This window comes from Streptomyces sp. NPDC051183, assembly GCF_040682455.1.
Lineage (GTDB): Bacteria > Actinomycetota > Actinomycetes > Streptomycetales > Streptomycetaceae > Streptomyces.
The window spans coordinates 1-55,907 of record NZ_JBFBBA010000031.1 but is presented as its reverse complement, the minus strand read 5'-3'; the positions used below and the strand labels follow the sequence as shown (position 1 = coordinate 55,907).

General features: G+C 73.0%; 51 protein-coding genes and 2 pseudogenes (1 of these 53 running past the window's edge). 21 read left to right on the top strand and 32 right to left on the bottom strand.

The window, feature by feature from the left end:
- Positions 1–296 carry the 3' portion of an exonuclease SbcCD subunit D gene (locus tag AB0M99_RS25565; protein ID WP_365924240.1) on the top strand. 874 nt of this gene lie to the left of the window's left edge, so the window shows 296 of its 1,170 coding nt (coding positions 875–1,170); its start codon lies beyond the left edge, outside the window; the stop codon is at positions 294–296.
- Entirely contained in the window at positions 293–3,304 is a 3,012-nt protein-coding gene (locus AB0M99_RS25560; protein WP_365924238.1) for an SMC family ATPase, read from the top strand. The genes AB0M99_RS25565 and AB0M99_RS25560 overlap by 4 nt, the downstream gene beginning before the upstream one ends.
- On the opposite strand, the gene AB0M99_RS25555 is transcribed toward AB0M99_RS25560, so the two are convergent.
- Positions 3,294–3,740 (bottom strand): Lrp/AsnC family transcriptional regulator, encoded by a 447-nt coding sequence (locus AB0M99_RS25555; RefSeq protein WP_365924236.1) that lies wholly within the window; start codon positions 3,738–3,740, stop codon positions 3,294–3,296. The genes AB0M99_RS25560 and AB0M99_RS25555 overlap by 11 nt on opposite strands.
- A gap of 94 nt (positions 3,741–3,834) precedes the next feature.
- Between AB0M99_RS25555 and AB0M99_RS25550 the strand changes: the two genes are divergently transcribed.
- Positions 3,835–4,353: a rhodanese-like domain-containing protein gene (locus AB0M99_RS25550; RefSeq protein WP_365924234.1), complete on the top strand. Its 519-nt coding sequence runs from the start codon at positions 3,835–3,837 to the stop codon at positions 4,351–4,353.
- Positions 4,354–4,467: 114 nt separating this feature from the next.
- Here AB0M99_RS25550 and AB0M99_RS25545 read toward each other — a convergent pair whose 3' ends face one another.
- Together AB0M99_RS25545 and AB0M99_RS25540 are read right to left on the bottom strand one after the other, a co-directional pair.
- Positions 4,468–6,174 carry a DUF885 domain-containing protein gene (locus AB0M99_RS25545; RefSeq protein WP_365924232.1) on the bottom strand — a complete coding sequence of 569 codons (1,707 nt, stop codon included), beginning with the start codon at positions 6,172–6,174 and terminating at the stop codon, positions 4,468–4,470.
- 57 nt (positions 6,175–6,231) lie between these two features.
- A pseudogene (locus AB0M99_RS25540) lies at positions 6,232–6,704 on the bottom strand (Lrp/AsnC family transcriptional regulator).
- A gap of 93 nt (positions 6,705–6,797) precedes the next feature.
- On the opposite strand from AB0M99_RS25540, the pseudogene AB0M99_RS25535 reads away from it, so the two are divergent.
- A pseudogene (locus AB0M99_RS25535) lies at positions 6,798–7,810 on the top strand (PLP-dependent transferase); the annotation flags it as partial.
- On the opposite strand, the gene AB0M99_RS25530 reads toward AB0M99_RS25535, so the two are convergent.
- The 3 genes from AB0M99_RS25530 to AB0M99_RS25520 all read right to left on the bottom strand — a co-directional run bounded on the left by AB0M99_RS25530 (position 7,752) and on the right by AB0M99_RS25520 (position 11,986).
- Entirely contained in the window at positions 7,752–9,179 is a 1,428-nt protein-coding gene (locus AB0M99_RS25530; RefSeq protein WP_365924230.1) for a GNAT family N-acetyltransferase, read from the bottom strand. The pseudogene AB0M99_RS25535 and the gene AB0M99_RS25530 sit on opposite strands and share 59 nt — an antisense overlap.
- Before the next feature lie 178 nt (positions 9,180–9,357).
- Positions 9,358–10,953, bottom strand: coding sequence for an alkaline phosphatase D family protein (locus tag AB0M99_RS25525; RefSeq protein WP_365924228.1), 1,596 nt, complete (start codon positions 10,951–10,953; stop codon positions 9,358–9,360).
- 172 nt (positions 10,954–11,125) lie between these two features.
- On the bottom strand, positions 11,126–11,986 hold the full coding sequence (locus AB0M99_RS25520; RefSeq protein ID WP_365924226.1) for an alpha/beta fold hydrolase: 861 nt from the start codon (positions 11,984–11,986) through the stop codon (positions 11,126–11,128).
- 298 nt (positions 11,987–12,284) lie between these two features.
- Between AB0M99_RS25520 and AB0M99_RS25515 the strand changes: the two genes are divergently transcribed.
- Positions 12,285–13,043 carry a GntR family transcriptional regulator gene (locus tag AB0M99_RS25515; RefSeq protein ID WP_365924224.1) on the top strand — a complete coding sequence of 253 codons (759 nt, stop codon included), beginning with the start codon at positions 12,285–12,287 and terminating at the stop codon, positions 13,041–13,043.
- Positions 13,044–14,816: 1,773 nt separating this feature from the next.
- On the opposite strand, the gene AB0M99_RS25510 is transcribed toward AB0M99_RS25515, so the two are convergent.
- The 3 genes from AB0M99_RS25510 to AB0M99_RS25500 form a co-directional block, all read right to left on the bottom strand.
- The gene (locus tag AB0M99_RS25510) at positions 14,817–15,974 is read right to left on the bottom strand and encodes an ROK family transcriptional regulator (RefSeq protein WP_365924222.1); all 1,158 of its coding nucleotides are present in this window, start codon (positions 15,972–15,974) and stop codon (positions 14,817–14,819) included.
- Positions 15,975–16,145: 171 nt separating this feature from the next.
- Entirely contained in the window at positions 16,146–16,796 is a 651-nt protein-coding gene (locus AB0M99_RS25505; protein WP_365924219.1) for a response regulator transcription factor, read from the bottom strand.
- 4 nt (positions 16,797–16,800) lie between these two features.
- Complete coding sequence (locus AB0M99_RS25500) at positions 16,801–17,976, bottom strand: histidine kinase (RefSeq protein ID WP_365924217.1); 1,176 nt, start codon at positions 17,974–17,976, stop codon at positions 16,801–16,803.
- A gap of 108 nt (positions 17,977–18,084) precedes the next feature.
- On the opposite strand from AB0M99_RS25500, the gene AB0M99_RS25495 reads away from it, so the two are divergent.
- Genes AB0M99_RS25495 through AB0M99_RS25485 form a run of 3 tightly spaced genes read left to right on the top strand, consistent with a single transcriptional unit; the run spans position 18,085 to position 20,251 of the window.
- Positions 18,085–18,996, top strand: a complete 912-nt coding sequence (locus AB0M99_RS25495) for an ABC transporter ATP-binding protein (protein WP_365924215.1) — start codon at positions 18,085–18,087, stop codon at positions 18,994–18,996.
- Between the two features lie 30 nt (positions 18,997–19,026).
- A complete protein-coding gene (locus AB0M99_RS25490; RefSeq protein WP_365924213.1) occupies positions 19,027–19,776 on the top strand; it encodes an ABC transporter permease in 750 nt (249 codons plus the stop codon).
- Between the two features lie 40 nt (positions 19,777–19,816).
- Positions 19,817–20,251 carry a hypothetical protein gene (locus AB0M99_RS25485; protein WP_365924211.1) on the top strand — a complete coding sequence of 145 codons (435 nt, stop codon included), beginning with the start codon at positions 19,817–19,819 and terminating at the stop codon, positions 20,249–20,251.
- A 65-nt stretch (positions 20,252–20,316) separates the two neighbouring features.
- Here the strand turns inward: AB0M99_RS25485 and mug are convergent, their stop codons facing one another.
- The 5 genes from mug to AB0M99_RS25460 form a co-directional block, all read right to left on the bottom strand.
- Complete coding sequence (gene mug / locus AB0M99_RS25480; protein WP_365924341.1) at positions 20,317–20,883, bottom strand: G/U mismatch-specific DNA glycosylase; 567 nt, start codon at positions 20,881–20,883, stop codon at positions 20,317–20,319.
- On the bottom strand, positions 20,880–22,313 hold the full coding sequence (gene purB / locus AB0M99_RS25475; RefSeq protein WP_365924209.1) for an adenylosuccinate lyase: 1,434 nt from the start codon (positions 22,311–22,313) through the stop codon (positions 20,880–20,882). The genes mug and purB overlap by 4 nt, the downstream gene beginning before the upstream one ends.
- A gap of 71 nt (positions 22,314–22,384) precedes the next feature.
- On the bottom strand, positions 22,385–23,176 hold the full coding sequence (locus tag AB0M99_RS25470) for an SGNH/GDSL hydrolase family protein (RefSeq protein ID WP_365924207.1): 792 nt from the start codon (positions 23,174–23,176) through the stop codon (positions 22,385–22,387).
- A gap of 65 nt (positions 23,177–23,241) precedes the next feature.
- Positions 23,242–24,264, bottom strand: a complete 1,023-nt coding sequence (locus AB0M99_RS25465) for a hemolysin family protein (RefSeq protein ID WP_365924205.1) — start codon at positions 24,262–24,264, stop codon at positions 23,242–23,244.
- Complete coding sequence (locus tag AB0M99_RS25460) at positions 24,261–25,592, bottom strand: hemolysin family protein (RefSeq protein ID WP_365924203.1); 1,332 nt, start codon at positions 25,590–25,592, stop codon at positions 24,261–24,263. The genes AB0M99_RS25465 and AB0M99_RS25460 overlap by 4 nt, the downstream gene beginning before the upstream one ends.
- A 204-nt stretch (positions 25,593–25,796) precedes the next feature.
- Between AB0M99_RS25460 and AB0M99_RS25455 the strand changes: the two genes are divergently transcribed.
- Positions 25,797–26,222 (top strand): GNAT family N-acetyltransferase, encoded by a 426-nt coding sequence (locus AB0M99_RS25455; RefSeq protein WP_365924201.1) that lies wholly within the window; start codon positions 25,797–25,799, stop codon positions 26,220–26,222.
- A gap of 186 nt (positions 26,223–26,408) precedes the next feature.
- Here AB0M99_RS25455 and AB0M99_RS25450 read toward each other — a convergent pair whose 3' ends face one another.
- The 6 genes from AB0M99_RS25450 to bioB all read right to left on the bottom strand — a co-directional run bounded on the left by AB0M99_RS25450 (position 26,409) and on the right by bioB (position 34,002).
- Positions 26,409–28,973, bottom strand: coding sequence for an ABC transporter permease (locus tag AB0M99_RS25450; protein WP_365924199.1), 2,565 nt, complete (start codon positions 28,971–28,973; stop codon positions 26,409–26,411).
- A 4-nt stretch (positions 28,974–28,977) separates the two neighbouring features.
- Positions 28,978–29,868: an ABC transporter ATP-binding protein gene (locus tag AB0M99_RS25445; protein ID WP_365924197.1), complete on the bottom strand. Its 891-nt coding sequence runs from the start codon at positions 29,866–29,868 to the stop codon at positions 28,978–28,980.
- A 73-nt stretch (positions 29,869–29,941) separates the two neighbouring features.
- Positions 29,942–30,625, bottom strand: coding sequence for a class I SAM-dependent methyltransferase (locus tag AB0M99_RS25440; RefSeq protein WP_365924195.1), 684 nt, complete (start codon positions 30,623–30,625; stop codon positions 29,942–29,944).
- A 69-nt stretch (positions 30,626–30,694) separates the two neighbouring features.
- Positions 30,695–31,414 carry a dethiobiotin synthase gene (gene bioD / locus AB0M99_RS25435; RefSeq protein WP_365924193.1) on the bottom strand — a complete coding sequence of 240 codons (720 nt, stop codon included), beginning with the start codon at positions 31,412–31,414 and terminating at the stop codon, positions 30,695–30,697.
- 1 nt (position 31,415) lies between these two features.
- Positions 31,416–32,750, bottom strand: a complete 1,335-nt coding sequence (locus AB0M99_RS25430) for an adenosylmethionine--8-amino-7-oxononanoate transaminase (RefSeq protein WP_365924191.1) — start codon at positions 32,748–32,750, stop codon at positions 31,416–31,418.
- Positions 32,743–34,002 carry a biotin synthase BioB gene (bioB, locus tag AB0M99_RS25425; RefSeq protein WP_365924189.1) on the bottom strand — a complete coding sequence of 420 codons (1,260 nt, stop codon included), beginning with the start codon at positions 34,000–34,002 and terminating at the stop codon, positions 32,743–32,745. The genes AB0M99_RS25430 and bioB overlap by 8 nt, the downstream gene beginning before the upstream one ends.
- Positions 34,003–34,157: 155 nt before the next feature.
- Between bioB and AB0M99_RS25420 the strand changes: the two genes are divergently transcribed.
- A complete protein-coding gene (locus AB0M99_RS25420) occupies positions 34,158–35,330 on the top strand; it encodes an 8-amino-7-oxononanoate synthase (protein ID WP_365924187.1) in 1,173 nt (390 codons plus the stop codon).
- Between the two features lie 6 nt (positions 35,331–35,336).
- Here AB0M99_RS25420 and AB0M99_RS25415 read toward each other — a convergent pair whose 3' ends face one another.
- Positions 35,337–35,561 carry a DUF397 domain-containing protein gene (locus AB0M99_RS25415; protein ID WP_365924186.1) on the bottom strand — a complete coding sequence of 75 codons (225 nt, stop codon included), beginning with the start codon at positions 35,559–35,561 and terminating at the stop codon, positions 35,337–35,339.
- 14 nt (positions 35,562–35,575) lie between these two features.
- Positions 35,576–36,460, bottom strand: coding sequence for a helix-turn-helix transcriptional regulator (locus AB0M99_RS25410; RefSeq protein WP_365924184.1), 885 nt, complete (start codon positions 36,458–36,460; stop codon positions 35,576–35,578).
- A gap of 197 nt (positions 36,461–36,657) precedes the next feature.
- Between AB0M99_RS25410 and AB0M99_RS25405 the strand changes: the two genes are divergently transcribed.
- Entirely contained in the window at positions 36,658–37,116 is a 459-nt protein-coding gene (locus tag AB0M99_RS25405; protein ID WP_365924182.1) for an ATP-binding protein, read from the top strand.
- A 13-nt stretch (positions 37,117–37,129) separates the two neighbouring features.
- On the opposite strand, the gene AB0M99_RS25400 is transcribed toward AB0M99_RS25405, so the two are convergent.
- Positions 37,130–37,519 (bottom strand): VOC family protein, encoded by a 390-nt coding sequence (locus tag AB0M99_RS25400; protein WP_365924180.1) that lies wholly within the window; start codon positions 37,517–37,519, stop codon positions 37,130–37,132.
- 315 nt (positions 37,520–37,834) lie between these two features.
- On the opposite strand from AB0M99_RS25400, the gene AB0M99_RS25395 reads away from it, so the two are divergent.
- The 7 genes from AB0M99_RS25395 to AB0M99_RS25365 all read left to right on the top strand — a co-directional run bounded on the left by AB0M99_RS25395 (position 37,835) and on the right by AB0M99_RS25365 (position 44,230).
- On the top strand, positions 37,835–38,140 hold the full coding sequence (locus AB0M99_RS25395; RefSeq protein WP_365924178.1) for an urease subunit gamma: 306 nt from the start codon (positions 37,835–37,837) through the stop codon (positions 38,138–38,140).
- Between the two features lie 11 nt (positions 38,141–38,151).
- Positions 38,152–38,463 carry an urease subunit beta gene (locus AB0M99_RS25390; protein ID WP_365924176.1) on the top strand — a complete coding sequence of 104 codons (312 nt, stop codon included), beginning with the start codon at positions 38,152–38,154 and terminating at the stop codon, positions 38,461–38,463.
- On the top strand, positions 38,456–40,177 hold the full coding sequence (locus AB0M99_RS25385) for an urease subunit alpha (RefSeq protein WP_365924174.1): 1,722 nt from the start codon (positions 38,456–38,458) through the stop codon (positions 40,175–40,177). Before AB0M99_RS25390 ends, AB0M99_RS25385 begins: the two co-directional genes overlap by 8 nt.
- Positions 40,177–40,851 (top strand): urease accessory UreF family protein, encoded by a 675-nt coding sequence (locus AB0M99_RS25380; protein WP_365924172.1) that lies wholly within the window; start codon positions 40,177–40,179, stop codon positions 40,849–40,851. Before AB0M99_RS25385 ends, AB0M99_RS25380 begins: the two co-directional genes overlap by 1 nt.
- Positions 40,852–40,872: 21 nt before the next feature.
- Complete coding sequence (ureG, locus tag AB0M99_RS25375) at positions 40,873–41,568, top strand: urease accessory protein UreG (RefSeq protein ID WP_365924170.1); 696 nt, start codon at positions 40,873–40,875, stop codon at positions 41,566–41,568.
- On the top strand, positions 41,565–42,365 hold the full coding sequence (locus AB0M99_RS25370; RefSeq protein WP_365924168.1) for an urease accessory protein UreD: 801 nt from the start codon (positions 41,565–41,567) through the stop codon (positions 42,363–42,365). The genes ureG and AB0M99_RS25370 overlap by 4 nt, the downstream gene beginning before the upstream one ends.
- A 194-nt stretch (positions 42,366–42,559) precedes the next feature.
- Positions 42,560–44,230 (top strand): alpha/beta hydrolase, encoded by a 1,671-nt coding sequence (locus tag AB0M99_RS25365; protein WP_365924166.1) that lies wholly within the window; start codon positions 42,560–42,562, stop codon positions 44,228–44,230.
- A gap of 65 nt (positions 44,231–44,295) precedes the next feature.
- Here the strand turns inward: AB0M99_RS25365 and AB0M99_RS25360 are convergent, their stop codons facing one another.
- The 6 genes from AB0M99_RS25360 to AB0M99_RS25335 all read right to left on the bottom strand — a co-directional run bounded on the left by AB0M99_RS25360 (position 44,296) and on the right by AB0M99_RS25335 (position 49,571).
- On the bottom strand, positions 44,296–45,006 hold the full coding sequence (locus AB0M99_RS25360; protein ID WP_365924164.1) for a lysophospholipid acyltransferase family protein: 711 nt from the start codon (positions 45,004–45,006) through the stop codon (positions 44,296–44,298).
- A 91-nt stretch (positions 45,007–45,097) separates the two neighbouring features.
- Positions 45,098–45,256 (bottom strand): hypothetical protein, encoded by a 159-nt coding sequence (locus AB0M99_RS25355; RefSeq protein WP_365924162.1) that lies wholly within the window; start codon positions 45,254–45,256, stop codon positions 45,098–45,100.
- Between the two features lie 32 nt (positions 45,257–45,288).
- Positions 45,289–46,248, bottom strand: coding sequence for a cytochrome c oxidase assembly protein (locus AB0M99_RS25350; RefSeq protein ID WP_365924160.1), 960 nt, complete (start codon positions 46,246–46,248; stop codon positions 45,289–45,291).
- A 109-nt stretch (positions 46,249–46,357) separates the two neighbouring features.
- Complete coding sequence (locus AB0M99_RS25345; RefSeq protein ID WP_365924158.1) at positions 46,358–47,383, bottom strand: 6-phosphofructokinase; 1,026 nt, start codon at positions 47,381–47,383, stop codon at positions 46,358–46,360.
- A 190-nt stretch (positions 47,384–47,573) separates the two neighbouring features.
- The gene (locus AB0M99_RS25340) at positions 47,574–48,302 is read right to left on the bottom strand and encodes a glutamine amidotransferase (RefSeq protein WP_365924156.1); all 729 of its coding nucleotides are present in this window, start codon (positions 48,300–48,302) and stop codon (positions 47,574–47,576) included.
- Between the two features lie 30 nt (positions 48,303–48,332).
- The gene (locus AB0M99_RS25335; RefSeq protein WP_365924154.1) at positions 48,333–49,571 is read right to left on the bottom strand and encodes a MurT ligase domain-containing protein; all 1,239 of its coding nucleotides are present in this window, start codon (positions 49,569–49,571) and stop codon (positions 48,333–48,335) included.
- A gap of 123 nt (positions 49,572–49,694) precedes the next feature.
- Between AB0M99_RS25335 and def the strand changes: the two genes are divergently transcribed.
- Positions 49,695–50,249 carry a peptide deformylase gene (def, locus tag AB0M99_RS25330; protein ID WP_365924152.1) on the top strand — a complete coding sequence of 185 codons (555 nt, stop codon included), beginning with the start codon at positions 49,695–49,697 and terminating at the stop codon, positions 50,247–50,249.
- Positions 50,250–50,465: 216 nt separating this feature from the next.
- Here def and AB0M99_RS25325 read toward each other — a convergent pair whose 3' ends face one another.
- Positions 50,466–51,110, bottom strand: coding sequence for a TetR family transcriptional regulator (locus AB0M99_RS25325; protein ID WP_365924150.1), 645 nt, complete (start codon positions 51,108–51,110; stop codon positions 50,466–50,468).
- A gap of 207 nt (positions 51,111–51,317) precedes the next feature.
- Here AB0M99_RS25325 and AB0M99_RS25320 point away from each other — a divergent pair, with 207 nt between their 5' ends.
- A complete protein-coding gene (locus AB0M99_RS25320; protein ID WP_365924148.1) occupies positions 51,318–52,547 on the top strand; it encodes an acyl-CoA dehydrogenase family protein in 1,230 nt (409 codons plus the stop codon).
- Between the two features lie 62 nt (positions 52,548–52,609).
- On the opposite strand, the gene AB0M99_RS25315 is transcribed toward AB0M99_RS25320, so the two are convergent.
- Positions 52,610–53,050: an SRPBCC family protein gene (locus tag AB0M99_RS25315; protein WP_365924146.1), complete on the bottom strand. Its 441-nt coding sequence runs from the start codon at positions 53,048–53,050 to the stop codon at positions 52,610–52,612.
- Between the two features lie 155 nt (positions 53,051–53,205).
- Between AB0M99_RS25315 and AB0M99_RS25310 the strand changes: the two genes are divergently transcribed.
- The gene (locus AB0M99_RS25310) at positions 53,206–53,391 is read left to right on the top strand and encodes a DUF5999 family protein (protein ID WP_365924144.1); all 186 of its coding nucleotides are present in this window, start codon (positions 53,206–53,208) and stop codon (positions 53,389–53,391) included.
- Between the two features lie 160 nt (positions 53,392–53,551).
- On the opposite strand, the gene AB0M99_RS25305 is transcribed toward AB0M99_RS25310, so the two are convergent.
- A complete protein-coding gene (locus tag AB0M99_RS25305) occupies positions 53,552–55,573 on the bottom strand; it encodes an NB-ARC domain-containing protein (protein WP_365924142.1) in 2,022 nt (673 codons plus the stop codon).
- Between the last annotated feature and the right edge of the window lie 334 nt (positions 55,574–55,907).

The window sequence follows — 55,907 nt, the reverse complement described above, 5'->3', positions numbered from 1 at the left end:
AGTGCTGGGTCGAGGCCACCCTCACCGACCCCGTCCGGCCCGAGGACCCGATGGCGCGGCTCGCCGTCCGGTTCCCGCACACCCTGGCGCTCTCCTTCGACCCGGAGGGCCGCGAGGAGGACGGCGGGGTCAGCTACGCCCAGCGCCTCAAGGGGCGCAGCGACCAGGAGATCGCCGAGGACTTCGTCACCCACGTCCGCGGCGGGGGCTTCGCCGACGAGGCCGAACGGGCCGTACTGCAGGGCGCCTTCGACGACGTACGGGCCGATGACAGCCGGCAGGAGACCCACCGATGAGGCTGCACCGGCTGGCCGTCACCGCCTTCGGGCCCTTCGCCGAGCCCCAGGAGGTCGACTTCGACGCGCTGTCCGGCGCCGGGATCTTCCTGCTGCACGGGCCCACCGGGGCGGGCAAGACCTCGATCCTCGACGCGGTCTGCTACGCCCTCTACGGATCGGTGCCCGGCTCCCGCCAGGCCCCCGGCACCAGCCTGCGCAGCGACCACGCCGCCGCCGACACCCCGACCGAGGTCACCCTCGAACTCACCGCGGGCGGGCGGCGCCTGGAGATCACCCGGCGGCCCGAGCAGGACCGGCCCAAGAAGCGCGGCACCGGGACGACCAAGGACAAGGCGCAGAGCTGGCTGCGGGAGTACGACGGGGAACGCTGGCTCGCGCTCAGCCGTTCCCACCAGGAGATCGGCGAGGAGATCGAGCAACTGCTCGGCATGAGCCGCGAGCAGTTCTGCCAGGTCGTGCTGTTGCCCCAGGGGGAGTTCGCGCGTTTCCTGCGGGCCGATGAGGTGGCGCGCGGCCGGCTGCTGGGCCGGCTGTTCGACACCCGGCGCTTCGCCGCCGTCGAGACCCTGCTCGGCGAGCGCCGCCGCGCCGCCGAGGCCAAGGTGCGCGCCGGCGACGAGAAGGTCCTCTCCACCGCCCAGCGGCTCGCCCAGGCCGCCGGGGACAGCACCGACCTGCGGGCCTGGCCGCTGCCCGGCCACCAGCCGGGCGACCCCGGGCTCGCCGACGCGGTCCGGGCCTGGGCGGCCGTCGCCCGGTGCGCCGCCCGGGAGCGGCTGGCCGTCGCGGAGTACGCGCTGGCTGCCGTCGAGGGACGGTACGCCGCCGCCCGGCGCGCCGCCGAGGAGGCGCGGGAGCTGGACCGGTTGCAGCACCGGCACGCGGAGACGGCCCGCCGCTCGGCCCTGCTCGCCGAAGCGGGGCCCGAGCGGGAACGGGTGCGCGGCCTGCTCGACCGGGCCCGGCGCGGCGCCCTGGTGGCCCCCGCCCTGGAGCTGCGCGGAGCCGCGGCCGCCGGGCACATGGCCGCCGCGCACGCGGAGTCGCTCGCCCGGGCGGAACTCCCGCCGCCGCTCGCCGAGGCGGGCACCGAGCACCTGGCCGCCGTGGAACAGCGGCTGCGCGAGGACCTCGGAGCCCTCGGCGCCGCCCACCGGGCCGAGCAGCGCAGTGCCGAGATCGGCCGCGAGCGGGCCACGCTGGAGCGGGAGGGCCGCGCCGCCGAGGAGCAGCACCAGGAGTCCGCCGAGTGGCTCGGGAGCTGGGAGTCCACCCGGGCCGGGCTCGCGGAGCGCGCGGACGCCGCCCAGCAGGCCGCGACCCTGGCCGAGCAGCTCGCCGGCAAGCTGGAGCCGGCCCGGCTGCGCCTGAACGCCGCCCGGCGGCGCGACGAGCTGGACGCCGCCGCGGAGCGCGCTTCGGGCGAACTGCTCTCCGTACGCGAGGAGTCGACCGCCGCCCGGGAGCGCTGGCTGGAGCTGAAGGAGGCCCGGCTGCGCGGGATCGCCGCCGAACTGGCCGAAGCGCTGGTGGCGGGGGAGCCCTGCACGGTCTGCGGAGCCGCGGAACATCCGGCTCCGGCCCGGCCGGCCCCCGGCCACGTGGACCGGGCCGCCGAGGACACGGCGCACGCCCGCTACGAGCAGGCCGAGGAGCGCCGGGCCGCGGTCGAGCGCCAGCTGGCCGCTGTGCGCCAGGCCCGCACCGAGGCCGAGGCCGCCGCGGGGGACGCCACCACCGGGGAACTGCTCGCCCTGACCTCGGACCTGAGCTCCCGTCACGCCGCCGCCCACGCCGCGGCCGCCGGACTGCACGCCGCCCGCGAGCAGCTGGCCCGCGCCGAGCGGGAGCACGCGGCGCGCAGCTCCGACTGGCAGGGCGCCGAGCGCCGGGCCGCCGCCAGGGTCTCGCGGCGCGAGGCCCTGGACCGGGAACAGGCCTCGCTGGAGGCGGAGCTGGTCCTCGTGCGCGGGGACGAGCCCAGCGTCGCGGCGCGCGCCCGGACCCTGGAGGACCGGGTCCGGATCGTCACCTCGGCAGCCGCCGCGCTGCGCCGGGCCGAGACGACCGCCGCGCGGCTCAAGGAGGCCGACGACCAGTTGGCCGACGCCGCGTTCCGGGCCGGGTTCGACACCACCGACGCCGCGGCCGACGCGGTGCTCCCGGAGTACGAACGCACCGCGCTCCAGCACCGGCTGGACGCCTGGCAGGCCGAGGAGGCCATGCTGGCCGACCGGCTCGCCGAGAGCGACACCGCTGCCGCGGCGGCCCTGGCACCGGCCCGGCCGGACGCCGCCGAGGCGTACGCGCAGCGGGCCGCGGCGAAGCTCCGTACCGCGGGATCCGCCGTCGACGCCGCCCGGGTGCGCTGTACGGAGCTGGACCGGCTCTCCCGCCAGGCCGAACAGGAGCTGCGCGCCCTGGGTCCGCTGCGCGAGGCGTACGAGCGGGTGGCCCGGCTGGCCGGACTCACCGCGGGCACCTCCGCGGACAACGAACGCAAGATGCGGCTGGAGGCGTACGTCCTGGCGGCCCGGCTGGAGCAGGTCGCGGCCGCCGCGACCGTCAGGCTGCTGCGCATGTCCGGCGGCCGCTACACCCTGGTCCACTCCGACGCCAGGGCCGGCGGACGCGGCCGCTCCGGCCTGGGCCTGCACGTGGTGGACGCCTGGACCGGCAGCGAGCGGGACACCGCGACCCTGTCGGGCGGCGAGACCTTCTTCGCCTCCCTCGCGCTCGCCCTGGGCCTGGCCGACGTCGTCACCGACGAGGCGGGCGGCATGCGGCTGGACACCCTCTTCATCGACGAGGGCTTCGGCAGCCTCGACGACCAGGCGCTGGACGAGGTGCTCGACGTACTGGACTCGCTGCGCGAACGCGACCGCAGCGTCGGCATCGTCAGCCACGTCGCGGACCTGCGGACCCGCGTCCAGGCCCAGTTGGAGATCGTCAAGCAGCGCGGCGGCTCGGTGGTGCGCCACCGCACGGCGGGGGTCACGGACTGAGGGGCCGCCGCGGCAGCGGGGACGAGTACACGATGCTGGTGGTCACCGGGCCGAGGCCGGCGATCCGGCCGGTGATCTCCTCCAGGTGGGCCATCGAGCGGGCGGTGACCTTCAGCACGAAGCAGTCGTCGCCCGTCACGTGATGGGCCTCCAGGATCTCGGGGGTGACGTCCAGGAAGTCGTGGAACGGCTTGTAGTTGCCGTGCGGATAGCGCAGCCGCACCAGCGCGAGGATGGTCTTGCCCAGCTTCTCCCGGTCGACCACGGCCGTGTAGCCCGTGATGATGCCGAGCTCCTCCAGCCGGCGGACCCGCTCGGTGACGGCGCTCGCGGACATGGACACGGCGCGCGCGAGCTCGGTGAAACTGGCACGGCCGTCCTCTTGGAGGACGGCCAAGATCCGCCAGTCGGTGGCGTCAGGGGAATAACCGGTCATGATGCAGGTCTAGCAGGGGATTCCCCGGAGGAACAAGGGAAAGGCCGAGGAAAACCACTTCCCGAGATCATCAACAGTTTGTAGATTTTCAGCCATGACGACGACGCAGAACACCTCAGCCGCACCCGCCGCCACCACCAACCCCGTGCTCCGGGTCCCGCCGGCGGCCCCGGCCGCGGCAGCCGCCTACTTCGCCGCCAGCCTCGCCTTCCACGCGGACGTGTCGGATGTCGCCGCCGCCTTCAAGGCCCACCGTGAGCAGGGCGCCGAGCTCGGCTTCCAGCTCATCGACTCCCGCTCCACCCCGTCCTGGGACCAGGCGCACGTGCCCGGGGCGATCCACCTGCCCACCGCCCTCATCGCCGAGCAGGCCGAGCGGCTCCTCGACAAGAACGTCCCCGTGGTGACGTACTGCTGGGGCCCCGGCTGCAACGGCGGCACCCGCTCCGCCCTCGCCCTGGCCCAGCTCGGCTTCCAGGTCAAGGAGATGCTCGGCGGCATCGAGTACTGGATCCGCGAGGGCTTCGAGGTCGAGACCTGGCAGGGCAACCAGCAGCGCGCCGAGGCCGACCCGCTGACCGCGCCGACGGACTCCGACGACTGCGGCTGCTGATGCCGCGGCCCGTACGCGGACGACGTGGCTCCGCGGACGGCATGGCTCCGCGGACGACGAACGGGCCGCCCGCTCCCCCCGGGGAACGGGCGGCCCGTTCGTCGCGCATACGGGTCAGAGCTTCGACAGCTCGTCCACCAGGTCGTCCAGCCCCAGCGAGCCCTGCGACAGCGCCGCCATGTGCCACGCCTTCAGGTCGAAGGAATCGCCGTGCGCCGCACGCGCGTTGTCGCGGCCCAGCAGCCAGGCGCGCTCGCCCAGCTTGTAGCCGATCGCCTGCCCCGGCATCGACAGGTAGCGGGTCAGCTCGCTCTCGATGAAGTCCGCCGGCCGGCCGCTGTGGAGGCCGAAGAACTCCTGCGCCAGGTCCACCGTCCAGGTCTCGCCCGGGTGGAAGGGCGAGTCCGCCGGGATCTCCAGCTCCAGGTGCATGCCGATGTCCACGATGACGCGCGCGGCGCGCATCATCTGACAGTCCAGGTAGCCCAGGCGCTGCTCGGCGTCCTTGAGGTAGCCCAGCTCGTCCATCAGCCGCTCCGCGTACAGGGCCCAGCCCTCGGCGTTGGCGCTGACGAGACCGACGCTGGCCTGGTAGCGGGAGAGCTGGTCCGCGACGTGCGTCCACTGCGCGAGCTGGAGGTGGTGGCCCGGAACGCCCTCGTGGTACCAGGTGGAGACCAGGTCGTAGACCGGGAAGCGGGTCTGGCCCATGGTCGGCAGCCAGGTGCGGCCCGGACGGGAGAAGTCCTCGGAGGGGTTGGTGTAGTACGGGGCGGCGGCGCCGCCCGGCGGGGCGATGCGCGACTCCACCTTCTTGACCCGCTCGGCGAGTTCGAAGTGCGTGCCGTCGAGGTTCTCGATGGCCTCGTCCATGATGCCCTGCAGCCAGGCCTGGACCTCGTCGACGCCCTCGATGTGGGTGCCGTGCTCGTCCAGGTGCTTCAGCGCCTCCCAGGGACCGGCGCCCGGCAGGATCTTGGCCGCCTCGGTCTTCATCTCGGCGAGCAGCCGGTGGTATTCCGACCAGCCGTAGGCGTACGCCTCGTCCAGGTCCAGGTCCGTGCCGTTGAAGTAGCGGGACCAGCGGGCGTAGCGCTCGCGGCCCACCGTGTCGGGGCCGCTCTGGACGGCCGGGGCGTAGACCTCGGTCATCCAGTCGCGCAGCGCGGCCGTGGCGGCGGTGGCGCCGGCGGCGGCGGTGTCCAGCTCGGCGCGCAGGGAGGCGGGGCCGCGGGAGGCGAAGTCCTCGAAGAAGGCGGGCTCGTCGCCGTCCTGGACGGTCCAGGCGGTGAGCTGGTCGATCATGGTGGCGGTGGGGCGCGGGCCGCCGTGCAGGCCGCGCTCCAGACCCAGCTGCAGGCTCTCGCGGTACCCGGCGATCGCGGCCGGCACGGCGCGCAGCCGCTCGGCGATGGCGGCCCAGTCCTCGTCCGTGTCGGCCGGGGTCAGGGTGAAGACCTCGCGGATCGAGTGCACGGGGGAGTGGATGTTGCTGACCGCGCGCAGGTCCTCGTCGGCCTCGATGACCGCGAGTTCGGCGTTCAGGCGCTCACGGAGCAGGCGGCCGCAGCGTCGCTCGGCGTCGCTGTCGGCGCCCGGCAGCTGCTCGGCGGCGTCGAGGCGGGCGAGGGTGGCGCGGTTCAGGTCGGCGATCGCGGCGCGGCCGGCCGGGGAGTAGTCCGGGAGCTTGCCCGAGCTCGCGGCGACACCGAGGTAGGTGCCCGTGATCGGGTCGAGGGCGATGAGGTCGTCGACATAGGCGTCGGCCACCTGGCGGGGCAGGCGCGTGGCGCCGGCGCTGTTGCTGTGGGTCTCTGACATGCGGACATCTTCGTATGTGGGACGGGTCCGCGTCATCAGCGTTTGGCTTCATCCGGCTTACGGGGGCGGGAGCAGCGGCCCGCAGTCGCACTCCTGGAAGATCAATCCGGTTTCCACACGGGCGACTTCGCGCCGCGAGGTGAACTCGTCGAGAACCAGCCGCTGGAGCTCGGCGGGATCGGCGACGGCGACGTGCGCGAGGTAGTCGTCGGGTCCGGTGAGGCGGAAGGCGGCCCGGGAAGCGGAGAGCGAGCGGACCCGGTCCACGAAGGGGCCGATCAGCTCCCGGCGGTGCGGGCGGACCCGTATGAGGAGCAGCGCCTCCAGGCCCCGGCCGAGTTTGGCCGGATCCAGCCGCAGGCGGTTGCCCAGGACGATCCCGCAGTGGCGCATCCGTGCGACACGGTCCGGGCAGGTGGCGCGGCGATTCCGAGCTCGGCGGCCAGATCGCGGTAGGTGCTCCGTGCGTCGTTCTGCAGGAGCCGCAGAATCTGCAGAGCGACCGGATCCAGAAGGGCCGATCCGGACATTGGCCGAACGCGGCACGAAGGGTTCCCGCCACAACCGGACGAGACCGCAGAGTACCGGCCATGGAGACGAACGCCCGGACCCTGCGACGGTCAGCGGAGGACGCTCGTATCGAGGGGTTCGCCACCACGGGAGCCCGTCCGCAGGGCCCGCCGGTCTGCTCCCGGCTGGACAATCCCACCACCGCCCGGTTCGAGACCGCCCTGGCCCGGCTGGAGGGCACCGAGAGCGCCGTCGCCTCCGCGAGCGGGATGGCCGCACTGGCCGCCACCCTGCTGGTACGGGGCTCGATGGGGCTGCGGCACGTGGTCGCCGTACGTCTCCTCTACGGGTGCGGCGACCACCTGCTGGGCACCGAGGTGACCTGGGCGGATCCCGCGGGCATCGCGGACGCCATTCGCCCGGACACCGGGCTGGTGATGATCGAGTCGCCCGCCAACCGACCCTCGCGGAGATCGACCTGGGGGCCGCCGCGCACGCCTGCGGGGAGGTGCCGCTCCTGGTCGACAGCACCTTCGCGACGCCCGGCCCGCAGCGGCCGGCCGGGAGCGGTGCCCGGCTGGTGCTGCACAGCGCCACCAAGTACCTGGGCGGCCACGGCGACGTGCTCGGCGGGGTCGTGGCCTGCGACGAGGACTTCGCCCGCACGCTGCGTCAGGGCCGCTTCGCGACCGGCGGTGTGCTGCTCCGGCTCGCTCGCCGCGTATCTGCTGCTACGGGGCCTCTCGACGCTCCCGGTGCGGGTACGGGCGGCCTGCGCGAGCGCCGCCGACCCGCGGGTGCTGCGGGTGCACCACCCGGGCAGCGGCGGGGCGATGGTCGCCTTCGAGACCTCCGGCGACCCGCACGAGGTGATCGCCGCGGTCCGGCTGACCACCCCGGCGGTCAGCCTGGGCAGCGTGGCACCCTCATCCAGCACCCGGCCTCCATCAGCCACCGGATCGTGGCCGAGGGAGACCGTCACGCATCGGGCGTGAGCGACCGGCTGCCGCGGATGCCGGTCGGGCTGGAGGACGTGGACGACCTGTGGGCCGACCTGGACCGGGCGCTCAGCGCTGGTGGTTCCGCGGCTGCTCACGCGGAAGTTCGTACGGCAGCCGGGAGCTGACCGGGGTCGCGTCCAGCCGGGCCGTGATCACCAGGGTGCCCTCCTCGATCTGGTAGTCGAGGGGGAGCCCGAGGCCGCGCATGGCGGCGACCATGCCCGTGTTGGAGGCCTGGGTGACGGCGTACACGCTGTCGCAGCCGGCCTCCACGGCCATGGAGACCAGGCGGCCGAGCAACTCGGTGCCGATGCCCCGGCGCTGCCAGTCGTCCTCGATCAGCAGCGCGACCTCGGTCTCGTCGCCGTCCCACAGCAGGTGTCCGAGTGCGACGAGCTTGCCGGAAGCCGTGGTCGCGGCCAGCGTGCGGCCGAAGCGGGGGCTCAGCAGGTGCCCGAGGTAGCGGTCGGCGTCGGAGACCGGGCCGTGGTAGCGCAGCGACAGCGTCCGGTCGGAGCAGCGGTCGTGCATCGCGCGCGCCGCCGGCAGGTCGGAGCCGTCGGCGCGGCGGACGGTGATCTCGTTGCCCTCGGGCAGGGTCAGCACGTCCTGGCTGCGCGGCACGCGGGGGCCGAGGCGGGCGTCGAGCTCCACGAGCGCGCGGGCGCGGGCGAACTCGGTCGGGGTGAAGGGCAGGTAGGGCCGCTCGACGGTGATGGCGCCGCCCGAGGGGTCGCGCAGCCGCATCACGGTGGCCTCCAGGACGCCCTCGACGGGGGCGTCGGCGCCGGAGTTGGGGCGGCCGGAGAGGGTGGTCGCGGGGATCGAGTGGATGGTGCAGCGGCCGAGGAGCTGGCGCAGCGCGAGGGGGAGCTCGGCGGCGTCGAGCGCGGTGCGGGTGGCCAGGCCGAGGACGCGGGTCGGGGTGTCGACCAGGTCGTGGGCGTCGGCCCGCTCGATCCAGGTGCTGCTGCCGCCGGCCCCGGCGATGGCGCGGGTGAGCTCGGCGGACGGCAGCTGCTGCGGGGCGCGCAGCAGGAACTCGTCCACCGTGCCGCCCTCGGGGAGCGGGTGCGTCTGGAGGGTCAGGATGTCTACGCCGCCCCCGGCGAGGGCGGTGCAGATCGCGGCGAGGCTGCCGGGCTCGTCCCGTACGGTCGTGCGCATCCGCCACAGGGTGCTGGTGGCCGCGGCCGCCGACGGGGACTCGGCCGGGGCGGGAGCCCCGGCCGTGCCCGTATCGGAGGGGGCTGTACTCAGCGGCGGCGGCGCATGGCTGTGGCGGCGCGCCCACCAGGTGTGGAACGCCGCCGTGACGAGCAGCGCGACGGCCGAGGCGACGAGCAGGACCGGGCCCTTGGGGCCGTGCACGACGAGATTGGCGATGGCGTCGGCGACCGCGACGGCGCAGAACAGGGCGGCCAGTTCGACGACGTCGCGGCGCCAGTGGTGGCGGTGGGGACGCTGGGCGGAGGCATGCATGCGGTCAGTCATGCAGACCACAGTGACGCAGGGGTGTTGCGTGATCACGAACGATCTGTGACCGATGGGTTAAGTATCCATCTGGCCGATTTCACCCTGTTTTCGGGCTGATTTCCGAAATGCAGGAGGTGGGGCGCCGGGGGCAGCGGGACATCCGGTGCGGCGGGAGAACCGCACCGGCGCCCGTCGTCTACTGGCCCACCCGGCCCGGCTGGAGCGCCTGGGAGAACAGTACGCCGCCCCCTTGGCGCCGCAACCGGACGGTGAGTTCGCCGCTGCCGCCGTCGATCTCGACCTCGCCGTAGTACGGAGGGTTCTCCGAGGGCGACATGTTGGCGAGCGGGGCGGACTGGACGTACGCGGTCTTCGGGCCGAAGGTGGCGTCGAGCTTCCCGGCCGGGAAGCCGCCCGCGCCGATGGGGCCCGAGACGAACTCCCAGAAAGGCGCGAAGTCGCCGAACGCGGCCCGCTCGGGGGCGTAGTGGTTGGCAGCCGTGTAGTGGACATCGGCGGTGAGCCACAAGGTGCCGGTGATGCGCTGGTGCTTGATGTGGCGCAGCAGCTCGGCGATCTGGAGCTCGCGGCCCAGCGGGGCGCCCGGGTCGCCCTGGGCGACCGCCTCGAAGTTCGTGGCGCCGTCGGCGACGACGATGCCCAGCGGCATGTCGGCGGCGATGACCTTCCAGGTGGCGCGGGAGCGCGACAGCTCGCGCTTGATCCAGGCCAGCTGCTCGGGGCCGAGGATGCCGATGGGGTCCTCGGTCTGGCGGCCGGGGGAGTTGGCGTCGCGGTAGGTGCGCATGTCGAGCACGAACACGTCGAGCAGCGGACCGTACCGCATCACGCGGTACATGCGGCCCTCGGCGCGGCCGCCGCGCAGGTCGGTGACGGGGAAGTACTCGCCGAAGGCCTGGCGGGCCCGGCCGGCCAGGGTGTCCACGTCCCTGACGGTGTAGCGGGGGTCGTCGATCACCTGCCCCGGGTACCAGTTGTTGCGGACCTCGTGGTCGTCCCACTGGGCGAGGACGGGCACCTGGGCGTTGAAACCGCGCAGGTTGTGATCGAGCAGGTTGTAGCGGAAGTTCCCGCGGAACTCGGCGAGGGTCTCGGCGACCTTCGACTTCTCCTCGGTGGTGACGTTGTGCCAGGTGCTGCCGTCGCGCAGGGGCACGGAGGCCCGGATCGGCCCGTCGGCGTAGATGGTGTCCCCGCTGAAGAGGAAGAAGTCGGGGTTGCGCAGCCGCATTTCGTCGAAGACGCGGTAGCCGCCGAGGCCGGGGTTGATGCCCCAGCCCTGGCCCGCCAGGTCCCCGGACCACAGGAAGCGCACGTCGCGGTTGCGGGAGACGGGGGTGGTGCGGAAGGTTCCGCACACCGGCTCGCCCGTGCGCCGCGGGTCGCCGGGGTCGGCGAGGACGACCCGGTAGTGGATCTGGCGGCCGGGCGGGAGCTCGCGCAGCGTGGTGGTGCCCGTGAAGTCGGTGCCGGGGCCGAGCAGCGGGCCGCGGTGGTGGCGGACGCCGTAGCGAAACGATTCGCTGGGGGAGGTCTCCACGTACATCCGCGCGGGCCGGTCCGCGCGGGTCCAGATGGTGGCGGAGTGGGCGGTGATCTCACCGGACTGGACGCCCCACGGCGCGCCGGGGCGGCCGGAGCGGGTGAAGGCCGGGGCGGCGACGGCCGGACCGGTGGCGGCCCGCGCGGGTGAGGTGAAGGCGCTGGACAGGGCGAGGCCCAGCGGAACGGCGAGGGAACCGCCCAGCATGGAGCGTCGGGTGTGCGGCATCGGTGCCATCGGTGCGTCTCCGGAGGCCGGCGGGGGTGGGTCGGACAAGTGTGCCGCCGCACACCGGCCCGCCCGCGTCGGCCACGCGAACCTCGGATGAACGCGAGCGGACGGGGACGCGGACGGGGACGGGGACGGAGTCTTGAGCCGGGGTCGGAGCGCTGAGCCGGGGTCAGGGCGTGGTCGCCCCCGGGGAGTTGTCCCGACGGGCCGTGTCCAGGATCACCCGGGACACGAGCGCCGGGTCGTCGTTCATCGGCACGTGGCCGCACCCCGGAAGCCGTACCAGCCGCGCGCCGGGAATCACGTGCTTGGCCCGGACGCCCTGGCGGCGCAGGAGCAGCCGGTCGCGGGCGCCCCAGGCGATGGTCACGGGCAGCCCGGGCACGTCGGCGGTGAACCGTACGGAGCCGCCCGCGGCCAGGGTGTCCTCGAAGCCGGTGGCGTCGCGCAGGGCGAGGGTCTCGGCGACCACGGCCTCGGGGGAGCGGCGGGCCGGGCGGGCGTAGATGGTGCCGGTGAGCGCGGCCCGGCCGGCGGCGCTGCGCGAAAGCCGCTCCAGGGCGGGCCGGGGGAGCGCCCGGGACCCGGCGCGCATCGCGCGCAGGGCGGTGAAGGCGTAGCGGCGCTCGCCCTCGGTCCAGAACCCGGCGGGGGAGAGTGCGGTGACCGAGCGGACGAGGTTGCTCCGGCCCATCTCGAGCGCCAGGAGCCCGCCGAGGGAGTTGCCCGCGACGTGCGGACGCTCGACGCCGAGGGCCGCGCAGAGCGCGCCGAGGGCGGGGGCGACGGTGTCGAGCCCGTACGGGACCCCGTGCGGCAGCGGCTCCGAGAGGCCGAAGCCGGGCAGGTCGACGGCGATCACGTCGTGCTCGGCGGCCAGGATGTCGGTCACCGGGTGCCAGGCCTGGAGGTGGTGGCCTATGCCGTGCAGCAGGAGGAGCGGTTCGCCCGCGCCCTTGCGCTCGTACGCGGCGGTGGCGGTGCGGGGGCCGAGCGGCGAATCGATCGTGAAGGAGACCGTGGCGGTCATGCTGCTCCTCGTCGGTGGCGCTTGCGAGACAGGGTGTCAGTAGCTCTGACGCCATGCCTACCGCTCGGTAGCCGTCCGCTACAACCCCTTCGGGGGCCGACTGGCGGGAGATCGCGAACATCCCGTGAACGGCTTGATACATATGCCCGATCTGCCCGGCAAAGGGATGAGCATTGGTCTTGACCAAGGGGGTGCGTAGTCCTATCGTCACCAGGGATAGTGCAGGAACCTTTAATAAACAAAGGCGCGGAACTGCCGCTGGAACACGGCGATTGCAGCGATTGCAGGAGGAGTCAGGGTGGGGACCACGCAGCTCGAAACGGTGCCGGAACCGAAGTACTGGCACCTGAAGACCGTCCTCAGCGAGGCGCTCGACCAGGATTTCGCCGTGGGCGAGGTGCTGCCGAACGAGCGTGAGCTCGCCGCACGCTTCGGTGTCGCCCGCGCGACCCTGCGCCAGGCGCTGGAGCAGCTGGAGCTCGAAGGCCGCCTGCAGCGCCGGCGCGGCGTGGGCACCACCGTCGCCCCGCCGCGGGTGGGCGTGGACGTCGGCAGCGCGCAGCACAGCTGGCCCGGCGAGGACACCGACGGCTGGGAGCCCGTGGACGCGGCCGAGGCCGTGCCGTCCGCCGCCGCCCGGCGGCTCCTCGGCACCGCTGCCGACCAGCCCGTGCACGTCGTCCGCCGGACCCGCGTGACGCAGGGCCAGCCCGTCGCCGCCGAGCTGCTGTACGTGCCGGCCGCCTCCGTGCCGGGGCTCTCCGCCATCGACGCCCCGGCGGGACCCGCGCGCGCCCGCGCCGTCCTGCGGGAGCTGCAGCGGCTCGCCCTCGACGGGCAGGACCGCTCGGTGGAGCTCGGCTCGGCCCGCGCTGACGACGCGAAGGAGCTGGACCGCCTGCCCGGCGCCCCGGTCCTCCTCGTCACCACCCGCTACTTCACGGCCACTGGCACCGCCGCCGTCTCGGTGGCCACGTACCGCGCGGACACCTGCCGCCTGACCTTCGGAGACTCCGGCGACGTCCAGATCACCCACGACGACCGCGTGGCCTCCTGACCCACCCGCACCGCGGGGCCCGTCGAGCCCCGCGCGCCCGGCCCTTTGCACCGCACCGCAGCCGCCCGCACCTCCCCGGGCGGCTGCGCCTTGCCCGCCCGCGACCCCCACCACCCCGCCGGGGCGTCCCGCCGGGGCGCGCCGCCGGGTGTGCCAACCCGCCGCCCCACCCCCGCGCCTCGGCCCGGGGTCCCCCGCGCCCTGGTGCCCCGCCTCCGCGCCCCGGGCCCGGGTCCCCCCCCGCCTGGTACCCCGCCTTCGCGCCTCGGCCCGGGTGCCCCGGTGTCCGGCGCCCTGCCTTCGCGCCTCGGCCCGGGTGCCCCCGCTCTGTGCCCCGACCCGCCCCAGGTGCCCCGCCCCGAGCCCCGGCCCCCCATGCCCCCGCCCGGTGCCCCGCCTCCGCGCCTCGGCCCGGGTGCCCCCGCACTCGAGCTCCGGCCCGGGTGCCCCCGGACCCGAGCTCCGGCCCGGGTGCCCCCGCACTCGAGCTCCGGCCCGGGTGCCCCCGCACTCGAGCTCCGGCCCGGTGCCCCCGGACCCGAGCCCCGGCTCCGGGGGTACGCCCACCGTCGCCCCGCGCTGTCGGGCTCGGTCTTCGGGACGTCACATGACCGCCTCCGGGCAAGTCCTTCGGCCGCCCCGAGACGCGCTGTGCGCCCGCACTGACTGTTCCGGCCCTGCTCGGAGTCGCCCCGTGCTGCCGAGCCCGGTTCGTGGGCGGTCACCAGGTACGCCGCCGGGCAAGTCCCCAGGTGCCCCCGGGTTGCGCCGCGCGCCCGCATCGAGGGTCCCGGCCCGCCGGGAGTCGTCTCGCGCTGCCGGGCGCGGGCTGGGGCGGTCGTCGAGTTCGCCTCCGGGTAGGTCCTTCGGTCGTGCCGGGATGCGCCGCGTGCCCGCACCGACTGTTCCGGCCCTGCTCGGAGTCGCCCCGTGCTGCCGAGCCCGGTTCGTGGGCGGTCACCAGGTACGCCGCAGGGCAAGTCCCTAGGGTGCCCCGGGATGCGCCGCGCGCCCGCACCGAGGGACCGGCCCCGGCCGGGAGTCGCCTCGTGCTGCCGGGCGGCCCGGTCTTGGGGCGGTCACCGATTCCGCCTCCGGGCAGGCCCTTCGGCCGTGCCGTGATGCGCCGCGTGCCTGTACCGAGGGTCCTGGCCCGCGGGGAGTCGCCTCGCGTTGCCGGGCCCGGTCTCCGGGTGGCCACATGACCGCCTCCGGGTAGGCCCTTCGGCCGTGCCGGTACGGGCTGCGCGCCTGCACCGACCATTCCGGCTCTGCTCGGAGTCGCCTCGCGCCGTCGGCCCGGTCCTCGGACCGTCACCGCGTACGCCGCCAGGCAGCCCTGCGGGGCTCCCGAGACGGGCCGCGCGCCCGCAGCGAGGAACCCGGCCCGGCGGGAGTCGTCTCGCGCTGCCGGGCCCGGCCCCGTCCTCGGGCGGTCACCGCGTACGCGGCCCGGCCTGTCCTGCGGGGCGCCGAGACGGGCCGCGCGCCGGCGCCGAGGATTCCGACCCCGCTCCGGAGTCGCCCCGCGGGCTACCGGCCTCCCCAGGCGGAGGGCCGGTTCCTGGGCGCAGCCCTCGGCGTGCCGGGGCGGTGATCCGCGCGGCTGCCCCAGCTCCTCCGCGTTGCCGAACACCAGCCACGGGCGGGAGCCGCGAACGCCACCGGGGCTCCTGGGCACGGCCCTCGGGCGCGCCGGGACGGTCGGTGTTCCGAGCGGCGCCCGCATCGCGCCCGGTACGGGCTGGGTTGACGCGATCCGGAGGAGGCGAACTAGCGGCGGCGGGTCGTGACCGTTTTTTCCACCGCGAACAGTTCTTCTTCCACGTGGTCCAGCGCGAGCCGTAGCGCTCCCGTCGCCACCGCGGCCTCGCCGAGCAGGGACAGGGCGACCCGCGGCGGGCGCAGGCAGTAGCGTTCCAGCTCCCGTCGGAGGGGCTCCAGTACGCCGTCCAGGCCGGCCGCCCAGCCGCCGACCACCACCAGTTCCGGATCCATGGCCAGTACCAGCGCCGCCACGTCGTGCACCAGCCGCTGTACGAACCGCTGCATCGCGGCAACCGCGCGCTCGTCGCCCCGCTTCGCCATCGCGAAAACCTCGGCGACGGCCTGCTCGTCCAACGGGTGCAACGGCTCGCCGGTGGTCGACAGCAGTTTCTCGGGCGTCACCTCTCGCCCCAGCAGGTGAAGCGCGCCGATCTCACCGGCCGCTCCGCCGAAGCCGCGGTGCAGCCGGCCGCCGATCAGGGAGCCCGCGCCGGGGCTGAGCCCGGCCATGACGAACACCATGTCGTCGGAGTCCTGCGCGGCCCCCTTCCAGTGCTCGGCGACCGCCGCCGCGTTGGCGTCGTTCTCCACCTGCACCGGGCAGCGGAAGGAGCGCCGCAGCCGTTCCCCGAGGGGCAGTCCGGTCCAGCCGGGCAGGGCCGTGCCGAGCCGCACCGTTCCGTCGGCCTCGACGATCCCGGGGCTGCCCACGCCGACGGCACGCAGTGAGTCCCGCGGCACCCCGGCCCTGCGCAGCAGGTCGGCGACGGCTGTCCGGACGCGCTCCAGCCGCTCGTCGGCGGAGGCCGTCTCGGCCACTTCCTTGGTGCCGGCGCCGATCACCCGTCCGTCCAGCCCGGACAGCAGTACGGCGATCCGGTGGGAGCCGATCTCCACGCCGAGCAGGTGTCCCGCCTCGGCCCGGAAGCGGAACCGCCGCGCAGGACGCCCTTGGCGCCGCGTGCCCTCCTCGGCTTCGGCCTCGACGACGAGACCGGTCCCGATCAACCCCTCCACGACGCCCTCGACGGTCGGGCGGGAGAGTCCGGTGAGCCGGGTGAGGTCGGTGAGGGTCGGCGATCGGGCTCCGCGCAGTGCCCGGAGCACCACGGCCGAATTGATCCGCCGGAGCAGGGAGGGGTCCCCGCCGGTCAGCTGCCCCAACGTGTGTCCTCCCAGCTAGCGAGCCTGTCAGCCGGATCGTACTGCGGACCCGGTCCGGCGGCGAGAACCAGCCCCCCATTGGCCGGAACCAGCCCTTCCGCTCGGTCCTCCGCAGGCGCGCGGCCGGCCTCGGTGGGGCGGATGGCCGAGAAGGGCCCACGCCGTGCCCGCTCAGGCCGGGGCCACGAAACCCGACTCGTACGCGGTGATCACGGCCTGGGTCCGGTCCCGCGCCCCCAGCTTCGCCAGGATCGCGCTCACATGCGACTTCACGGTCTCCGTGCCGACGATCAGCTCACGGGCGATCTCCACATTGGTCAGCCCCCGAGACATCAGCCGCAGCACCGATTCCTCCCGCTCGGTCAGCGCTGCCCGCTCCAGCACCGCCCGCGCCTGCCGGTTCCCGTACTCCGCCGCCAGGGCCCGCACCGCGGAGGGGAACAGTAGGGTCTCCCCCTCCGCCACCAGCCGTACCGCGTGCACGATCTCCGACGGCCGGGCCCGCTTCAGCAGGAACCCGTCCGCCCCGGCCCGCAACGCCTGATAGACGTACTCGTCGTTCTCGAAAGTGGTGACCACGAGGATCTTCGGCGGGGAGTCCACGGACCGCAGGACGGCTCGTGTCGCCTCGATCCCGTCAAGCAGCGGCATCCGTACGTCCATGGCCACGACATCCGGCCGTAGTTGCCGCACGAGCGGAACCACGGCGGCGCCGTCGGCGGCCTCCCCCACCACCTCGATATCGGGCTGGGAGTCCAAAACGGCGCGCAGACCCGCGCGCACCAGGGGTTCGTCATCGACGAGCAGTACGGTAACCGGCATCCGGTCAGCGTATGTGCTCCAGCGGAAGCCTCGCGTACACCCTCCAACTGCCCTTGTGCGGACCCGTCTCGGCCCGGCCGCCCAGCAGCGCGGCCCGCTCGCGCATTCCGCGCAGTCCGCTTCCGCTGCCGCCCATGACGGTCGGCCGCTCCGGCAGCGGATTCGTCACCTCCAGGTCGAGGCGGTCGACGGCCACCCCGATCCGAACCCGGACCGGTACGGGACCGCAGTGCCGCAGCACGTTGGTGAGCGCCTCCTGCAGGATCCGGTACCCCTCCCGGGTGACGGGCCCCGGCAACGTCTCCAGCGGACCGGTCAGTTCCGCGTCCACCGCCGCCCCGGAGGCGCGGGCCGACTCGAACAGCCGGTCCGCCTCGACGAGCGTCGGCCGCTGCGATGGCGTTGCCGTCGACTCCCGCAGCACCAGCAGCACCCGCTCCAGATCCTCCAGCGCGGCGCGGCCCGTCTCCTCGATCGCGCTGAGCGCCCGGTCCGTGAACTCGGGGTCGCCCGCCGCCCGGGCCGCCCCCGCCTGGACGACCGCCACGGTCAGCGCGTGTCCGATGGAGTCGTGCAGTTCCCGCGCGATCCGGGTCCGCTCCAACAACTGCTCGGTGCGCACTTCCAAGGCGCTGAGCCGCTCGGCCGCGGAAGGCCCGAGCAGCTTGCACGCGATCGCGGTGATGAGCTCGCCCAGCAGGACCACGCTGACCCACAGCAGTATCAGCGGCACCGGTGTGAGCAGCACCGCGGCCCAGAACGGCGGAGTGAAGGGCAGCAGGGCGTCCCCGCCCAGCGGCTGCCCCAGGGCGGTCTGGACGAGCTCGACGGTCAGCACCGGCGGCCACACGGTCGCGATCATTGCGACCATCGCGACGACCATCCGTATCTCCAGCCACAGCAGCGTCCGCCAGCGGTCGCTCCAGCCCGAGGACGGGACCGTGCTGATGCTGCCGGCGGCCGAGCCGCGTTCGTACGGAGTGAGGAGGAACTGGGCCTGGAGCCCCTCCGCCTGCCGTACCCAGGGCAGCAGCCCGAACGGTACGACGATCAACAGCGGCATCCAAGGGGCTTCGGGTTCTATGAACATCCATATGGCCAGCAGCAGGATGGGCACGCACAGGTGCAACCAGCGTGAATAGGTCACTGGTTGAAGCGGAGCACGGAGCAGTCGGTACATGTACCCATCGTGACAGTCCGCAGCTCACGGGCGTCTCCCCCACGTGGGGGAGACGAGACCCTCGCATGGGGGAGGAAGGGGGGTGGGGCGGGCGGCGAATCTTGAGACATGAACAGCATCGAGATCCGAGAACTGACCAAGGAATACGGCAGCACCCGGGCCGTGGACCACCTCACCTTCGACGTCCTGCCCGGGCGGGTCACAGGTTTCCTGGGGCCCAACGGAGCAGGGAAGTCCACCACGATGCGCCTCCTGCTGGGGCTGGACCGGATCACCTCCGGGACGGCCACCATCGGGGGCCGGCGGTTCACCGACTTCCCGGACCCGCTGCGCCGCGTCGGCGCACTGCTGGACGCCCAGGCGGCCCATGGCGGGCGGACCGCCCGGGACCACCTGCGCTTCCTCGCCGCCGGCAACCGCATTCCGGCGAGCCGGGTGGAGGAAGTACTGGAGCAGGCCGGGCTCGTGTCGGCCGCCAAGCGGCGGGTCAAGACCTTCTCACTCGGCATGCGTCAGCGCCTGGGCATAGCGGCCGCCCTGCTGGGCGACCCCGGGGTGCTACTGCTGGACGAGCCGACCAACGGCCTCGACCCCGAGGGCATCATCTGGATCCGCGAGCTGATGCGGAACCTCGCCGCCGAGGGACGCACGGTCCTCGTCTCCAGCCACCTGATGTCGGAGACGGCCACGCTGGCCGATCACCTCGTCGTACTCGGGCGGGGCCGACTGTTGGCCGACACCTCGATGGAGGAGTTCATCGACGCCCGCAGCACCCCGCGGGTGCGGCTGCGCACCTCGGATCCCGTCCGGCTGCGGGCAGCACTGGCCCGGGACGGCTTCGACCTGGCCGACACCGGCGACGGGCGCTGGACCGTGGACGGCATACAGGCCGAGCAGCTCGGCGTCATCGCCGCCCGGGAAGGCGTTCCGATGATGGAACTGGCCGACGAGCGCGCCTCGCTGGAGCAGGCCTACCTCGACCTCACCGCCGACCACGCCCAGTTCGCCGCAACCCACTGACCTTCGCCCCACCTGCAAGGAGGCTTCACCATGAGCGCCGCTCTGCCCACCGTCCCCGTCCTGCACTCGGAATGGATCAAGATACGGTCCCTCCGCGGTACCTTCGGGGCGCTGATAGCCCTCTTCGCCGCCACCGTCGGGATCCAGGTGTTGACGGCCGCGGCGATAGGCACGGCCGAGGCCGGCAGCATGGGTGACGATCCGCTCCTCGCGGCCTTCTACGGAACCGTCTTCGGACAGATCGCTGCCTTCTCCTTCGGAGCGAGCGCCGTTGCCTCCGAGTTCCACAATGGCGCCCTGCGCACCTCACTGGCCGCGGTGCCGAACCGCACCCGCCTCTACCTGTCGAAGATCGCGATGGTGGGCGGACTGGCCTTCCTGGTCGGCCAGGCCACCGGGTTCGTCACCTTCGTGGCGGGCCAGGCGTTCATGGGCCAGTACGCCCTCGGGCTGGGCGACCCGGGCAGCCTCCGCGCCATCTTCGGCAGCGGGGTCTACCTCATGCTGATGGCTCTGTTGGCTGCGGGTCTGACGGCGGTTGTGCGCAATACGTCGGTCGTCCTGTGCCTGCTCATACCTCTGGTGCTGGTGATCCCGTTCGTCATCGGCGCGGCCGTCGAGGGTGTGGCCGAGTACCTGCCGGACCGTGCCGGGCAGATGGTGATGAGGGCGGAGTCGGAGGGCGTCCTCGGCCCGTGGAGCGGCTTGGGGGTGCTGGCGCTGTGGGCGGCGGTCGCGCTGGTCGGCGGCTGGCTGGCGGTGCGCCGGCGGGACGCGTGACGCCGGACCAGTTGTCAGTGCTCCGCGTGATACTGACGGTATGACCACGGCAGAGCATCTCGACACGATCGACCGGCTGCGGACACGAGCTTTCCCCGAGGTCCCGGGCAGGTCCGAAGTGGGTACCAGCGGCCCGGGATACCACCTCGCGGAACTGGGCGGGAGCCGTTGGTACGGGGACGAGGACGCGGCCGGCCGGGTGGCTCAGGAGGAGCAGGTCGCAGCCGAGTGCGAGGCCCTGGCCCAGCGGCTGGCGGAGCGCTGGGGCGAGCCCGATGTGTTCACCCTGGCGAGCCTGAGGCTGCGGGGGGACGGGGAGGAGGTGGCGCAGCCGTGGCGGGAGATCGGCGACACCACCGACTGCCTGAGCCTCTGGCGGGCCGGGGACCGGTGGGTCGCGCTCTACGAGTCCCGCTGGGGGGCCGATCACTCGCCGCAGCTGATGGCCGCGGTCACCGTGATCGACCCGCCGTAGGGCTGTGGCCGGGAAGGTTGGCCGTACCGGGCGCCGCGACGCGGCGGACCTTCCCGGTCACAGCCCTAGGGGGTTCCGGGGGAGGGCTGTTCGGCCGGGGGGTCGGCGGCCGCGCGGAGGCGGGCGTACTCCTGGGCCATTGACTCCGCGGTCCAGTGGGCGTTGAGGCCGCTGGGGTTGGGGAGGGCCCAGATGCGGGTGGAGCCGATGGTCCGGTCCTGGGGGCCGATCCGGGCCTTTCGCTCGCCGAACGCGGTCCGGTAGGCGGTCACTCCGACCACGGCCAGCCACTGGGGCTCCAACTGCTCCACCTTGGCCGTCAGGATGCGGCCTCCCTCGCGGAACTCCTCGGCACTCAGCTCGTCGGCGCGGGCCGTGGCGCGGGCGACCACGTTGGTGATGCCGAGGCGGTAGGTGAGCAGCTCGTCCTGCTCGGCGGGGGCCAGTCGGCGCGGAGTGAAGCCGGACAGGTGCAGGACGGGCCAGAAGCGGTTGCCGGGGCGGGCGAAATGGTGGCCCGTCGCGGCGGAGAGGAGACCGGGGTTGATTCCGCAGAAGAGCACACGCAGACCGCCCGCGACCACGTCCGGGAGGACGCGGTCACGGGCGGCGTTCAGCTCGTCGGGGGTCAGAGGATCGACCCCGGCGTGTACCCGGCAGCCTCCGGGTGCTGCTTGGCGATCGCCTCGATGCGGGAGACCACCGCCGCCACCTGGTCGCTCGCGGCGCCGGTGAAGGACAGCTTGTCGGCCATCAGCGCGTCGAGCTGGGCCCGGTCCAGCGGCATCCGCTCGTCGGCGGCCAGCTTGTCCAGCAGCTCGTTGCGCTCGGCGCCCTGCTCGCGCATGGCGAGCGCGGAGGCCACCGCGTGCTCCTTGATGACCTCGTGGGCGGTCTCGCGGCCCACTCCGGCGCGCACCGCGCCCATCAGGACCTTGGTGGTCGCCAGGAAGGGCAGGTAGCGGTCCAGCTCGCGGGCCACGACGGCCGGGAAGGCGCCGAACTCGTCGAGGACCGTCAGGAAGGTCTCCAGCAGGCCGTCGAGGGCGAAGAACGCGTCGGGCAGGGCCACCCGGCGGACCACGGAGCAGGAGACGTCGCCCTCGTTCCACTGGTCGCCGGCCAGCTCGCCGGTCATCGAGGCGTAACCGCGCAGGATGACCATGAGGCCGTTCACGCGCTCGCAGGACCGGGTGTTCATCTTGTGCGGCATCGCGGAGGAGCCGACCTGGCCGGGCTTGAAGCCCTCGGTGACCAGCTCGTGGCCGGCCATCAGGCGGATCGTCTTGGCGATCGAGGACGGAGCGGCGGCCAGCTGCACGAGGGCGGTGACCACGTCGTAGTCGAGCGAGCGCGGGTAGACCTGGCCGACCGAGGTGAAGGCCTCGGCGAAGCCGAGGTGGGCGGCGATGCGCTGCTCCAGGTCGGCGAGCTTGGCGGAGTCGCCGCCGAGCAGGTCGAGCATGTCCTGGGCGGTGCCGACCGGGCCCTTGATCCCGCGCAGCGGGTAGCGGCCCAGCAGGTCCTCCAGGCGGCCGTACGCGACCAGCAGCTCATCGGCCGCGGTGGCGAAGCGCTTGCCCAGGGTGGTCGCCTGCGCGGCGACGTTGTGGGAGCGGCCGGCCATGACCAGCTCGGCGTGCTCGCCGGCCAGCTTGCCGAGGCGGGCGAGGACGGCGACCGTACGGTCCCGGACCAGTTCCAGCGACAGCCGGATCTGGAGCTGCTCGACGTTCTCGGTCAGGTCGCGGGAGGTCATGCCCTTGTGGACGTGCTCGTGGCCGGCGAGGTCGTTGAACTCCTCGATCCGGGCCTTCACATCGTGCCGGGTGACCTTCTCGCGCTCGGCGATGGAGGCGAGGTCGACGGTTTCGAGGACGCGCTCGTAGTCGGCGAGAGCCTCGTCGGGGACCTCGATACCGAGGTCCTTCTGGGCGCGCAGGACGGCGAGCCACAGCCGCCGCTCCAGCGTCACCTTGTACTCGGGGGACCACAGGACGGCGAGCTCCGCAGAGGCGTAGCGGCCGGCCAGGACATTGGGGATGCGGGGCTTGGCTGTCACGTGTAGGGATTCTACTTGGGCTCCCGCTGTGTGTTTACGCAGGTAGGGACCCCGCCCCGGATTGTGCCTTGCTACGAGAGCGGGTCGCCCGCAGAAGCCTCGTACGGCAGCAGCTCCGGGCGCTTGGCCGGGCGGCCGTCACCGGAGGAGCGGCCCGTGAGGCGGCGGCCGACCCAGGGGAGCAGGTGCTGTCGCGCGAAGCTGAGGTCCTGGCCGCGGCGGGCGGCCCAGCCCGGGGGGACCGCGGGCGGGAGCTCCACGCGCCAGTCCTCCTCCGGCGGCAGGCCCAGCGTCTGCCAGACGGCCTCCGCGACCCGGCGGTGGCCCTCGGCGGTCAGGTGCAGCCGGTCCACGTCCCACATCCGGGGGTCCCCGAGGACGGCGGGCCCGTACAGGTCCACCACCAGGGCGCCGTGCCGGGCGGCGAGCTCCTCGATGACGGCGAAGAGCTCCTCCATGCGCGGGCGGAAGCGTTCCATCACCGGCCCGTTGCGCCCCGGGGAGCGCATCAGGACCAGCGTCTTGCACGAGGGGGCGAGCAGCCCCACCGCCTCCTCCAGGTGCCCGCGCACCCGGCCCATGTCGACCTTGGGGCGCAGCGCGTCGTTCAGCCCGCCGACCAGGGTCACCACGTCGGCGCCCATCGCGGCTGCCGCCGGGGCCTGGTCCGCGGCGATCTGGCCGATCAGCTTTCCCCGCACGGCGAGGTTCGCGTAGCGGAAGGACGGCTCGCGCGCCGCGAGGCGGGCGGCCAGCAGATCGGCCCAGCCCCGGTAGGAGCCGTCCGGGAGCAGGTCGGACATGCCCTCGGTGAAGGAGTCGCCGACCGCGACGAAACTGGTGTAAGAGGCATTCATCTCCATGGCGGAGCGATGCTACCGCGCGGTACCCCGGCCCCGCAGGGCCGGGGACCACACGTCGGCGGAGATCACTGCGCGGAGGCCGGCTTGCCGAACAGCTCGCGCAGCACGTCCTCCATCGTGACCAGGCCCGTCATGACCCCGTCGGCCCCGAGGACCGCAGCCAGGTGCGTACGGCTGCGCCGCATCGCGGTCAGCACGTCGTCCAGCGGGGTCTCGGCCCGCACCTGGGCGATCGGCCGCAGCGCCGAGACCGGGAAGGGCTCGTCCCGCTCCGCCACGTCCAGGACGTCCTTGACGTGCAGGTAGCCGAGGATCCCGTGCTGCGCGTCGACGACGGGGAAGCGGGAGTACCCGGACTCGGCCGACAGCAGCTCCAGACCGGCGGGCGTGATGCCCTGCCGGGCCGAGACCACCCGGTCCGCGGGCAGCACCACATCGGTGACCGGCCTGCGCCCCAGCTCCAGGGCGTCGTGCAGCCGCTCGCTCGCCCTGTCGTCGATGAGCCCCGCGTCACTGGAGTCCTTCACGATCCGTGCCAGCTCGTCGTCCGTGAACGTCGCCGCGACCTCGTCCTTCACATCCACCCGCAGCAGCCGCAGCAGCGCGTTGGCGAAGGCGTTGATCGCGAAGATCACCGGCCGCAGCGCCCGGGTGAGGGCCACCAGCGGCGGTCCGAGCAGCAGCGCGGTGCGCACCGGCTCGGCCAGCGCCACGTTCTTCGGCAGCATCTCGCCGAAGAGCATGTGCAGGTACGTCGCCAGGGCCAGCGCCACCACGAAGGAGATCACGTGGGTCACGCCGGACGGCACCCCGACCAGGTCGAACAGCGGGGTCAGCAGGTGCGCGATGGCGGGCTCAGCCACCACACCGAGCACCAGGGTGCACAGCGTGATGCCCAGCTGCGCCGCCGCCATCAGCGCGGACACGTGCTCCAGCGCCCACAGGACGGCGCGGGCCCGCCGGTCGCCCTGCTCGGCGTACGGCTCGATCTGGCTGCGCCGGACGGAGATCAGCGCGAACTCCGCGCCGACGAAGAAGGCGTTGACGACCAGGGTCGCCAGGCCGATCAGCAACTGCACCGCGGTCATCGGACCCCCTCCGTACCCTCGTCGGCCACGGGCACGTGCAACAGCACCCGCGCGGCCCGCCGGCCGCTCGCGTCCACGACGTCCAGGCGCCAACCGTCCAGCTCCAGGCTGTCGCCGACGACCGGGATCCGGCCCAGCTCGGTCGCTATCAGACCGGCCAGCGTCTCGTACGGGCCTTCCGGCACGCGCAGCCCGATCCGCTGGAGCTGGTCGGTGCGCGCGGCGCCCTCGGCGGAGTAGAGCCTGCGCCCCGCCTCGTCCTCGCCGGCCGGGGCCAGGTCGGAGGTCTCGTGCGGGTCGTGCTCGTCGCGGACCTCACCGACGACTTCTTCGACGATGTCCTCCAGCGTGGCCACACCGGCCGTGCCGCCGTACTCGTCGATGACCACGGCCATCGTCTGCTTGCCGGACAGCCGGTCCAGCAGCCGGTCCACGGTCAGGGACTCCGGTACGAGGAGCGGCTCGCGCAGCAGTGAGGACACCGGGCGGTGGTGCCGCTCCTCGGCGGGCAGCGCCAGTACGTCCTTGATGTGCACGGTGCCGACGACGGTGTCGAGGTTGCCCCGGTAGACGGGGAAGCGCGACAGGCCGGTGGCCAGCGTCGCGTTCGCCACGTCCTCGGCGGTGGTCTGCACTTCGAGGGCGGTGACCTGGACGCGCGGGGTCATGACGTTCTCGGCGGTGAGGTCGGCGAGGTTCAGGGTCCGCACGAACAGTTCGGCGGTGTCCTTCTCCAGCGCACCGGCCTTCGCGGAGTGCCGGGCCAGCGCCACCAGCTCCTGCGGGGTGCGCGCGGAGGCCAGCTCCTCGGCGGGCTCCATGCCGAACCGCCGCACCATGTGGTTGGCGGTGGTGTTCAGGTGGCCGATCAGCGGGCGGAAGGCCCGGCTGAAGACCCGCTGCATGGTGGCCACGCGCTTGGCGACGGCCAGCGGCGAGGAGATCGCCCAGTTCTTGGGCACCAGTTCGCCGACGACCATCAGGACGACGGTCGACAGGGCGGTGCCCAGGACCAGGGCGGTGGAGGAGGCGGCGCCGGAGGACAGGCCCATGTCCTCGAAGGGGCCCTTGAGCAGGGCGGCGATCGAGGGCTTGGAGATCATGCCGATGACCAGGCCGGTCACGGTGATGCCCAGCTGGGCGCCGGAGAGCTGGAAGGTCAGGCTCCGTACGGCGGCCAGGGCGCTGTCGGCCCCGCGCTCGCCGCGCTCGACGGCCCGCTCCAGCTCGCTGCGCTCGATGGTGGTCAGCGAGAACTCGGCCGCGACGAAGGCCCCGCACGCAAGGCAGAGCAGCAGCGCCACGACGAGGAGGAGCACTTCGGTCATCGGTCGATCACCTCCGTCCCATGATCGGCCAGGAGGAGGGGTGTCGCGCGATGTCGTGGACTGGGAGGCTCGCCCATGGGCGGACGCTCACACCTTTCGTTCGAGTGGTGTTCGTGAGAACCATTGCTCACATGGTAAAGGAAGGGCAAAGGGATCGGATAATTCTTTTGGCCCAACATCCCGGGCCGTGATGGGATCCCCGGCATGACTGATCTTCACATCGGACCCGCCGAGGAATCCGACCTCGCCGCCGTGCTCGACTTCTGGAAGGCCGCGGCCGAGGGCACGAGCATCAGCGACGACCTCGACGGCGTGGGGCGCCTGTACGCCCGTGACCCGCAGGCCCTGCTGCTCGCGCGCCGCGACGGCGAGCTCGTCGGCACGGTCATCGCCGGCTTCGACGGCTGGCGCTGCCACCTGTACCGGCTCGCCGTGCACCCGCAGCACCGCAGGCAGGGGGTCGGATCGGCGCTGCTGGCCGCCGCCGAGGAGCGGTTCGTGGCCCTCGGCGGGCGACGCGCGGACGCCATGGTGCTCGTCCGCAACGAAAACGCGCACGGGGCGTGGAGCGCGGCCGGCTACCACCCCGAGGACCAGTGGACGCGCTGGGTGAAGCCGCTGAACGGGTGATCCCGCCCGGCGGCGGCCGCGCCAGGCGGTCGCGCCAGGCGGTCGCGCCGGGCGGTCGCGCCGGGCGGTCGCGCCGGGCGGTCGCGCCGGGCAGTCGCGCCGGGCAGTCGCGCCGGGCAGTCGCGCCGGGCAGTCGCGCCGGGCAGTCGGCGGTCCGCGGCCGGTGGCCGCGCGCCGCCGACGGCGTCACTCGTGCGCGATGGCCGCCAGTACGTTCATCCGCGCGGCCCGCAGCGCGGGCAGCACGGCCGCCGCCAGCCCGACCACCACCGAGCCGGCCACCACGGCGCCCATCACCGGCCACGGGATCTCCAGCGCGGTCATCCCCTGCAACTCCAGCACCTGCTGCATCGCCAGCCCCCACACCAGCCCGAGCCCGAGCCCCAGCACGGCGCCGAACACCGCGATCACCACCGATTCCAGGTGGATCATCCGGCGCAGTTGCGCCCGCGACAGGCCGACCGCCCGCAGCAACCCGATCTCGCGGGTCCGCTCCACCACCGAAAGGGCCAAGGTGTTCACCACCCCCAGCACCGCGATGATGATCGCCAGCGCCAGCAGTCCGTACACCAGCATCAGCATCACCGAGATCTGGCCCCGGATCAGCTCCTTGTAATCGGCCTGGTTGCGCACCTGCACCTGCGGATAGCCCGCCAGAGCCGTCTCCAGTCGTTCGCGCAGCGCCGCCACGTCACCGCCCCGCGCGCCGTTCACGTACACGGCCGCGTCCTGGCCGCCCGGCAGGTACGACTCCAGCGTGCCCATGCCCATGAACAGCCCGCCCTCGGCCCCGGGTGCCTGCGGCGCGTCCATGTCGGTCAGCGCCCCCACCGTCAGCGAAGCCTGCCGGCCGCCCGCGAACAGCACCGGAAGCACCGTCCCGACCCGGATACCGTGTGACACCGCGAAGTCCCGGTCCATCCCGATCCGGTCCGCCCCGAGCGCGGCCGGGGTCGCGCCCTCGGCATACGTCACGTGCGCCACCTCGTCGAGCTCCGGGTCGTAGCCGGCCGCCGAGGTCTCGATCCGGGCGCCGTCCGGAGCCGAGACCCGCAGTGGGGCGAACCTCTGGCGCACCACCAGGCCGCCCTGCGCGGAGCGGCGTACCGCCTGCGTCACCTCGGCGGGGAACGGCATGAAGTTCGCGTTCTGGACCACGTAGTCCGCGCCCAGCGTCCTGTCGATCTGCGCGTCGAAGGACGCCGCCATCGAGGAACTCGCCACCGACAGCCCGCTCACCAGCGCAAGCCCCACCATCAGCGCCGACGCGGTGGCTCCCGTCCGGCGCGGGTTGCGCAGCGCGTTGCGCCGGCTGAGCCGCCCGACCGCGCCGAACACCCGCGGGAACGCACCCCCCAGCACCCGGACCACCGGCCGTACGAGCAGCGGCCCCGCCACCACCATCGCCACCAGCGTCAGTACGACGCCCAGCCCGAGCAGCGCCGAAGCGCTCGCCGTACGGGTGCCGGCCGCGCACCCCGCCAGGGCGGCGATCCCCGCCGCGCCCAGCAGGCCGCCCACGGTGCCCCGTACGGTCAGCGGCTTCCCCTGGCCCGACACCTCGGCGTCCGCCAGCGCCGCCATCGGGGAGACCGCGGCTGCGCGCCGGGCCGGGAGGTACGCCGCCACGAGGGTGACGCCCAGTCCGACGGCGTAGGCCGCCATCGGAGTTCCCCAGCCGATGGCCATCTCGGCCGCGCTCAGGTTCATCCCGGCCAGGCCCATCAGTTCCATCAGGGCCGCCGCCAGCCCGATCCCGGCCGCGAGACCCAGCGTGGAGCCGGTCAGCCCCAGCAGCAGCGCCTCCGTCAGCACCGAACGGCGGACCTGCCTGCGGTCGGCGCCGAGCGCGCGCAGCAGCCCGAGCTCGCGCGTGCGCTGGGCGATCAGCATCGAGAAGGTGTTGACGATGAGGAAGATCCCGACCAGTACCGCCACACCGGCGAAGCCGAGCATCACGTACTTGACGACGGACAGGAACCCGCCGAGCTGCGCGGCGGCGCTCTTCGCCTGCTCGGCCGCCGTCCGCAGCTCGTAGCCCGGGCCGAGGGCGGCCGCGATCCGCGCCTTCAGCTCCGCGTCCGGGACCCCGGGGGCCGCGTCCACCGCGATGGCCGATGCGCGGTCGGCTCCGCCGAGCAGCTGCCGCTGGGCGGCGGAGGTCTCCAGGAAGACGAGGGCCGCGCCCGGGTTGGTGGTGGTGAAGGTCGCGATGCCGGTGACCCGGACCCGGAAGGAACCGGGCGGGGCGAGGACGGTGAGGGTGTCCCCGATACGCACCTTGCGCTTGTCCGCGGTGTCCCGGTCGAGCAGGGCCTCGCCCGGACCGGCCGGCTCGCGGCCGCTGGTCAGCTTCACGGGGGTGCGCGGGGTGACGTACCAGTTGGCGGCGATCGTCGGCCCGCCGGTGGTCGGGCCCACCGGCTCGTTCGCCGAGTCCACGACCGTGACGTTCTCGACGGTGGCGTCGACGTGGACGCCCGCGACGCCGGGGACGGCCCCGACCCGGTCCGCGAGGTCGGCGGGGACGGTGGGCACGACGCCCGAGGGGAGGGTCTCGGCGAAGTCCTCCGCCGGACCGACCGTCACATCGGCGGAGGTGGAGGCGAAGAGGCGGTCGAAGGTCCGGGTGACCGTGTCCGAGAAGATCAGGCTGCCGGAGACGAACGCCACCGACAGCAGGACCGCGAGCGCGGACAGCAGCAGGCGGCCCTTGTGGGCGAGGAAGCTGCGCAGGCTGGCCCGGAGCACGGCCTCAGCCCTCGGGGGTGTCGGCGGCGGGCGCGTCGGCCGGGGGCGTGCCGTCCGGGGCGAGGCCGGCCGCGGGCAGACCGCTTGTGGTCAGGCCGGTCGCGGGGAGAGCAGTTGCGGGCAGACCGGCGCCGGGGGAGGAGAAGCGGCGCATCCGTTCCAGCACGGCCTCCGCCGTGGGGTCCGGCATCCGGTCGACGATCCGGCCGTCGGCGAGGAAGAGCACCAGGTCCGCATGGCCGGCGGCGCCGGGGTCGTGGGTCACCATCACCACGGTCTGGCCCAGCGAGTCCACCGCCGTGCGCAGGAAGCCGAGCACTTCGGCCCCGGAACGGGAGTCCAGGTTGCCGGTGGGCTCGTCCGCGAAGATCAGCTCGGGCCGGGAGGCGAGGGCGCGGGCGCAGGCCACGCGCTGCTGCTGGCCGCCCGAGAGCTGGCTGGGGCGGTGGTGGAGGCGGTCGCGCAGGCCCAGGGTGTCGATGACGCGGTCCAGCCACTCCTGGTCGGGGCGCCGGCCGGCTATGTCCATCGGCAGCGTGATGTTCTCGGCGGCGGTCAGGGTCGGCAGGAGGTTGAACGACTGGAACACGAAGCCGACCCGGTCGCGCCGCAGCCGGGTCAGCCGGCGGTCGGGCAGGCCGGTGATCTCGGTGTCCCCGAGCCAGACCTGCCCGGCGGACACGGTGTCCAGCCCGGCCAGACAGTGCATCAGCGTGGACTTGCCGGAACCGGAGGGCCCCATCACCGCCGTGAACCGGCCGCGGGCGATGTCCACGTCGACCGCGTCCAGCGCCAGTACGCAGGTCTCCCCACTGCCGTACGCCTTGGTGAGGGCGCGGGCACGGGCCGCGGTCGGAGCCGGCGCCTCGGTCTCCACGGGCTGGGTACGGGCCACTTGCTCTCCCCGGGGTTGGACGATCGCCTTGTCGGGGGCGAGAGTAGGCCTGGAACCGCGGCTTCGGAATGGGCTACGCGGGGGAGCGCCGGGCCGATCCGATGACGCAGTACGAGGTCGGCAGCGCCGGCCCGCGCGCAGGCAGCCGGAACCGGCGCCGGGAGACGATCCGGAATCCGGCGGCCTCGATCGCGGCGACGGGGTCGCGGGACGTGTGGCACCCGCCGAACAGGTGGGGCCAGACGGTACGGTCCAACCCCCGCTGGACGGCGGCCATGCCGCGGCCGGGCGCCGCTCCGTGCTCGAAGAACCGCAGCTCGGCGTCGGGGCGGAGCACGCGGTGCAGCTCCGCGAGGGAGCGCCGCAGGTCCCGTACGGTGCACAGCACGAGGCAGGCGACGGCGGCGTCGAAGGCCTCGCTCTTGACCGGCAGGGCCTCGGCGGCGCCGGGCACGACGTCCACGGGGACCTCCGCTCGCAGGGCCGCATCGACCGCGAGCCGGCGCAGGGTGCGCTCGGGCTCCACGGCGACGACCTCGGAGACGGCGCGCGGGTAGTGCGCGAAGTTGAGGCCGTTGCCGGCGCCGATCTCGATGACGCGGCCGCTCACTCCCTGCAGGAGCTCCCGGCGCAGCACGGCGATGCCGCCCCGGGTGTCGGCCTGGACGCTGGCGCGGGCGTAGAAGCGGGCGAAGAGCGGATGGTGGACTGGGTCAGCGGACGGCGGGCCGGATGCGGGTTTGCTCTGCTTCGGCATGACGTACCTCCGGGGCGGACGGACGCGTAACGTCAGTCTCCCCCGGATCGCGGACCCCATCCCCCGTCGCTACGCCGGCCAGGCCGCCAGGAACGACTCCGCCGACCAGGTGCCCGAGAGCGTCGGGTCCAGCCAGCCGGGGCAGGCGCGGCGGAAGGCCTGCGGGTCCAGGCCGCCCGAGCCCTGCGGCACCGCGCCCAGGAGGGGGAGTCCCGAGACCGCGGGAAGGTCGGCCAGGTTGCAGCGGGCGGCCAGGTCGGGCTGTTCCGGCCAACTGCCGATGACCACGCCGAGGCCGGTCAGGCCCCGGGCGCGCAGGGCCTCGGCGGTGAGGGCCGTCGAGTTGAGCGTGCCCAGGCCCGCCGGCGCGACGACCAGTGTCGGCGCGCCGAGCAGCCGGGCCGCGTCGGCCAGGGTGTTCCCGTCGGCGTCGAAGCGCACCAGGAGTCCGCCCGCGCCCTCCACCAGCACCAGGTCGTGATCGGCGGACAGCCGCTCGGCCGCCTGCGCGATCTCGGCCGGGGACAGCGTGGCCAGACCCGCGCGGCGGGCCGCCGTGTCCGGGGCCAACGGCTCGGGGTAGCGGGCCAGTTCCACCGCCGTCATGGCCGGCCCGGCCAGCCGGACGGCTTCCGCCGCGTCACCCGGCTCGTCCGGCGTCACGCCCGTCTGGGCGGGCTTGAGGACCGCCACCGAGCGGCCGGCGGCCAGTGCGGCCGCCGCGACGGCCGAGGTGACCACCGTTTTGCCGATTTCCGTACCGGTCCCCGAGACCATCACCACGGTCATGTCAGCCCTCCCGTGCCGCGGCGGTGACCGCGCGGCAGATGCGCGCCACGTCGGCGTCGCCCGTGACGAACGGGGGCATGGTGTAGATCAGGTCCCGGAACGGGCGCAGCCAGACGCCTTCCGCGACGGCCGCCCGGGTCGCGCGCGCCATGTCGACGGGGCGGTCGAGCTGGACCACGCCGATGGCACCGAGGACCCGGACCTCCTTGACCCCCGGAAGCGCGGCGGCCGGGGCGAGGCCTTCGCGCAGGCCCGCCTCGATCCGCTTGACCTCGCGGGCCCAGTCCTGGTTCAGGAGCAGGTCGATCGAGGCCAGCGCCACCGCCGTCGCGAGCGGGTTGCCCATGAAGGTGGGTCCGTGCGCCAGTACCGGCACCTCGCCCTGCGAGATGCCGACGGCCACCCGCTCCGTGCAGAGCGTCGCCGCCAGCGAGAGGTAGCCGCCGGTCAGCGCCTTGCCCACGCAGATCACGTCCGGGGTGATCCCGGCGTGGTCGGCCGCGAACAGCGCGCCCGTGCGGCCGAACCCGGTCGCGATCTCGTCCAGGATCAGGAGGACCCCGTACTCGTCGCACAGCTCGCGCAGCACCCGCAGGTAGCCCGGGTTGTGGAAGCGCATGCCGCCCGCGCCCTGCACCACCGGCTCCACGATCACGGCGGCCAGCTCGTCCGCGTGCGCGGCGATGAGGGACCGCAGGTGGTCGGCGTACGCGGGGTCGACCGGGGTGTCGAAGTCGCCGGGCGGCGCGTCCGCGAACAGCTGCTTGGGCAGGTGGCCCGACCACAGCTCGTGCATCCCGCCCTCGGGGTCGCACACGGCCATCGGCTGCCAGGTGTCACCGTGGTAGCCGCCGCGCCAGGTCATGAGCCGGGTCTTGCCGGTCCGCCCCACCGAGCGCCAGTACTGGAGGCACATCTTCACGGCGACCTCGACGGCCACCGAACCCGAGTCGGAGAGGAAGACGTGGTCCAGCCCGGCCGGGGTGATCTCGACCAGTCGCGCGGCCAGCCGGACGGCGGGCTCGTGGGTGAGCCCGCCGAACATGACGTGCGACATGCGGCCGAGCTGGTCGGTCGCGGCCTCGTTCAGCGCAGGGTGGTTGTAGCCGTGGATCGCCGACCACCAGGAGGACATGCCGTCCACCAGCTCGTCCCGGCCCTGGGCCGGTGCGCCGAGGCGCAGCCGGACGCCCGAGGCGGAGGAGACCAGCAGCGGCCCCTCCCGCCCGGGCATCGGACCGTACGGGTGCCAGACGTGCTGCCGGTCCAGGCCGAGCAGTTCGGCGGCGTCCGGCAGCGCGTCCAGCGGGTCGTGCACGGGGTGCTGGTCAGGCATTGGGCGCGAGATCCGTTCCCGCGCCGCGGCGGCGGACCGCAACCAGGTCCGAGCGCACCTCGCCCGCATCGGCCTGCGCCGGTACGGCCGCCGGCTCCGCGTGCCCGGAGCAGCCGCCGCAGGCCGAGCCGCAGCCGGCCTCGTCGGCGGAGCCCGCGGCACCCGCAGCGGAACCCGAGCCGCACACCGAGGCGCCGCCGCCGTGCGAGCCGCAGCCCCCGCCCGTGGCCGCCGCGGCCGCGGCGTCGGAGCGGTGCGCGGGGAGGGTGGTCGTACCGGCACCCTCCACCTCGAAGCCGGCATCGGCGATCATGTCGAGGTCGGCCTGGCCGGCCTGGCCCTCACTGGTGAGGTAGTCGCCGAGGAAGATCGAGTTGGCGATGTTCAGCGCGAGCGGCTGCATCGAGCGCAGGTGCACCTCGCGGCCGCCGGCGATCCGGACCTCCACGTCGGGGCAGACGAACCGGACCATCGCGAGGATCCGCAGGCAGCGCTGCGGGGTGAGGTTCCACTCCTTGGCGAGCGGGGTGCCCTCGAACGGGATGAGGAAGTTGACCGGCACCGAGTCCGAGTCCAGCTCGCGCAGCGAGTAGACGACGTCGACCAGGTCCTCGTCGCTCTCGCCCATGCCCGCGATCAGGCCCGAGCAGGCCGACAGGCCCGCCGCGTGCGCCTTCTGCACGGTGTCGACGCGGTCCGCGTACGTGTGGGTCTTGGTGATCTGGCCGTACGTCGCCTCGGAGGTGTTGAGGTTGTGGTTGTAGGCATCGGCACCCGCGTCCTTCAGACGCTCCGCCTGCCCGTCCGAGAGCAGGCCGAGGCAGGCACAGACCTCGATGCCCTCGTTCTGCTCCTTGATGGCCTCGATGGTCTTGCCGACCCGGTCCACGTCGCGGTCCGTGGGCCCGCGGCCGCTCGCCACCAGGCACACCCGCTTGGCCCCGCCCGCGACACCGGCGGCCGCGGCCTGGGAGGCCTCCTCGGGCTTCAGCCAGGTGTACTTGAGGATCTCGGCCTTCGAGCCCAGCCGCTGCGAGCAGTAGGAGCAGTCCTCGGGGCAGAGGCCGGATTTCAGGTTGACCAGGTAGTTCAGCTTGACCCGACGCCCGAACCACTGGCGGCGCACCTTGCCGGCCGCGGCCACCACGTCGAGCAGTTCGTCGTCAGAGGTCGCCAGCACGGCGAGTGCCTCTTCGCGGGTCGGCAGCTCGCGCCGCAGCCCCTTGTCCACCAGGGTGTTCAGCAGGTCCATGACGCCGATCCTGGACCACACGACCACTCCCGGCCAAGGAGAGATCCAACAACATGGCCGGAACGGAGTGTGTGTATCGCCACACCTGGCGCTCTAGTGACGGCGGCTAGGGTCGGGCAGGTCTGTGGACTGCCGACAAAACGCGAGGACCGCCGATGCCCCAGCACAACCCCGAACCCGTGGACGTCTTCGCCTGGATCGACGACGCGGAGCAGGCCCGCGAGCAGGCCGGACTCGTCCGGACCCTGCGCCCGCGCGAGGCCTCCTCGCCGCTCCTCGATCTCGCGAGCAACGACTATCTCGGACTGTCCAGGCACCCCGAGACGGTACGCGGCGCCCGCGAGGCGGCCGAGCGTTGGGGGGCCGGAGCAACTGGATCCCGCCTCGTGACGGGTACGACCGAGCTTCATGCCGAGCTCGAGCGCGAGCTCGCGGACTTCTGCGGTTTCGAGGCCGCGCTCGTCCTGTCGTCCGGGTACGCCGCCAACCTCGCCGCCGTCACCGCGCTCAGCGACCGCGGCACGCTGGTCGTCTCGGACGCCGGGAACCACGCCTCGATCGTGGACGGCTGCCGCCTCTCGCGCGCCGAGACCGCCGTCGTCCCGCACTCCGACCCCGAGACCGCGCGCAAGACGCTCGCCGCGCACGAGGGCCGGGCGCTGCTCGTCAGCGACTCGGTGTTCTCCGTGGACGGGGACGCCGCACCGCTCGCCGACTACGCCGCCGCCTGCCGTGACGAGGGCGCGGCCCTGGTCGTGGACGACGCGCACGGGCTGGGCGTACTGGGCGAGGGCGGCCGTGGCGCGCTGCACGCCGCCGGGCTCGCGGGCGCCCCCGGCGTGGTCGCCACGCTGACCCTCTCGAAGTCGCTGGGCAGCCAGGGCGGGGCCGTGCTCGGCCCGGCCAAGGTGATCAGGCACCTGATCAACACCGCCCGGACCTTCATCTTCGACACCGGGCTGGCACCGGCCGCCGCGGGCGCCGCGCTCGCGAGCCTGCGCCTGCTCCAGCGGGAACCGGAACGGGCCGGCCGGGCCCGCGAGGTGTCCGCCGAACTGTACGGGCGGCTCACCGCGTCCGGCCTGACCGCGGCCCGGCCGGACGCTGCCGTGGTGTCGGTACGGGCCCCGTCGGCCTCGGCGGCACTGCGCTGGGCCGCCGACTGCCGCGAGGCAGGTCTGTCCGTGGGGTGCTTCCGGCCGCCGTCGGTACCGGACGGCATTTCCCGGCTGCGGCTGACAGCCCGGGCCGATCTCACGGGGGACGAGATCACCCGGGCCGTCGAAACGATCCTGCGGACCGCTCCGGCCGGAGCCACGGACCACTGAGCGGAGCTACGCGAGCGTCGCGTCCGCCCGTACGGAGACGAGGAAGCCGTCCCAGGCCGGCCCGGTGAAGAGCACGGCCGGGCCGTCCGTCCGCTTGGAGTCGCGGACGGCCAGCAGGCCGTCACCGAGGACTGCGGTTTCCACGCAGTTGTTCATTCCGGTGCTGCGGCTGCTCCGCCGCCACCGCGCGCTGATCAGAAGTCCGCTGGTGGATAAGGGGGTTGCGGACACGGGGGGGTGCCTCCTTACGCGTCGTCAGCGAGTGAGCTGATGAGATCCGACGAGTCATGGGGCGGGAGGGCGTGCGCCTGGATGGTGCGGAACGCTGCGCTGTACGCCTCTAGGTCTTCCTTCCGCTCCAGATAGAGGCTACTCGTCAAGTGGTCGAGTACCACCACATCCAGATCGGCGATGTTCGGAAATGAGAAAATTACGAACGGTCCGGTCAGGCCGAGATGTCCCCCCACACTGAACGGCAGGACCTGTAGCCGCACTTGCGGCAGTCGCGCCATCTCCACCAGGTGGCGCAGCTGCTCCGCCATCACCCCCGGCCCGCCGATCTTCCGCCGGAGCACCGCCTCGTCCAGTACGGCGCTCAGCTCCAGCGGCGGACTCGCCCGCAGCACCGACTGCCGGGCCAGCCGTACCTCGACCAGCGCGTCCACCTTCGGCTCCGGCAGCCCGCCCAGCGCGGCCCGGGTCACGGCGCGCGCGTACTCGGGGGTCTGCAAGAGCCCCGGAACCACGGACAGTTCCACCGTGCGGGCCGACCGGGCGCCGGCCTCCAGGCTGATGAAGTCCCGGTACTCCTGCGGCAGCAGCCCCCGGTAGTCGTGCCACCACTGGCGGCCGCGCCCGGTGTCACCGCCGGGGGCGGGGCCGGTCGCCGAGACCGAGAGGGCCTCCAGCAGCGCCCGCTGCTCGGGGCTCACCAACTGCCCGTAGGCATCGAGGAGGAGGCGGATGTCCTCCACTTTGACGCCACTGCGTCCTGTCTCGATGCGGCTGATTTTCGACTGGTGCCATCCTACGAGCCGGGCCGCCTCACCGCTGGTGAGTCCGGACCGGTCGCGCAGTGCACGCAGCTCCTCGCCGAGCTTGCGCCGGCGTACCGCGGGACCGTGCTGCATACCCGCCTCCTTCCACCGGCACAGCTCGCACCAGTCTGCCGTCCAAATACGCTCTTCCGTAGCAGAGTTCACCGCATCGAGCGACAGATATATGCATAACTTGGGAGAACGGGCGAAACGGCGGCACGATGAGTGGCACTCTGGCGTCCAGCACAGATCCGGGGCGGTTCCGTCCCGGTGGGAAAGGGACCGTCGCCATGGCAGATCACCAGGAAGCATCCGTCACTCTGCCGAGCGATCCCGCTTCGGTCGCCAACGCCCGCCGCTACGTCGCGGAGGTGCTGAGCGAATGGGGGCTTTCCCAGGACGGCCCCGGCACCGACACGGCCGACAGCGTCCGGCTGATCGTCTCGGAACTCGCCACCAATGCCGTGCAGCACACTTTCGGCCAGTCGCCCACCTTCACCGTCGACGTCCGGCTCGAACGCGAGGAGTGGCTCCGCATCGGGGTGACCGACAGCCACCCGCGCTGGCCCAAGCGGCTCCCGGCCGCCGTCCAGCAGGACAACGGCCGGGGGATGGTCATCATCCGCTGGCTCACCGCGGAGGCCGGCGGCCGGCTCTCGGTCAGTCCCACCGAGGACGGCGGCAAGACCGTGTGGATCGCCCTGCCCTGGAGCGCCGGGTCCCCGGCGAAGGCTCCCACCGGCTGCTGAACCCCGGGCCGGTTCAGGCCCCGGCCCGCTCCGGTGCGCTGCGCTCGATGCACAGTTCGTTGCCCTCCGGGTCGGCGAGCACGACCCAGCCGGTGCCGTCCTCCCGGCGCTGGTCGTCCACGAGCTTGGCGCCGAGCCCGATGAGGCGCTGCACCGTCTCGTCGCGGGTGCCCGTCGGCGGCTGGATGTCCAGGTGCACGCGGTTCTTGACCGACTTCGCGTCCGGCACCCGGATGAACAGCAGTCCGGGCACACCGGGCTGCCCCGGCTCCAGCAGGATCTCGTCGTCACCCTCCACGTCGTCGGGGTGGATCGGGAACCCGGTCACGGCGGACCAGAACTCGGCGATCGCATAGGGGTCCAGGGCGTCGAAAGTGATGTGGTGGACGGGATTGAGAAACATGTGTCTCCTCGCGGGCGGATCCGTATACGGAACGGGGTGCGCGGGGCCCGGGAGTTGAACCGGGTACTTCCCCGAAACGTGGGTTAACTCAGTGGAAAAGAGCGGGTCCTAACGTGGCGCCACGGCCCCGCCAATGATCACCCCCAATGATCACCCATGAGCCGGCAAAGCGGCGGTGGTCGGAACGAAAAGCCTTTCCCCGCGTTGGCCAAGACACGCTTGGCTCGGATAAGCGCAGGTCAACAGAGTGTTGACGGCCTCTAGGGTCGACCCGGCCGCGACGGTTGATCTTGTCCCGGAAACTTGGTGATTCTTGTGCAACTGACACCACACGAGCAGGAGAGACTGCTCATCCACGTGGCCGCCGACGTGGCCGAGAAGAGAAGGGCCCGCGGTGTCCTGCTCAACCACCCCGAGGCCATCGCCCTGATCACCTCGCACATCCTCGAAGGGGCCCGCGACGGGCGGACCGTGGCCGAGCTCATGGCCTCCGGACGCACCGTTCTCGCCCGCAGCGAGGTCATGGAGGGGATCCCCGAGATGATCCACGACGTGCAGGTCGAGGCGACCTTCCCGGACGGCACCAAGCTCGTCACCGTCCACGACCCGATCGTCCGATAGGGAGTCCTCGCATGATCCCCGGCGAAATCGCCTACGGGGGCGGCCCGGTGCGCCTCAACGAGGGCCGCCCCGTCACCCGCCTCACCGTGCTCAACGCCGCCGATCGTCCCGTCCAGGTCGGCTCCCACTACCACTTCGCCGAGGCCAACCCCGGCCTCGAATTCGACAGGCCCGCCGCCCGGGGACTGCGGCTCAACGTCGCGGCCGGCACCGCGGTCCGCTTCGAGCCGGGCATCCCGGTCGCCGTGGAACTCGTTCCGCTGGGCGGCCTGCGCACCGTACCGGGGCTGCGCGGCGAGACCGGAGGGCCCCTCGATGGCTGAGATCTCGCGCCAGGTCTACGCCGACCTCTTCGGGCCGACGGCGGGCGATCGGATCCGGCTCGCCGACACCGACCTCTTCGTGGAAATCGAACGGGATCTCAGCGGCGGCCCCGGCCGGGCCGGCGACGAGGCCGTCTTCGGCGGCGGCAAGGTCATCCGCGAGTCGATGGGGCAGGCCCGCACCACCCGCGCCGAGGGCGCCCCCGACACCGTCATCACCGGGGTCGTCATCCTCGACCACTGGGGCGTCGTCAAGGCCGACCTGGGCATCCGCGACGGGCGGATCAGCGGCATCGGCAAGGCCGGCAACCCCGACACCATGGACGGCGTGGACCCCGCGCTCGTCATCGGCCCCGAGACGGAGATCATCGCGGGCAACGGGAAGATCCTCACCGCCGGAGCCATCGACGCCCACGTGCACTTCATCTCCCCGACGATCATCGACGAGGCCCTGGCCTCCGGGATCACCACCCTCGTCGGCGGCGGCACCGGACCCGCCGAGGGCACCAAGGCCACCACCGTCACCCCCGGGCCCTGGCACCTGGCCCGGATGTTCGCCGCGCTGGAGGCGTACCCCGTCAACATCGGCCTGCTCGGCAAGGGCAACACCATGTCCCGCGAGGGCATGTACTCCCAACTGCGCGGCGGCGCCCTCGGCTTCAAGCTCCACGAGGACTGGGGCTCGACCCCCGCCGTCATCGACGCCTGCCTGACCGTCTGCGACGAGACCGGCGCCCAGGCAGCCATCCACACCGACACCCTCAACGAGGCGGGATTCGTCGCCGACACCCTCGCCGCCATCGCCGGCCGGACGATCCACTCGTACCACACCGAGGGAGCGGGCGGCGGCCACGCACCCGACATCATCACCGTGGTCTCCGAGCCGAACGTCCTGCCCAGCTCCACCAACCCGACCCGGCCGCACACCGTCAACACCGTCGAGGAACACCTCGACATGCTGATGGTCTGCCACCACCTCAACCCGTCCGTCCCCGAGGACCTCGCCTTCGCCGAGTCCCGGATCAGGCCCTCCACCATCGCTGCCGAGGACGTCCTGCACGACCTGGGGGCCATCTCCATCATCTCCTCCGACTCCCAGGCCATGGGCCGCGTCGGCGAGGTCGTGCTGCGCACCTGGCAGACCGCCCACGTGATGAAGAAGCGGCGCGGCTTCCTCCCCGGCGACGGACCCGCCGACAACCACCGGGCCCGCCGCTACGTCGCCAAGTACACGATCAACCCCGCCGTGGCCCAGGGACTCGCCCGCGAGATCGGCTCCGTGGAGACCGGCAAACTCGCCGACCTGGTGCTGTGGGCCCCCGCCTTCTTCGGGGTCAAGCCCGCGCTCGTCATCAAGGGCGGCCAGATCGCCCACGCGCAGATGGGCGACGCCAACGCCTCCATCCCCACCCCGCAGCCCGTGCTGCCCCGCCCGATGTTCGGCGCCCACGGCCGGGCCCCCGCGCTGAACTCGCTCAACTTCACCGCGCAGGCCGCGCTCGACGACGGACTGCCCGAACGGCTCGGCCTCGGCAAGCCGTTCGTCGCCATCGAGAGCACCCGCAAGGTGAGCAAGGCCGACATGCGCAACAACGACGCCATGCCGAGGGTCGAGGTCGACGCCGACACCTTCACCGTCACCATCGACGGCGACGTCGTGGAACCGGCGCCCGCCGCCGAACTGCCCATGGCACAGAGATACTTCCTCTTCTGATGAGCCTCGCCGCACTCCTCGTCCTCGCCGACGGACGCTTCCCCGCCGGGGGCCACGCCCACTCCGGCGGGGCCGAGGCCGCCTGCAAGGCGGGCCGCATCCACGACGCGGCCACCCTGGAGGAGTTCTGCCGGGGCCGGCTGCACACCGCCGGCCTCGTCGCCGCCGGGCTCGCCGCGGCCGCCGCCCTGGGGCTCGACCCGGCCGATCTCGACGCCGCCGCCGAGGCCCGCACCCCCGTGCCCGCGCTGCGCACCGCCGCGCGGCGCCTGGGCCGCCAGCTGCTCCGCGCGGCCCGGGCCACCTGGCCCGCCGCCGAACTCGACGCGCTGGCCGTCGCGTTCCCGCGCGGGGCGCACCAGCCCGTCGTGCTCGGGGTCACCGCCCGGGCGGCCGGGCTCGGGCCGCATGCCGCCGCGCAGGTGGCGGCGTACGAGAGCGTCAGCGGCCCGGCGACGGCCACCGTACGGCTCCTGGGCCTGGACCCCTTCGAGGCGAGCGGGGTCCTGGCTCGGCTCGCCCCCGACCTGGACGCCGTAGCCGAGCAGGCGGCGGCCGCCGCCCTGCGCGCCCGCACAGACGGCCTGGAGGCGCTGCCCGCGGCCTCGTCGCCGCTGCTGGACGTGGCGGCGCAGATCCATGCCGACTGGCCGGTACGCCTCTTCGCTTCCTGAACCACCACCCAAGGAGTTCACATGCACCTCGACCACGCCGTGGTCCACCCCCACCGGCACACCCACAGTGCCGAGCCGGTCCGCCCCGACGGCACGCGCCGCGCCCTGCGCATCGGACTCGGCGGGCCGGTCGGCTCCGGCAAGACGGCCACCGTCGCCGCCCTGTGCCGGGCCCTGCGCACCGAACTGTCCATGGCCGTCGTCACCAACGACATCTACACGCGGGAGGACGCCGAGTTCCTGCTCCGCGAGGCGGTCCTGCCGCCCGAGCGGATCGCCGCCGTGGAGACCGGGGCCTGCCCGCACACCGCGATCCGCGACGACATCTCCGCCAACCTGGAGGCCGTGGAGGAGCTGGAGGAGGCCTTCCTGGAGAGCGGACCGCTCGACCTGATCCTCGTCGAGTCCGGCGGCGACAACCTCACCGCCACCTTCTCCCGGGGCCTGGTCGATGCCCAGATCTTCGTCATCGACGTGGCCGGCGGGGACGACATCCCGCGCAAGGGCGGCCCCGGCGTCACCACCGCCGACCTGCTCGTCGTGAACAAGACCGACCTGGCCCCCCACGTCGGCTCCGACCTGGACCGGATGGCCCGCGACGCCGCCGAACAGCGCGGTGGACTGCCGGTCGCCTTCCAGTCCCTGCGCGGCCCCGAGGGCGTGACCGGGGTGGCCGACTGGGTGCGCGAGCGGATGGCCGCCTGGGCCGTACGGTGACCGGCGCGCCGGCCGCCGACCTCACGGCACCCGCCCCGGCGGGACTGCGGGCCACCGCCCGCATCCGCGCAGCCGCCGACGGGCGCGGCGGCACCGCGCTGACGCTGCTGGCGGGGGAGGGGCCGCTCGCCCTGCGCCGCACCCGCGGCGAGGAAACCGCGGCGGAAGCGGGCGTCATGCTGGTCGGCGCCATGAGCGCTCCCCTCGGCGGTGACCGCCTCGGGGTCGAGGCCGAGGCGGGTCCGGGCGCCCGGCTGCTCCTGCGCTCGGCGGCGGCCACCCTCGCCCTGCCCGGCCGGGGCGGCGAGCCCGCGCGGTACGACGTACGGCTGACGGTGGCCGAGGAGGCGCGGGTGCGGTGGCTGCCGGAGCCGCTCGTCTCGGTCCGCGGCAGCCGGCTGCGGGTGCGCACCCGGGCGGAACTCGCCCCCACCGCCCGGCTGCTGCTGCGCGAGGAGCAGGTGCTGGGCCGCACCCGTGAGGCCCCGGGCCTGCTGCGCAGCCGGCTCACCGTGACCCGCGGCGGGCGCCCGCTCCTGGACCAGGAGCTGGCCTGCGGCCCCGGCGCGCCCGGTGGCTGGGACGGCCCCGCGGGGCTCGCGGGACACCGCGCGCTCGGCCAACTGCTGATCGTCGATCCGGACTTCGAGCAGGCACCGCCCGCCGCCGCGGTGCTCGGCGAGTTCGCCGCGGCCACCCCGCTGGCCGGTCCGGCGGTCCTGGTGACGGCCATGGCGCCTGACGCCCTGCGGCTGCGCGAACTGCTCGACGCCGCCTGCCTCACCTACGGTTGGTGACGCGGAGGGGAACCCCGGACGTACCGGACACCGCTCAGCGGTACACACCTTTCCGGTTATCGGGTTGGCAAAGAACACGACCGTGCTCTGTTGCCGGAGACACGTCAGGCGAAAGGATCCCCCTGCAACGCCGACGACCGACCCGAACGAACCAGGCCGCCCACGGCGGCACATGACGCAGGGGGAACAACCACGTGATACGCAACGCGGCGCTGGGGAGCGCCGCCACTTTGATCACCGGCACGCTGGCGGCGAGCCTGCTGCTCGCCCCGTCCGCGACGGCGGCCTCGGCCGGCCGTGACAACGGGGCCGCCGAGGCGATCGGCACGCAGATCGCCGCCGCCCGCGCGGCCCGCGCCGGGATCGACTGGAAGGACTGTCCCGCCGACTGGGGCTTCGAGAAGCCCATCCAGTGCGGCTGGGTGAAGGTCCCGCTCGACTACAAGAAGCCGTTCGGCAAGACCATCGAGCTCGCCGTCGACCGGATCGCCAGCACCGGTACCAAGGAGGAGCGCCAGGGCGCGCTCATCTACAACCCCGGCGGCCCCGGCGGCTCCGGCATGCGCTTCCCGCGCCGCGTCACCACCAAGGCCCCGCTGTGGGTGAACGCCTCCAAGGCGTACGACTTCGTGGGCTTCGACCCCCGCGGCGTCGGCCACTCCGCGCCGATCTCCTGCATCGACCCGCAGGAGTTCGTCAAGGCCCCCAAGGCCGACCCGGTCCCCGACAGTGAGGCCGACAAGAACGCCCAGCGCAAGCTCGCCGCCGAGTACGCGGACGGCTGCCAGGAGCGCAGCGGCGAGATGCTGACGCACATGACCACGCCGAACACCGCGCGTGACCTGGACGTCATCCGTGCCGCCCTCGGCGAGCAGAAGCTGAACTTCCTCGGCGTCTCCTACGGCACCTACATCGGCGGGGTCTACGCGACCCTGTTCCCGACCCACGTGCGCCGCATGATCGTCGACAGCGTGGTCGACCCGGACCAGGACAACATCTGGTACGAGGCCAACCTCGGCCAGGACGTGGCCTTCCAGATGCGCTGGAACGACTGGCAGGACTGGGTCGCCAAGAACGACTCCGTCTTCCACATCGGCGACACCCGCGCCAAGGTCGAGGCCAAGTGGCAGGAGCTGCGCGCCAAGGCCAAGGCCAACCCGCTCGGCGGCGTGGTCGGCCCGGCCGAGCTGATCGGCTTCTTCCAGGGCGCCCCGTACTACGACTCCTCCTGGGTGCCCGTCGCCCAGACCTGGAGCGCGTACCTGGCCGGTGACGAGCAGGCCCTGATCGACGCCATCGCCCCGGACATGTCCGACACCAAGGGCAACGCCTCGGCGGAGAACGGCAACGCCGTCTACACCGCGGTCGAGTGCGCCGACGCCAAGTGGCCCACCAGCTGGGCCAAGTGGAACCGGGACAACTCCAAGCTGCACGAGAAGTACCCGTTCCTGACCTGGTCCAACGCCTGGATGAACCTGCCCTGCGCGACCTGGAAGTCCAAGCAGAGCACCCCGATCGAGGTCGGCGCCGGCCCCCGTCAGGGTCTGCCGCCGGTCCTGATCGTCCAGTCCGAGCGTGACGCGGCCACGCCGTACGTCGGCGGGGTCTCGCTGCACCGCAAGCTCGGCGGCTCGCGTCTGATCACCGAGCAGAACGCCGGCTCGCACGGTGTCACCAGCCTGGTGAACCCCTGCATCAACACGCGGGTGGACACCTACCTGCTCACCGGCAAGGTGGACGCCAAGGACGTGAAGTGCGCTCCGCACGCCACCCCGGTCGCCCCGGCCCCGGCCGCCGCGAAGTCGCTCGCCGAGGCTCCGGCCTCCGACCTGCCGGCGCTCGCGGACCTTCCCGCGGTCCGCTAGCACTGGGCAGTACCCGGTAGTACCGGCACCACCGCACCACCCGCGGCACCTGCGCGGGAGAAGGCTCAGCGCGTCCTGCGCCGGGCCTTCTTCCGCGCCTGCTCCTCCTCGGCCTTGACCTCGGCGGCGTACCGGTCGACGTACTCCTGGCCGGAGAGCTCCAGGATCTCGTACATGATCTCGTCGGTGACGGCCCGCAGCACGGCCCGCTCGCCCTCCATTCCCGCGTACCGGGAGAAGTCCAGCGGCCGGCCGAAGCGGATCGTCACGCGCCGGATGTTCGGGATCTTCTGCCCGGGCGGCTGGATCTCGAAAGTGCCGACCATCGCGCACGGCACGACCGGCACCCCGGCCCCGAGCGCCATCGCGGCGACGCCCACCTTGCCCTTGTAGAGCCGCCCGTCGTGCGAGCGGGTGCCCTCGGGGTAGATCCCCAGCAGATCGCCCCCGGACAGTACGCCCAGCCCCTCGCGCAGCGCTGCCTGGCCGGCGTCCTTGCCGGAGCGGTCCACCGGGATCTGCCCGGCGCTGCGGAAGAAGGCCGCGGTGAGCCGGCCCTTGAGCCCGGGGCCCGTGAAGTACTCGGCCTTGGCGAGGAAGGTGATCCGCCGCTTGAGGATCGCGGGCATCAGGAAGTGGTCGGAGAACGACAGGTGATTGCCCGCGACGATCGCGGCCCCCTCCGGCGGGATGTGTTCCAGGCCCTCGATCCGGGGTCGGAACAGCAGCCGCAGCAGCGGACCGAGCAACACGTGCTTGAGCAAGTGGTAGAACACCAGGCCGCTCCTGTCGATGTCCCCGTTGTCACCGTCACCGACATCTTACGGACGGTCAGGCGGGGGAAGCAGGGGGCGGTGGCGTCCGGGCTCAGCTGCTGCGCGAGGCGGCCATCCCCGCGGTCAGCAGCCCCAGCACCACCCAGCCGAACCACAGCCAGCCGTTGCTGCCGAGGGCCACGGAGTAGCCGGCGACGGCCACCAGGGCGGCGAAGGTCATCACGGCCATCGCCTTAACGGATCCGGTCATGCCCCATGGTGGCGCGCGGAGGCGGTCCCGCGCTACTGGCCACGCGCTTGGAGTGTGGCGAGATAGGCGTTGTACGCCTCCAGCTCCTGGTCACCGTCGCGGTCCGCGGCCCGGTCGGAGCGCTTCGCCGCCCGCTGTTCCGAGTGGTACCACTGGTAGACCAGCGCGATCAGCACCAGCACCGAGGGGACCTCGCTGAAGGCCCAGGCGATGCCGCCGCCCCACTGCTGGTCGAGCAGCGGATCGATGCCGAGGGAGGCCGGGGGAGTCGCGTACGTCTTGACCATCGGCTCGCTCGCCATCATCAGCGCGATGCCGAAGAAGGCGTGGAAGGGCATCCCCGCGAACAGCTCCAGCATCCGCATCACGTAGCCGGGGCGGTGCGGGCCCGGGTCGACGCCCATGATCGGCCAGAAGAAGACCAGGCCGACGGCGAGGAAGTGGACCATCATCGCGATGTGCCCGGTCTTGGACTCCATCAGGAAGTCGAAGATCGGCGTGAAGTACAGGCCGTAGAGGCTCGCGATGAACAGCGGGATGGTGAACACCGGGTGGGTGATCACCTTCATGTAGCGGCTGTGCAGCAGCATCAGCAGCAGCTCGCGCGGCCCCTTGACCCCCCTCGCGGCGGGCGGGATCGCGCGCAGCGCCAGCGTCACGGGCGCGCCGAGCAGCAGCAGGATCGGGGAGAGCATGCTGATGACCATGTGCTGGACCATGTGCACGCTGAACATGACCATGCCGTAGTCGTTCAGCTTGGTGCACATCACCAGGGCCACGCTCAGCACACCGGCCGTGAAGGCGACGGTCCGGCCCGGCGCCCAGGAGTCCCCGCGCCGGCGCAGCCGCACCACGCCCCATGCGTACAGGCCGAGGCCCACCAGGGAGCCGATCAGGAAGAAGGCGTCGAAGGAGAACTCCAGCCCGCGCCCGAGCGTGAAAGGCGGCAGGTCCATGTCCATGTCCATGCCCGCGTGCGCGAGGTAACTCATCTCTTCCACTCCCTTGACCTGTGGTGCCCCACCACAGTAATGCCGCCCCCGGACGGCGATTCGTCCGGGGGCGGTGTCAGAAGGGGGGAAATATCACGCGGCCGCTATGTCACAGGACGTTCTGCGCCTCGGAGTACCGCTCGGCCGGCACCGTCTTGAGGGTCGCGGTCGCCTCGGCGAGCGGCACCATCACGATGTCGGTGCCGCGCAGCGCGGTCAGCATCCCGAACTCGCCGCGGTGGGCGGCCTCCACCGCGTGCCAGCCGAAGCGCGTGGCGAGGACCCGGTCGTACGCGGTGGGCGTGCCGCCGCGCTGGACGTGGCCCAGGATCACCGGCCGGGCCTCCTTGCCGAGCCGGTGCTCCAGCTCGACGGCGAGCCGGTTGCCGATGCCGGCGAACCGCTCGTGGCCGTACATGTCGGTGCCGCCCTGCTCCAACTCCATCGAGCCCTCGGCGGGCTTGGCGCCCTCCGCGACGACGACGATCGCGAACCGCTTGCCCGCCGAGAAGCGCTCGCCGACGATCGCCGTCAGCTCCTCGATGTCGAAGGGGCGCTCCGGGACGACGATCGCGTGCGCGCCGGCGGCCATGCCCGAGTGCAGCGCGATCCAGCCGGTGTGGCGGCCCATGACCTCGACGACCATCACGCGCTGGTGGGACTCGGCGGTGGTCTTCAGCCGGTCCAGGGCCTCGGTGGCCACGCCGACGGCGGTGTCGAAGCCGAAGGTGACGTCGGTCGAGGCGATGTCGTTGTCGATGGTCTTGGGGACGCCGACGATGGGCAGACCGGCCTGCGAGAGCAGGTGGGCGGCCTTCAGGGTGCCCTCGCCGCCGATCGGGATGATGGCGTCCAGGCCGAGGTCGGCGACGTGGCCGCGGGCCCGCTCCACCCCGTCGCGCAGGTGCGCGGGCTGGACCCGGGAGGATCCCAGGATCGTGCCGCCGCGGGCCAGGATGCCGCTCACGGCGTCCAGGTCGAGCTTGCGGTAGTCGCACTCCAGCAGGCCGCGCCAGCCGTCGACGAAGCCGATGACCTCGTCCCCGTGGTCGACGACGGCGCGGTGCACGACGGAGCGTATGACGGCGTTGAGGCCGGGGCAGTCGCCTCCGGAAGTGAGCACACCAATGCGCATGGCAGGAATGACCTTTGCAACGTGGGCCGACGACCGGACCACGTCGTCCGGTTGGAACTACCCTGCACCCTACAAGTGGACCGGCGGTGGACTGAACCATCCTCCACATGCTGGTCAGATCATCTGTGCGAACGCACGTCGGCCCGGCCCCCCGAGGGGAATCCGGGCCGTACGGGGTGCGGCCTGCGGGTTACGCGGGCTGCGTGGCCGCCGCGATGCGCTCGGCGCGCAGCGCCTCGTACCAGCGGTCGTCGATGGGCGGAAGCGCGTTCACGTCGAGGGCCAGCTTGAGCAGCAGGTCCGCGATCTGCGGGTTGCGGGCCATCACGGGGCCGTGCATGTAGGTGCCGAACACCGTGTCGTTGTACGCGCCTTCGGTGCCGTCGCCCGTGCCGTTGCCGCGGCCCAGGCGGGTCCGGGCGAACGGCTTCGCCGTCGGGCCGAGGTGCGTGACGCCCTGGTGGTTCTCGAAGCCCGTCAGCTGCGGCAGGCCGAGCTGGGGGTCGATGTCGGCGAGGACGTCGCCGACGCACCGCTCGCCCTCACCGCGCACGGTCACCACGTCCAGCAGGCCGAGGCCTTCCTGGCGCTCGCCCATGTCGTTGACGAACTCCCGGCCGAGGATCTGGTAGCCGGCGCAGACGGAGAAGACGATCGCCCCGTTCGAGACGGCCCGCTCCAGACCGCCGTCGCGCAGCAGCCGCTCCGCGGCCAGGCGCTGCGGCCGGTCCTCGCCGCCGCCGATCAGGTAGATGTCGCCCGAGGTCGGGATCGGCTGGTCGCTGCGCACGTCCGCGCGCTCCACGTCCAGGCCGCGCCGGCGCGCCCGGCGTTCCACGACGAGGGCGTTGCCCTGGTCTCCGTACGTGCTCAGCAGGTCGGGGTAGACCCACACCAGACGCAGGCTGTTGTCGCTCATGCTCGTGTCCTCTGCGGTTCTGAAGGGGCGCTAGTTGCCGACGCGGCGGCGCACGTCCTGGAAGGCGGTGTAGTTGGCGATCAGCTCGATCTGTCCGGGCGGCGCCAGCTGCACGGCCTCGTCGAGGGTCTCGCACACCCGGAAGTCCAGGCCCGCGACCTCCAGGCGGACCGCGAGGTCCAGCTTGCGGTCGCCGATGACGAAGATCGGGTGGCCCGCGAGGCGCGTGTAGTCCACGTCCCACAGCCAGGAGGTGTCGGTGCCGTCGGCGCCGCGCGCGTTCACCGAGAGGATCACCGGGGTCGGCGGCGGGTCGATCAGCGAAAACGTTTCGAGCCAGCCCGCCGGGTTCTTCGCGAGCAGCAGCCGCAGCTCACGGCCCTGGAAGCCGACCACGTCGTAGCGGCCGGCGACGGCCTGCACCTGGTACATGCGCTCCAGCGCGACCTGCGGCGGGACGCCGAAGACCGCGGCCACGGCGGCCGAGGTGGCGGCGTTCGCCTTGTTGGCGCGGCCGGGCAGCTGGAGGTGGATCGGCCAGGCACTGCCGTGCGGGTCGAGCACGTGGTCGCCCGAGAGCACCCAGCTCGGGACGGGGCGGCGGAAGCCGCACTCGCCGCAGAACCAGTCGTCGCCCGGGCGCTGCATGACGCCACCGCAGGAGGGGCACGACCAGGCGTCGTCCTTCCACTCCTGGCCGGCCGCGACCCACACCACGTTCTGCGAGGACGAGGCGGACCACACGATCAGCGGGTCGTCGCAGTTCGCGACGATGACCGCTTTGGAGCCCGAGAGGCCCTCGCGCCACTTCTCCGCGAGCATGCGGGTCTCGGCGGCGCGGTCCAGCTGGTCGCGGGAGAGGTTCAGCAGGGCGATCACCTTGGGGGTGACGTCCCGGGCCACTCCGGCCAGGTACTTCTCGTCCACCTCGATGACGCCGTACTTGGCGTCGGAGCCGCCCGCGAGGGCGGAGGTGATGCCGGCCGGCATGTTCGCGCCGAGGGCGTTGGAGACGACGGGACCGCTGGCCCGCAGGGCCTCCGCGATCAGCCGGGTCGTCGTGGTCTTGCCGTTCGTCGCCGAGACGAGGACGACGTCGAGATGCTGCGCCAGCGCGCCGAGAAGATCGGGGTCGAGTTTGAGTGCGACCTTGCCGCCGATCACCGATCCGCTTCCGCGTCCCGCGGCCCGCGACACCGCCGCCGCGGCCTTGCCCGCCGTCACGGCCAGCTTGGCCCGCGGCGAAAGCGGCTCTGTGTTGCCTGCCATCGTCCCTTGTCCTCCTTGCGTCGGTCGCCCCCAGCCTATCCAGTACCGGCCCGGGCCCTGACCGCGGCGCCCCCGAGCCGCCGAAGATCTCCTCATATAGTCGCCCGTCGTACCCTTACGGCCATGCGACAGCGCCCCATCCCCGGTACCACCGGCATCGTCCGCACCATGAGCCTGCTCGGTGACCCGGTGCTCCACTCGGCCTGCGCGGAGGTCACCGAGTTCGGCCCCGCCCTGGACCGGCTCATCGAGGACATGTTCGCCACGATGTACGCCGCCGAGGGCGTCGGCCTCGCCGCGAACCAGATCGGCGTCGGGCAGCGGGTGTTCGTCTACGACTGCCCCGACGACGAGGACGTCCGCCACGTCGGGCACGTGGTCAACCCGCGCCTGGTGGCGGCCGACGGGGACGAGTTCCGAGGGCCCGAGGGCTGCCTGTCCCTGCCGGGGCTGGAGGCGGGCACGGTCCGCTTCGACCACGCGGTGGTGGAGGGGGTCACCTCGGACGGCGCCCCCGTGCGGATCTCCGGCACCGGGTTCTTCGCCCGGTGCCTCCAGCACGAGTGCGACCACCTCGACGGCACGGTCTACGCGGACCGGGTCACGGGCTTCCGGGCCCGCAGGCTGCGCCGCGAGATCCGCAAGGCTCCCTGGAACGCCGGTTCGCTGCGCGGCTAGGTCGGGGGAACCCGGCTCCGCCGGGCACCGGGCTCCGCCCGGACCCGCGCCTCAAACGCCGGCGGGGCTGGATTTGCCCGGCGGGGCAGGATTCGCCCCGGCGGGGCCGGAGTCCGTCCCGGCGGGGCCGGAGTGCGTCCCGGCGAGGCCGCGCTGGATTCGCCCGGCGGGGCCGGGCCGGGGTGGGTCTGCCCGGCCGGCCCGGGCCCGGGTGGGCTAGAAGCCCGGGCCGTCCGCGCGGTTGCCGGCGGTGCCCAGGCGGCCCCAGAGGAGGTCGGTCAGGCCGGTGACGAGCTCCGCCCGCTCGCACGGGCGCTCGCCGAGCCACCAGTCGCCGGCCGCGTGCATCATGCCGACGATGCCGTGGCCCCAGATGCGGGCGAGCCGCTCGCCGCCCGGGCCGAGGTCCACGCGCTCGCCGATCACCTTGGCCAGTTCCTCGCCGAGCCGGCGCAGCAACGGGGCCGAATGCAGGCCGACGTCGAAGCCGCGCTCCGCGGTGTGCGAGTCCTCGGCCGGGTGCATGAGGAAGCGGTAGACCTGCGGGCGGGCCTCGATGGCGACCAGGTACGTGTCGAGGGTGGCCTCGACCCGGCGGCGCCGCTCGGCCGGCGCGTCGAGGGCGGCGCGCAGGGAGTCGAGCAGCGCGTCCGTGTGCCGGACGGCGAGCGCCTGGTAGAGGCCCGCCTTGTCGCCGAAGTGCCGGTAGAGGATCGGCTTCGTGATGCCGGCCTCCGCCGCGATGGCGTTCATGGACGCCTTGGGGCCGTCCCTGAGGACGACCCGGTCGGCCGCTTCGAGCAGCTCCCGCCGCCGGCGCTCCGCCGCTCCTGGCTCGCCGGCCTGCTGAGTGGTCTCCATGACGTGTTTCTCTCCCCGCCCTTGCGATGTGCGTGACGCCCACGCAACGTAACACCCCGCACACCCTCGAGATCGAATCGGCGGCCGCCCGCCGCCTGCTCCCGGCCGCGCTTGACAGTGCCTACTCGCCGGTAACAGACTGTGCCGATCGCTCGGGTTACCGCTAGTAACCGCTCGTGAGACAAGCAAGAGACACCTGGAGGGGACATGGCGGAGTTCACCATGGAGCTCAACGACGACCAGAAGCAGGTACGGGACTGGATCCACGGCTTCGCCGCCGATGTCATCCGGCCCGCCGCTGCGGAATGGGACGAGCGCGAAGAGACTCCGTGGCCCGTCATCCAGGAGGCCGCGAAGGTCGGCATCTACTCGCTCGACTTCTACGCCCAGCAGTTCTTCGACCCCACCGGCCTCGGGATCCCGATGGCGATGGAGGAGCTCTTCTGGGGCGACGCGGGCATCGCCCTGTCCATCGTCGGCACCGGCCTGGCCGCCATCGGGGTCGTCGCCAACGGCACCGAGGAGCAGATCGGCACCTGGATCCCGCAGATGTACGGGACCCCCGACGACGTGAAGGTCGCCGCCTTCTGCTCCTCCGAGCCCGACGCCGGCTCCGACGTCGGCTCGATGCGCACCCGCGCCGTCTACGACCAGGCCAAGGACGAGTGGGTGCTCAACGGCACCAAGACCTGGGCGACGAACGGCGGCATCGCCAACGTCCACATCGTCGTCGCCGTCGTCGACCCGGAGCTCGGCACCAAGGGCCACGCCTCCTTCATCGTGCCGCCGAACACCCCGGGCCTCTCCCAGGGGCAGAAGTTCAAGAAGCACGGCATCCGCGCCTCGCACACCGCCGAGGTGGTGCTGGAGGACGTACGGGTGCCCGGGTCCTGCCTGCTCGGCGGCAAGGAGAAGCTGGACGAGCGCCTCGCCAGGGCCCACGAGCGGGCGCGCAGCGGCGGCGGAGAGCGCGTCAAGAACGCCGCCATGGCCACCTTCGAGGCCTCCCGCCCGGCGGTCGGCGCCATGGCCGTCGGCACCGCCCGCGCCGCCTACGAGGTCGCCCTCGACTACGCCAAGACCCGCACCCAGTTCGGCCGCCCGATCATCGACAACCAGGGCGTCGCCTTCCAGCTCGCCGACATGCGCACCTCGATCGACGCGGCCCGGCTGCTGGTCTGGCGGGCCTCCTGGATGGCAGTGGCCGGCCGGCCCTTCACCTCGGCGGAGGGCTCGATGTCGAAGCTCTTCGCGAGCGAGGTGGCCAAGAAGGTGACCGCCCAGGCGGTCCAGATCCTCGGTGGCAACGGCTTCACCCGCGAGTACCCGGTGGAGCGCATGCACCGCGACAGCGCGATCTACACGATCTTCGAGGGGACGAGCGAGATCCAGCGCCTGGTGATCGCCCGCACGATCTCGGAGATGCCGATCCGCTAGCCGCGAGGCCCGCCCGGCCCCGGCCCTCCTCGGGACCGGGCCGGGCCCCGGTCGGGTCGGGCTCAGGCCCCGCTCAGCAGGCGGTCGACCGCCCGGCCGAACAGCCGCCTCCCCACCGCCGCGACCACGGGGTCCAGGGCGCGGGGCAGGCCCCGTAGACGGATCTCCTCGCGCCAGTGGACCTCGCTGCCCCCGGCCGGCCCGGGGCGTACCTCGATCTCCGCCCAGCCGGTCACCGCGCGGCCTTGTTTGACCAGACGCACCAGCCCTGGTGAGGCCCCCTCCGGGGGCTGCCAGACGGCCACTTCCATCGGGTCGTCGAACGTGATGCTGCCCACGCCCGTCCGCGCCGTGAAGCGCGTTCCGACGCGCGTGGGCCCTGCCGTTTCGATGATCGTCCGGGTCAGCGGTACCTGCGCCCCGTGGCGTTCCCAGGCCGTCAGCCGGTGCCATGCCCGCGACGGGGAGAGGGGCGTTCGGTGAACGATCCGGATAGCGGGCATGAGCGCATGGTAATCGGGCATACACACCCTGAACTGGACCGCGAATATGGGTTCCGTCCAGGGGTGGCGATCAGCAATACTCACCGCCACCGTGGATCGCGGATTCGACCGGGTGACCACCGGCCCTCCCGCCCCACTCTGCGAGGAGGTGCGCCATGTGCTCCCACCAGCCCCCCTGCCCTAGCGCCGAAAGCGCCGATCACGACGCCGCCCGCACCGTCGCCTTCCACCCCGAACAGGGCTGGAGCCTGCTGTGCAACGGCGCCGTGGTCTTCGACGACACCGGTGAACTGCTCCCCGACGGCCGCACGGTGGAACCCCGCCGCCCGGCCCTGGTCTGAGCGAGGAGGCAGCATGCGCCAGCAGCTGATCCGCAAGCCCGTCCCCAAGCCCGCACCCCGAGACCTGGACCTGCGCACACCGTCGGGAAGACCCCTCCCGTACTGACGGGAGCCCACGAGCAGTCCAGTACGTACCCGTAGGTCGTCCACCGGTTGGTGCTCAGCCGGTGGACGCCGCCGCGCCGCCCCGGAACGCGGCCTCGTAGGCCTCGTCGCCGATCGCCGCCCGGGCCTGGCGCTCGCCCTGGTCCCGCAGGGCCGTCAGCGACGGAGAGCCCATCTGCGGCCGGCCCACCGTGCGCCACCAGGCGTGTCCCGTGCCCAGCAGGCGCGCCGCCAGCTCGCCGTCGCCCAGCGCCGCCACCGCCGCCGCCAGCAGGTCCAGGCCGAGCGCGATGCCGAAGCGGTCGCCCAGCAGCCGCTTGCCCGACAGCATGGCCCGTACGTGCCGGGCCGCCTCCCCGTGGTGGCCGAGGCCCAGCGCGGAGACGGCCAGGACGTAGTCCGCGTACGCCCGCAGCCAGCGCTCGCCGAGTTCCGTACAGGCCTCCCGCAGGCCGCGGGCCTCCTCGGCGGCCTCCTCGAAGCGGCCGAGGTCGCACAGCGCGTACGCCGTGGCCAGCCGGCACAGGAGCCAGCCCGCGCCGTTGGGCCGGCCGCCGTGGTCGGCGCGTGCGCGGGGCCCGGCCAGTTCGAGGGCCAGGGAGGCGTCCCCGGGCATCATCACGGCCACCGCGTGCAGGTAGGCGGCGCGCAGTTCCGGCTCGGGGTCGGCCAGCCGGGCCGCCTCGCGCCGGCACTCCTCGCCGAGCTCCCGCGCCGCGTCCAGGTCGCCCTGGAGCAGCGCCGTGAGCCCGAGGGCCCAGAGCGCGCCGGTGTACGCAGCCCCCGAGCGCGGGGCCGCCCGCAGGGCCCGTTCCAGGAAGGCGCGGCCCTCGTGCACGTGCCCGCACGAGAACCAGAAGAACCACAGGGCCCCGGCGGTCTCCAGGGCCGCCGCGGGGTCCGAGCGCAGCAGGTGCTCCAGGGCGGTGCGCAGCTGCGCGTGTTCGGCGGTCATCCTGCGGTACCAGTCCACCTGGCCCGGCCCCAGCCAGCCCCGGTCGGCGGCCTGGGAGAGCGCCGCGTACCAGTGGGCGTGCCGGTCGGCGACGGTCCGTACCTCGCCGAGCTCCACCAGCCAGTCGTGGCCGTACTCGCGGATCGTGTCCAGCAGCCGGTAGCGGGCCCCGGCGCCGCGCTCCTCGGTGCGCAGGACCACCGACTTGGCCACCAGCCCGGTGAGCACCCGCTCCACGCGGGACGCGGGCAGCGGGCCGCCCGAGCACACCGCCCGCGCGGCGGCGACGTCGAAGTCCCCGGTGAACACCGAGAGCCGGGCCCACAGCAGCCGTTCGACAGGCTCGCACAGCTCGTGGCTCCAGCCGATCGCGGTGCGCATCGTCTGGTGCCGGGGCGGCAGTACCGCCCGGGTGTCGGCCAGCATGTCGAAGCGCGCCCCGATCCGCTGCGCCATCTGCTCCAGGCTCCACAGCCGCATCCGGGCCCCAGCCAGCTCCAGCGCGAGCGGGATGCCGTCCAGACGGCGGCACACCTCGGAGGCGACGGCGGCCCGTTCGGGGTTGTCGAAGGCGGCCGCGGACTGCGGGGTCGCGGCGAGGGCGCGGGCCCGGAAGAGCGCGAGGGCGTCGCTGTCGGGTCCCTCGCAGGGCAGTGGACGGACCTCGACGACCACTTCGCCTGGGCAGCCCAGTGGCTCGCGCGAGGTCACCAGTACCGTCAACCCGGGTGCGGACTGGAGGAGTTCACCCACGAGGTGCCGGCATGCGGAGACCAGGTGTTCGCAGGTGTCCAGGACGAGGAGCAGCTCCTTGTCGGCCATCCACGCGCACAGTTCCTCGTCGAGGGCGCGCGCGGAGTGGTCGGCCAGGCCCAGGGTGTGCGCGACGGTGGCGGTGAGCAACTCGGGGTCGCGCAGCGGCGAGAGCTCCACCCACCAGGCGCCGTCCTGGTGTCCCCGCCGGGAGCCGGCGACGGCGCGCAGGGCGAGCCGTGACTTGCCGACACCGCCGACGCCGGTGAGGGTGATGAGCCTGTGGTCGCGCAATAAGCCCGTGAGGACGCCGAGTTCTTGCTCCCGGCCGACGAAGCTCGCCGATTCCGGCGGCAGGTTTCCTGGCACGGCGCCAGAGTCTGGCTCAGGGGCGCCGCCCGCGGGGTCTGGCTGATTGTTGTTGACCGAGTACTCACCGAACACGGATGTATTGTGCGTGATCTTCCTTGGCGGAAGTGCGGTTCGGACTGATCCCGGTCACGAGTTACGCACGACTCCAGCGCCGCTCAGCCGGTCCTACGTTGTTGGCATGGGTTGAACGGGCCGTCGTAAGGTCCAGAGATCCAGAGACACCGGGTATGGCTTTCAGCCGGTTGCCCCTGATGGTTCAGCTCACCTGGCCACCCGGTGTCTCACGACGACTCGACCGCTGATTAGGAGCTGCGGGCCCCTCGGGTGCACC

Bases quoted from the DNA above. Each gene is read 5' to 3' on its own strand.
- AB0M99_RS25560 (WP_365924238.1), top strand. From the start codon at position 293: ATGAGGCTGCACCGGCTGGCCGTCACCGCCTTCGGGCCCTTCGCCGAG.
- AB0M99_RS25555 (WP_365924236.1), bottom strand. From the start codon at position 3,740: ATGACCGGTTATTCCCCTGACGCCACCGACTGGCGGATCTTGGCCGTC.
- AB0M99_RS25550 (WP_365924234.1), top strand. From the start codon at position 3,835: ATGACGACGACGCAGAACACCTCAGCCGCACCCGCCGCCACCACCAAC.
- AB0M99_RS25545 (WP_365924232.1), bottom strand. From the start codon at position 6,174: ATGTCAGAGACCCACAGCAACAGCGCCGGCGCCACGCGCCTGCCCCGC.
- AB0M99_RS25530 (WP_365924230.1), bottom strand. From the start codon at position 9,179: ATGACTGACCGCATGCATGCCTCCGCCCAGCGTCCCCACCGCCACCAC.
- AB0M99_RS25525 (WP_365924228.1), bottom strand. From the start codon at position 10,953: ATGCCGCACACCCGACGCTCCATGCTGGGCGGTTCCCTCGCCGTTCCG.
- AB0M99_RS25520 (WP_365924226.1), bottom strand. From the start codon at position 11,986: ATGACCGCCACGGTCTCCTTCACGATCGATTCGCCGCTCGGCCCCCGC.
- AB0M99_RS25505 (WP_365924219.1), bottom strand. From the start codon at position 16,796: ATGCCGGTTACCGTACTGCTCGTCGATGACGAACCCCTGGTGCGCGCG.
- AB0M99_RS25500 (WP_365924217.1), bottom strand. From the start codon at position 17,976: ATGTACCGACTGCTCCGTGCTCCGCTTCAACCAGTGACCTATTCACGC.
- AB0M99_RS25495 (WP_365924215.1), top strand. From the start codon at position 18,085: ATGAACAGCATCGAGATCCGAGAACTGACCAAGGAATACGGCAGCACC.
- AB0M99_RS25490 (WP_365924213.1), top strand. From the start codon at position 19,027: ATGAGCGCCGCTCTGCCCACCGTCCCCGTCCTGCACTCGGAATGGATC.
- AB0M99_RS25485 (WP_365924211.1), top strand. From the start codon at position 19,817: ATGACCACGGCAGAGCATCTCGACACGATCGACCGGCTGCGGACACGA.
- AB0M99_RS25470 (WP_365924207.1), bottom strand. From the start codon at position 23,176: ATGGAGATGAATGCCTCTTACACCAGTTTCGTCGCGGTCGGCGACTCC.
- AB0M99_RS25465 (WP_365924205.1), bottom strand. From the start codon at position 24,264: ATGACCGCGGTGCAGTTGCTGATCGGCCTGGCGACCCTGGTCGTCAAC.
- AB0M99_RS25460 (WP_365924203.1), bottom strand. From the start codon at position 25,592: ATGACCGAAGTGCTCCTCCTCGTCGTGGCGCTGCTGCTCTGCCTTGCG.
- AB0M99_RS25455 (WP_365924201.1), top strand. From the start codon at position 25,797: ATGACTGATCTTCACATCGGACCCGCCGAGGAATCCGACCTCGCCGCC.
- AB0M99_RS25440 (WP_365924195.1), bottom strand. From the start codon at position 30,625: ATGCCGAAGCAGAGCAAACCCGCATCCGGCCCGCCGTCCGCTGACCCA.
- bioD (WP_365924193.1), bottom strand. From the start codon at position 31,414: ATGACCGTGGTGATGGTCTCGGGGACCGGTACGGAAATCGGCAAAACG.
- AB0M99_RS25430 (WP_365924191.1), bottom strand. From the start codon at position 32,750: ATGCCTGACCAGCACCCCGTGCACGACCCGCTGGACGCGCTGCCGGAC.
- bioB (WP_365924189.1), bottom strand. From the start codon at position 34,002: ATGGACCTGCTGAACACCCTGGTGGACAAGGGGCTGCGGCGCGAGCTG.
- AB0M99_RS25420 (WP_365924187.1), top strand. From the start codon at position 34,158: ATGCCCCAGCACAACCCCGAACCCGTGGACGTCTTCGCCTGGATCGAC.
- AB0M99_RS25410 (WP_365924184.1), bottom strand. From the start codon at position 36,460: ATGCAGCACGGTCCCGCGGTACGCCGGCGCAAGCTCGGCGAGGAGCTG.
- AB0M99_RS25405 (WP_365924182.1), top strand. From the start codon at position 36,658: ATGGCAGATCACCAGGAAGCATCCGTCACTCTGCCGAGCGATCCCGCT.
- AB0M99_RS25400 (WP_365924180.1), bottom strand. From the start codon at position 37,519: ATGTTTCTCAATCCCGTCCACCACATCACTTTCGACGCCCTGGACCCC.
- AB0M99_RS25390 (WP_365924176.1), top strand. From the start codon at position 38,152: ATGATCCCCGGCGAAATCGCCTACGGGGGCGGCCCGGTGCGCCTCAAC.
- AB0M99_RS25385 (WP_365924174.1), top strand. From the start codon at position 38,456: ATGGCTGAGATCTCGCGCCAGGTCTACGCCGACCTCTTCGGGCCGACG.
- AB0M99_RS25380 (WP_365924172.1), top strand. From the start codon at position 40,177: ATGAGCCTCGCCGCACTCCTCGTCCTCGCCGACGGACGCTTCCCCGCC.
- ureG (WP_365924170.1), top strand. From the start codon at position 40,873: ATGCACCTCGACCACGCCGTGGTCCACCCCCACCGGCACACCCACAGT.
- AB0M99_RS25355 (WP_365924162.1), bottom strand. From the start codon at position 45,256: ATGACCGGATCCGTTAAGGCGATGGCCGTGATGACCTTCGCCGCCCTG.
- AB0M99_RS25350 (WP_365924160.1), bottom strand. From the start codon at position 46,248: ATGAGTTACCTCGCGCACGCGGGCATGGACATGGACATGGACCTGCCG.
- AB0M99_RS25345 (WP_365924158.1), bottom strand. From the start codon at position 47,383: ATGCGCATTGGTGTGCTCACTTCCGGAGGCGACTGCCCCGGCCTCAAC.
- AB0M99_RS25340 (WP_365924156.1), bottom strand. From the start codon at position 48,302: ATGAGCGACAACAGCCTGCGTCTGGTGTGGGTCTACCCCGACCTGCTG.
- AB0M99_RS25335 (WP_365924154.1), bottom strand. From the start codon at position 49,571: ATGGCAGGCAACACAGAGCCGCTTTCGCCGCGGGCCAAGCTGGCCGTG.
- def (WP_365924152.1), top strand. From the start codon at position 49,695: ATGCGACAGCGCCCCATCCCCGGTACCACCGGCATCGTCCGCACCATG.
- AB0M99_RS25325 (WP_365924150.1), bottom strand. From the start codon at position 51,110: ATGGAGACCACTCAGCAGGCCGGCGAGCCAGGAGCGGCGGAGCGCCGG.
- AB0M99_RS25320 (WP_365924148.1), top strand. From the start codon at position 51,318: ATGGCGGAGTTCACCATGGAGCTCAACGACGACCAGAAGCAGGTACGG.
- AB0M99_RS25315 (WP_365924146.1), bottom strand. From the start codon at position 53,050: ATGCCCGCTATCCGGATCGTTCACCGAACGCCCCTCTCCCCGTCGCGG.
- AB0M99_RS25310 (WP_365924144.1), top strand. From the start codon at position 53,206: ATGTGCTCCCACCAGCCCCCCTGCCCTAGCGCCGAAAGCGCCGATCAC.